The sequence below is a fragment of the Membranihabitans marinus genome (genome assembly GCF_019802045.1).
Lineage (GTDB): Bacteria > Bacteroidota > Bacteroidia > Chitinophagales > Saprospiraceae > Membranihabitans > Membranihabitans marinus_A.
The window spans coordinates 173,014-230,684 of record NZ_JAHVHU010000010.1 but is presented as its reverse complement, the minus strand read 5'-3'; the positions used below and the strand labels follow the sequence as shown (position 1 = coordinate 230,684).

The following is a 57,671-nucleotide window of genomic DNA, read 5'->3' as shown; positions in this document are numbered from 1 at the left end:
AGTCTGGGATTTCCACCTTATCCACTTTTGCCGCTGATCTTGTTCGCGTTTGTCCCCCTGTTTTGGTTGGAACGGGCATATTATGAGAAACGAATCCGGTTGGCTTGGTTTGTATTTTTTATTTTCAATTTTTTTCTAATTTGGAATGTAGGGACTACTTTTTGGATTTCAAATACAGCTTTTTTGCCCGGGGTGGTTGGCATGGGAATCAATGCTTTTTTAATGACCGCTGTGGTGTGCTGGATCAGCTGGATACATCGCAAGGGAAAGGTTGACTGGTATTTTGGAGTCCTGTTTATTGCCGGATGGTTGACTTTTGAGTACATTCATTTGCGGTGGGAATTATCCTGGCCCTGGTTGAACATTGGAAATGCATTGGCCAAGTGGCCGATATTGGCTCAATGGTATGAATATACCGGCGCTCTGGGTGGGTCATTCTGGATTTTGTTGGTCAATTATTTGTTCTATGCTATCATCAGAAAAGGGGGGATGTCCGGGCGTGTCTGGGAATGTTATAGGCGTTGGCTTCCCTGGTTGGCTGTAGTTATTATTCCCATAATCTCCTCAGTTATTATATATTACAATACGAATGTGACCGGTCCTTCGATGAAAGCTGTAGTCATTAATCCTAATATAGAACCCCATTATGAAAAATTTAATCAGGACTTTGAAACTCGTTGGACCATCTATCAAAATTTGCTGGAACGAGCAATGGCACATGAGCCTGACTTGTTGGTTCTACCTGAAACTATTTTCGAACAGGTCAATGTAGACCAGATCCAAAACAATCCGTACATCGGCCGGATTGAAAAACTACTCGCGGAGTACCAATCCACGGCACGCGTGCTTCTGGGGGTTACTTCTTACAAGGTTTTTGGCGAAAACAATCCGCCGCCAGACCGGTCTTCGGTTCGTGAAACGGTAAGTAAAGATCGTTCTGTTCTTTTTTGGGAAGTTTACAATTCCGCAATCATGTTGGGGAATGATACTATTCCGGTATATCATAAGCAGAAACTGGTTCCAGGTGCCGAAAATTTTCCGTACCGGAAATTGTTGTTTTTTCTTAATCCCATTATAGACCAACTTGGTGGTACTATCTATGGGTATGGTCAGGTTGATGCACAAGATGTTTTTGTCTTTGATCAGGTAAAACTTGCACCCGTAATTTGCTATGAATCCGTATATGGGGAATACATGCGAAAATACGTTGCTAAAGGTGCCAATCTATTTACCATCATCACTAATGACGGCTGGTGGGGGGATACGGAAGGCCATCAACAGCATTACGAGTTTGCTGCATTGCGGGCGATCGAGTATCGGCGCAGCGTGCTTCGGTCTGCGAATATGGGATTAAATGGTGCTTTTAATCAACGAGGAAACGAAGTCGTGCCACCCAATAAATACGATGAAAAAGCCGTAATCCCCGTTTCGGTAACATTAAACAGTTCACTAACTTTTTATGCTTTGTGGGGCGATTATCTGGGGCGATTTAGTATATTTTTGATGGTGTTTTTTACTCTAAAATCCCTGGTGAACAGCTTTACAAAAGAATAACGAAAAGAGGATCTCTTCCAACTTGTGTATCTTACGATAGTACCGGTCCTTCTTTTGGCAAGATTGCATAGGTCTTTTTATCTGGATCGATTTTGTACCATCGGAGGTCCTGTCCATTGGATAGTAGCAGAAACGGTGCTTTAATCTCATAATTATACCACACAGCTTGTTCCAGCACGTGCTGAGTCAGTGGAATAGAAGGGCTCTTGCACTCTACCAGAAGCATGGGATCACCATGTTTGTCATAGTATACGAGGTCAAATCTGCGAACCTGCCGGTGGACGCGGATGGCTTTTTCTACGGCTATTCGTGCACTTGAAATATTTTTTTCATGAATCAAATACAATAAAAGAGTTTGCCTGACGAGTTCCTCTGGCTGAATAATCAACCACTTTTTACGAATTGGATCAAATACCTTATTCTCCTTGACACGAAGGTCATTTAGATATGTAGCTATGTCCATATATATTGTGCTTTCATTATTAAGTGGGTGTATTATCGTTTTGGAAAAATTATTTAAAAATCATTTAATATAAGTAAAGATTATAATTAATTTGCTGAGAATGTAGTACATTGGTCTTGGTTGCGATGTAAATTTTGCAGTCAATTAAAATGAGTTTATTGGATAAAATTAGATGAATTATACTAAACTACTTCAACTTACTGTTTATGAAATTTCAAATAAAACTATTTATTATGAGAAAGCATGTTAAGACTATGGCCCTGTTAATTTTAGGGGCCGGACTAATGACTTCTTGTGTATCGAAGAAAAAATACGAAGCACTTGAATCTCAGAGAATGCAACTGAACCAAGAACTGGATGAGGCCAAATCCACCATTTCAGACTTGCAGAGCCAAAATGAAGAAATTCAAAATCGTTCTGCTGAGCTGGAAAGAGATCTGGATGACTTAAATGAGTCGATGACGCAAGTTCAAAACACTGTGAAAACCGTGGAAAAAGAACGTAATGTCGCCGTCGATAAAATCAAGACCATCAAAGATGAAATTGATGGCGTCCTGATGAAAGACGAAAATATAGATCTCGAAGAAAAAGATGGAAAATTGTACGTGACCTTAGGGGACGATATTTTGTATCGTTTTGGTTCTACGCGGGTTTCGAGCACTGGTAAGGACGTGATTGATAACGTAGCTAATATTCTATCCAATCATCCCGATGTGAAAGTAATTATAGAATCTCATACAGATCACCGCGGATTGAAAGAAGGCGCTGCTTACCGGGACAATTGGGATCTTTCCGTTGCTCGATCTGCAAATGTAGTCCGCCAGATGATCAAATCAGGCGTATCGCCAGAACAATTACTGGCTGCCGGGCAAGCTGAATTTGAGCCTGTGGTAGAGGGGGATAATCTGTCGATTGAAGAATTGGCTCCTAATCGCCGGACAGAGTTTATTATTCTGCCCGATGTACGACCGTTAATTTCAATTTCTGAGAGCATCAATCCGTAATATAATACGAGTTGTTTTATAGAACATCGGTAGTAAAATAGATAAGAACTGTTCTATACCGATTGCTAAAGCAAAATACAGAGGGCATCCAGTAGGGTGTCCTCTTTGTTTATATGAATATTTATTTTTTGACCACCGAAACGGGACTGACCGATGATGTGCCTAAACAGGTGTAAAAAGGATTATACGCAGGTTGTAAAATTGCCTTGATCCTATAAATGGTGCACAGCTGAACGAAGACCATCATTCAAAATCTTTACCATATTCAAATGGTGCTGGGCTTTAGATGCTTTTGTAACCACTGGTCTTGTTCCCAAAGCATGTGCAATACGGAATCACGACTTCTGTAATGGTGGCTTTCATTGGGTAGCAGAACCAACCGTATCGGCGCTCCTAAACTCTTTAATGCATCGAAATATCGTTGACTTTGCATCGTGTGGGTGCCCGAATTATTGTCCATTTGACCATGGATTAACAATAATGGAGTTTTCATCTTGTCAGCGTGCATGAACGGAGACATTTTTTGATAAAGTGCCGGCGCTTCCCAGTAGGTGCGTTGTTCCCCCTGAAAACCAAAAGGGGTTAAAGTTCTGTTGTATGCACCGCTCCGTGCTATGCCCGCACAAAATAAATTGGTCCAGGTTAACAGGTTAGCGGTCATAAATGCGCCGTAACTATGCCCACCCACTGCGACGCGTTTGCTGTCTATGGGGTGGTTTTTACAAACAGCGTCAATGGCGGCAGATGCATTGTCTCTGAGTTGTTCAATGAAGGTGTCGTTCATGTTCTGATCTCCTGAACTTATGATGGGGAAGGATACATCATCCAGAACTGCATACCCCCGACGTGCCCAAAATACAGGTGACCCATACCACGGATAGGTGAATTCATGTTCCGAAGTTGTCATCTGACCGGCCAGCTTTTTATTGGTATATTCTTCCGGGTATGCCCACATCAGAAGGGGATATTCGGACATATTGTCTATCGAAGTTGAAGAAGCTGGCAAATATAAAGTGGCGTGGAGTTCGGTTCCATCACTGCGTTGATAGGATATGATGGATTTACGAATCGAATTGATTCCAGTGAAAGGATTATCAAAATCCGTAAGATATTGACGTTCATCCGGTCTGTCCCAATGAATACGGAAATAATTCGGGAACTCGGTAGTCGTTTCACGTCGTACTATCAATGTCTTTTTTGCGATAGACTGAACACCAGCAATACGAAGTAATTCATCCTTGTTTTTAGCCTCCCACACGCGTGTTTTTTGGCCTGTTTGTACGTTGTATTGATCTAGAAAAGGATGTATGCCATCCGGTCGGATACCTTCTCCTGATAAAAAAGTGTCGTATTTGTCCCCACCAACAACAGATCGTCCCCACTTGTTTTTTACCGTCACAAAATGTCCCGGATCTCCGTAATTATCCTGGAGATCCCGGTCAAATAGTATCTTAGATTGAACCTCTGGTTGGTCGGGCTGGACGAGGTAAGTTTTAGAGTTTCGGGTGTTGTACCAGTAATCCACCGCGATACCAAAACCCGATTGACTCCACTGGATATGGCTGAACCGGTTTACTGTTTTCAGAATTTCTTGGGGTTTTTTATCGAATGGCGCAGTCCATTGGTAGATCGCGTCCCGATGCGATACGTCTTTGGCCGGGTCCCCCTCATCCAACGCTTGACAAAATATCAGAACTGCGGGTTGATCGTTGCGCCATTGGAATAACCGCTTTTTTTGATGAACCGCCATAAATCCTTTTGGAAGCTGATCTTGTAACGGCGTCTTTTCCAATTCTTTGTGTTCATTTGTGAGTAGATCAAAGACGGTCACTTGATACGGAAATTTATCATACGGTACATGGTTTGAAAAAGGTTGTCTTACCTCCGTCAACAATACGAACCTGCCGTTGGGTGAAACCTTTATTCCTTTAATCAGTGCCCGGGTAATCATTGTATTTTTGCCGTCAAGTGTGACACGACTCAATTGAGACTGTACAAGACGGGTAAAGTTTATGACATCTGTGGAATCATTTAAAAGGTCCTGATACGTTCTGTGTTGCGCCGGGTTCTCGTGACCATCGGAGATGACCGGGCCATGCGGCACCACGTTCTCTTTGCTGATCAGATGGTCTGCATCTGGTGTTTTGCCAAGAACGAATAAAGATTGACTATCAGGATGCCAAGAGAATGGGGTGGTTAGTAGAGCATTGAGTGTCACTTCAGAAACTTGATAGGCGGTTCGAGTCTGGATGTCGATAACCCAGAGCTTTAAACTCTTTTTAATCAAACAGCTTAGGGCCAGTTTTTTCTCGTCAGGCGACCATTGGATATGGTGAATTCTCAATGAGGCGGGTAATCCATTAATATCCAATAAGTTATTTCCTTCAATTTCTTGAATTCGGATTCCTGTGTAATAGGAAGACCTGCTACGAACCAGCTTGTCCGGATGGATTCGAATCCCCGCTAATCTCAACTCAGGCTCGTACAATTCTTCGATGGCTAGGTATCTCTGGCGATCTAAAAAAACAATATGGCTTCCTTGGCTATTGATACGTGCTACGGGTGGTAATACAGCATCTGCCCATTCAAGGATCTCTTCCGGGGGCTTTTGATAGGTCAGTTCATGGTTTGCTGTCATGGGCGATGGTGCTAAAAGATATGGTTAGGTAAAGAAGTTAAACTGTAAATGGATAATTAATGACTAACGGAATGTTGTCGTTTCCAAATTAGACTGGAATCGAGAATTTTGCTTCCATCCAGCGCCATGGGGATTAAGTCCTGACCGGATAAGAGAAAACGAAGCATTAAAACCCCATCGTCCGAATAGAGTCCAAGCTGTGTCGAGTCTTTCAGATAGGCATAAATTCCGGTGTGTTCTCTGTCGTTGAGATGATGTTCGGCAATGCGATCAAACTGATGCAGATCGAAAGTTTGATTTTCAAAAAGCACCAATTGGTTGACGATCGAATCATAACTTGCGGAAGATAAATTTCCCCGATATGAGATCGTGTCCGGTAAGCGGGTAGTGGAGGATGATTGGTCATTTCTTGGTATGCTGGGTGATTGGCAAGCAATGCCCAACGCAAAGGGGAATACTAAGATGAAAATTCGTACTGTAATGGGCCGCATTGATTAATGATTCTGTTTGTTGCAAAGATAAAATTTAAAATGGAGGCATAGAATGAAAGAAAATATCTATTTTTGCGTTACATATTCTGAGTTCTAAAAACACAATAAAATGAAAAACGTATTATTTTTCGGGTTACTCATCGTCCTAGGACTTTCCTCGTGTAAGTCAGAGAGCGATAGTGATATCCGTGCCCAGGCAAAAGAAAGTCTAGAGAACAAAACGGTTGTTGAACCTGGAGCCCAGGGGATGATGACCGCTGAAACTGCCGGATCTCAAACTGCAGGTCCCATGACAACGATCGAATTTGAATCAAAACGTTTTGATTTTGGCACCATCACTTCCGGAGATAAGGCAACAACCATATTTAAGTTTACAAACACTGGAAATGAGCCTCTTTTGATTTCCGATGTGAAAGCGTCCTGTGGATGTACAGCATCGAAATATCCCAGAGAGCCTGTCGCTCCAGGTGAAAGCGCTGAAATAGAAGCAGTATTTGACAGTTCCGGCAAATCCGGAGCTCAAACCAAAAATGTCACGGTGATGACCAATACAGACCCTTCTTCCCATGTCTTGATTTTGGAAGGAAATGTAGAAAAGAAATAATTTGATTGGTAGAGTTGCTGAAGGAAGAATATTCCTCAGCGTATCCTAGCTCGTCATAATCATAAACAAAGCATCGGACTTTTATCCGGTGCTTTTTTGTTTTAAGAAAGCAAGGAATTTTGCCATCGCCTTAGCGCGATGACTGATCTCGTTTTTTATATCCTCATCCAGTTCACCAAAGGTTTTATCGTATCCTTCTGGCTGGAATATGGGGTCATATCCAAAACCCTTTTTACCTCTCGGTGCCGTTGTAATTTCACCCTTCATGATTCCTTCAAACGTGGATAATTTGCCCGTTGGGTCCAGATAAGCAACAATGGTTTTGAAGTGCGCTTTACGGTTGGGATGAGATTGCAGTTCCCAAAGTAATTTATTCATATTGTCCGAAGCTGACCTCTGATCCCCGGCGTACCGGGCAGAATGCACCCCGGGCGCTCCTTCTAACGCATCAACTAAAAGTCCGGTATCTTCTGCAAATACGGCGCGATCCGTATAGTCTGAAATAAACTGCACTTTTTGTATAGCATTACCCTCAATGGTATCTTGTGTTTCGGGAATGTCACCCTCAAATTCCAAGGTGTCCAATCCATCTATGACATACATGGAATCAAGAATATTTCGGACTTCATGCAATTTATGTGGGTTTGAAGTGGCGAAAAGAAGTTGTTTATTCATGGAGAAATACTTTTTTCATAAGTTGCCAGAGTTTTTGTTTTTCTTCTTTGTGGGGTTCAATATTTTTAAGTTTTGGAATTTGGAGGAGGGTTGTTTTCCGTAAGGTTGTACTTTGGTATAATTTATGGTGGACCTGGACGCCAATTGTGCTTGGTGAAAGGCCAAATAACAGGATAAATTCTGCTTTTTCCAACCAACCCTGATCAGCTGCCGAAAATGAATCTTCTTTGGACAGGGTGATGATTTTATTCTCTTTTTCAGGGAGCTTTGCGGCGGCCAGGATCTTTTTTAGGAATGGAATCCAGTCCATATCCTCCTTAGTAATAAGACACAGCACTTTGACGTTCTCCACCAAAGGACCACTGACGTCAGATGGGTCTGGAGTGGTCGAATATATTTTGTAACGAATAAATGGATTTTTCACGGCCATAGTGTACCTTTGTATAAGTTGTCCAGGTCAAAAGTAAAAAATTATGAGTGTAGATGTGTCAAATATAAAAATTTCTCCCGTTTCTAAGTCTAAGATCGATACCGTTGATTTTGATCAGATCCCATTTGGACGGGTGTTTACGGATCATATATTCCAGGCTCAATATAAAAACGGGCAGTGGGGAGATATGGAAATCAGCCCTTTAGAGCATTTTTCACTGCATCCTTCCAATCTGGCATTGCACTATGGTCAATCCATTTTCGAGGGAATGAAAGCATCCGCAGATAAAAACGGGACCCCGTTGTTGTTCCGACCGGAAGAACATGCCCGTCGATTGAATCGATCGGCTCGACGGATGTGCATGCCCGAATTCCCGGAGGAGCTATTTATGGAAGCATTGACCGAATTGGTCACGCTGGATCGCAACTGGATTCCGGATCGGCCAGGCAGTGCGCTTTATATACGACCGTTGATGTTTGCGACCGATGAGTTCCTGGGCGTAGCTCCTTCAGAAACCTACACTTTTGTGATTATGCTTCTTCCGGTGGGACCTTATTATAGCAAGCCAGTCAAGCTGTGGGCCGATACTGAATTTGTGCGAGCCGTAGCTGGTGGAACCGGGGAGGCCAAGACGGCTGGTAACTATGCCGCCTCTTTATTGCCATCCAAGATGGCCAAAGACCGAGGGTGTGATCAGGTATTGTGGCTGGATGGGAAAGAACGAAAATATGTACAGGAAGTAGGAACAATGAACATATTCTTTGTTTTTGAAGATCATATTGCGACACCCGAACTGGATGGTGCTATCTTGGCCGGGGTTACAAGAAATGCTTTCCTGACTTTGCTCCGTGCCAAAGGGTACGACGTACAGACTCGAAAAATCACGATAAATGAAGTTATGGAAAAAGGTCAAAATGGACAGCTTAAGGAAGTCTTTGGCTCCGGAACTGCAGCTGTGGCGACCATTGTCGAAGAGGTAAGATACAAAGATGAAGTGATTAAGTTTGATCCGGAAGCTGCCGAAGTAGGCCCCATGCTGAAGCAAACCATCGAAGATATTCGTCACGGACGTCAGGAGGACTTGCATGATTGGGTGATGCGGGTGGAGTAGGAGAGGTGAAATTCTCTGGGCTTCTTAGTGAAATTGCAAATGAATTCTGGTGAGCACACCGGACTTATTGTGTTTGCAATAAGTTGATCCAGCAGCCATCCAGCACTTAAGGAAAGGAGTAAGGCACTACCGTGACGCATCGCAGCTCCGTAAGTTTCTACCACCAATCCCGTCGATGGGTGGGGGAAGAATCCTGTGGCGGTAACTTGGCGGGAGAGCGAGGAGGCTTACACCTGCAGCCGTGAGTCATTGCGATGGAATGGCGTCAAATCCCGGATATGATAATAGAGCGAGAATACATTTGAAGTGGTATTTAGGCCCCTTCCGCGGTATTCGAAGGGAGGTCGTGTAAAAGCCGGTTTTAAAGTCAAAGATTTCTATTTGATGATTACGACCACCAAAAACATACATGAACTCATGAAAATCCAGATTTAAGGATTAATTTCCCATTGGCTATTCATAAGATCCGGAATTAAATCGGGATAATTTTACTATATTGGTCGGGAAAATTAATTTATGAGACGTTGGTTCTTATTTTGTTATTTCATTGTTATTCTGACGTCAGCTTATAGTCAGAAAACACCCACCCGACCCAACATCCTCATTTGCATCTCCGACGATCAATCCTTCCCTCACACCTCCGCGTATGGTACTGACTGGGTCAACACCCCGGGCTTTGACCGGGTGGCCCGCGAAGGCATTCTTTTTATGAACGCTTACACGCCCAATGCCAAATGTTCGCCTTCCAGATCCTGTATCATCACCGGACGGAATTCCTGGCAGCTCGAGGAAGCAGCCAATCATGTGCCTTTCTTCCCGGAGAAATACGTCACATATGCCGAAGCCCTGAAAGAAGCCGGATATCGTACTGGCTACACCGGCAAAGGGTGGGCACCGGGTGATCCGGGAACAATGAACGGGCAAAGAAGGGAACTCCTCGGCTCCAATTATAGTGCCCTCAAAACCACCCCACCAGCGAAGTACATTTCAGGTACGGATTACAGTGCCAATTTTGAAGCTTTTCTGGAAGGCAACAATGGGGACGAACCCTTTTGTTTTTGGTATGGCGGGCATGAACCGCACCGCAGGTATGAGTATGGGGCTGGCATAAATAAAGCGGGCAAAAAGTTAACCGATATCGATGACGTTTTTGAATTCTGGCCGGACAATGATACCGTGCGCACCGATATCCTGGACTATGCTTTTGAGATTGAATATTTTGATCAACACCTGGTCCGTATTTTGGAAATTCTCGAAGATCAGGGACAGCTGGAAAATACGATTGTTGTGGTCACCTCAGACAATGGTATGCCCTTTCCCAGGGTCAAAGGACAATCTTATGAGCATTCCAATCACCTGCCGTTGGCAATCATGTGGAAGAACGGAATTTCCGATCCGGGCAGGAGCTATGATCCATTCGTGAGTTTTACCGACTTTGCTCCGACTTTCCTCGATGCCGCCGGAGTGAATGGTGAACATTATGGCATGCAGCCCATGGAAGGAAACAGCCTGGTACCTGTTTTTCAAAATCGTTCCGATCCAAACCAACGAGATTTTATGGTCATCGGAAAAGAGCGTCATGATCTGGGAAGACCCGAAGACACCGGATATCCCATTCGCGGAATTGTTCAGGATAGTCACCTTTATCTGATCAACTACAAACCCAATCGCTGGCCCGCCGGAAATCCGGAAACCGGTTACATGAATACCGATGGATCACCGACCAAAACAATGATCCTGAATGAGCGTCGATTGAAAGATCAGAGTCTTTATTGGCAATGGAATTTTGGAAAAAGGGATGGGGAAGAATTGTATGATCTGGCCAGAGATCCCGATTGTGTCCATGATTTGTCCGGTCAGGATTCTTACCAACCATTAAAGGAAAAACTGAAGTCATTACTGCTTCGGGAACTGAGAGAAGAAGGTGATCCCAGGGTTTTTGGAAATGGGGACATATTTGAAGAGTATAATTATTCGGAAGAGCGAAACCGTCATTTTTATGAACGATTTATTCGGGGTGATGATATCAAGGCCGGATGGATCAATCCAAGTGATATAGAAAAACAATCGATCAATGAAAGACCTTAATGCTACAATTATGATGAGAACATCACTAACTAATCCTTGTTTTATTGTCCCTCATATCCGCGCTGGAGTAGGAGAAAATCTTCTTGTCCGCCGAAACTTTAGTGTAGGAAGAAACCTCAACCCCATTGTTATTGCTTCAATCTGTCTATTTTTACTGTTTGCGGGAAATAGAACTATTCAGGCACAGGAACGGGATCTGGATGTATATCCCTATTGGAACTCCTACCAGACCGATGTCACCAATACCCTGTACAAAGTACTGGCTAATCGGGCGTTTGAACAGTTGGATGAACGAAAAAAGAATATAGATGGATTAAACTCAAAACAAGCCTGGTTGGACAGGCAGCAATATGTCAAGTCCACCTTGGCAGAAATAGTGGGACCTTTTCCTGAAAAGACGCCGCTGAATCCTGTAATCACTGATACACTGTACCAAGATGGCATGCGGATTGAAAAACTGTATTACGAATCCAGACCAGGCTATTATGTGACAGCGATGTTTTGTCGTCCGGAAAAGACGACCGACCCACTTCCTGCTATCTTGTTTTGCAGTGGTCATGCTTCAGAAGGATTTCGCAGTGAAACCTACCAACATATGATATTTAATTATGTCAAAAAAGGATTTGCGGTCCTGGCTTTTGACCCGATCGGACAAGGCGAACGGATCCGATACCTGGATGAAAATGGCAAGCCTAGAATGGGAGCGACCCATGAACATTCCTATCCGGGATCACAAGCTTTTTTGGCTGGGATTTCTCCGGCGAATTATTTTATCTGGGATGGGATACGGAGTGTGGATTACCTGCTGTCCCGGAATGATGTGGATCCGGATCGGCTGGGTATTACCGGACGATCGGGAGGGGGTACGCAAACAGCCTATATAGCAGCCGTTGATGATCGCATATATGCCGCAGCTCCGGAATGCTACATTACCACTTTTGATAAATTACTGAAGTCACGAGGACCTCAGGATGCGGAGCAAAACTTAATGTACGGTATTTCCAAAGGAATAGATATGCCGGATTACATTGAAGTGCGGGCACCCAAACCGACCTTGATCGTGAGTACGACGCGCGATATATTTAGTATACAGGGCGTCCGGGATACCTACGAGGAGGCGCAAAAAGCCTATAAATTCCTCGGGAAGCCTACTCACCTCCAAAAAATTGAAGACGATGCCGGACATGCATCAACGGTTCAAAACCGGGAAGCAACTTATGCTTTTTTTCAAAAGCATCTTCGAAACCCGGGTTCATCAAAAGATGAGGAAGTCCAATTGTTTGACCTGAAAGAACTCTGGGTGACATCTAAAGGAAACCTATACAAAGAATGGGGTGGCGAAGATATGTATAGCCTCACAATCAAAGATTTTAACGACCAAAATGTCGAACAACCAGCTTCCAAGGTGGATCTGAGAATTAAAATCATTGAATTATCTGGTTATCAATCGGATTTTGATCCATCAGAAGTCGTTTTTTCGGGACGTACACAGTATAAAGACATCGCTGTTGAAAAGTACCTCGTCCAGGGAAGTGGTGATTATTACTTGCCTGTGGTATGGATGAAACCCCATCAAAGCAATAATAAAGTGATTCTTTGGGTGGACAGTGAAGGAAAAAAAGAAATTGGAAAAAGCGGGGGTTCTGTGGACAGATGGCTTCAATCCGGGTACTCGGTGGTACTATCGGACCTGAGTGGGATCGGTGAATTGGGTGGAGGATATCCAGGGGGCGATGCCCGAATTCAGAAGGTACCTTTGAATATCTGGTATGCGGGAATATTGACCGATAAAAGTTTGGCTGCTTTACATGGAGAAGAGATCGCCAGATTACGTGACTTTATCAATAGATCAAAAGAGAATTTAGGAGATCTCATCTTATTTGCGGGAGGTCTGGCGGGACCGGAACTATTGCACATCGCGTTTTTGGAAGACTGGGAAGAGCGGGTTGTATTGATCGAGTCTCTGGCCAGTTATCGATCTATTCTGGATGACCGGGAATACGATGCACGATACCTGATGTCTGCTGTGGCCGGAGGGATTCAATACTACGACATTCCTGATCTCATCAATTCTTTTGATAATAATATTTTAATCGTTGATCCTGTGAATGGAGCTGATAAGACGTACAAGGGGAAGGAATTACCCGCCGCTGTGTTTTCTTCCAACGAGAATGACCGGTTTGAAAAAATAAGAGCGTGGATCGAGTAATCGATCCGTGATAATTTTCAGTGCCCTTTATTTTATCTAATTCGAATCATGTTTTACAATAAAAAATTTTTTTCTCTTTTAGCCGCAATAGGAGGTGCCGCAATAGGAGGTATTATAATCCAGGGGTGTATGATGAATACTAAAACCAAAATATGGACAGAAAATCAGATCACGACTGAAGAGTACGGTCATTTTTTAAACCCGACCCAGTCTTTTTCTCCGGATGACCAATGGATTATTTATGATACACGCAATGCGGATCCGGATATTGGACGAACCGGGCGGATCGAACGGATAAACCCGAAAAGCAAAGAAGTGGATACCGTTTATCAATCGGTTGGTCAAAGTGAATACGGTCCTGGTGTGGGTGCAGCTGCTTATTCCACGGTCGATGATCGTGTAATCTTTATACATGGACTACCCAATGCTGATAAAGAGCGACCCTATGGAATCTCACGACGTACAGGAACAGGTGTGCATTTTGACCAACCTGATCAACTTATCCACTATGATGCCCGTGATATTTCTTCACCATATACCCTTGGCGCACTGCGTGGCGGATCGCACGCCCACTCCTGGAGCGGGGATGGAAGCTGGATCTCCTTTACTTACAATGACGAAGTCATGGCAGACCTTGCTCTGACTGATACTTCCGTCAAAAATCTTCGTATGGTGGGCGTCATGGCGCCCTGGGGCGCCGTTAAAGTTCCGGATGATGATCAGGAGGAGAATAATAATGGTACAATGTTTTCCATGATCGTCTCCCGGGTCACAGAAAGTCCCCGTCCCGGTTCGGACGAAATATCAAAAGCCTATGAAGACGGCTGGATCGGTCAGAATGGTTACGTGGATGCATCGGGAAAACATCACCCGAAGGCGGTGGCTTTTCTGGGTGATGTGCGGGATGGCGAAGGGCAAGTGGTGACCGAAGTGTTTGTGGTGGATTTGCCGGAGGAAAAACCGGACCTTTCCGAAGAGGAGCAACTCAAAGGAAATGATCATTCCAGGCCCATGCCACCTTCGATGGTTCAGCAACGTCGCGTCACCTTTACATCAGAACGGAAATACCCAGGCGTTCAGGGACCCCGCCAATGGATGAAAAGTTCGCCGGATGGTGCCGTCTTGTATTTTATGATGAAAGATGATCATGGCTTGATCCAATTGTATTCAGTACCGACTGCAGGTGGGGAAGTCAGACATATTACTTCAAATGATTTCTCGATGGAGACTGCTTTTGATATCGACCCATCCGGGAAGTTTGCAGCGTATGGTTCTGATGAGAAGATCTACTTGACCACCTTGGAATCCGGCGACACCAAATGCGTCACTCCGCAAGTGGCGAAAAATTATGCCGGGTTGCGGGCCATTCAATGGTCCCATTCTGGCAAATACCTAACCTACAACCGAAAGGTTCAAGACCATGATTCATCGTATTTTCAAATTTTCACCTTATCAAAAGATGAGTAAAAAGGACTATTATCTATTTTTTATATTCATATTATCCTTATTTACAGCGTGCGTAAACACCAAGAGTGTGAATCAATCTGCTATGGATAAGAACGAAACTCCCATTCGATACGATGATACCCGTCCCGGCCATTGGCCAGAACCCTTTGAAGAAATTAAAATCGTGTCTACCCTTGATTCAGCCACACAAAAAGCTTGGTTTTATAAACCAAAAGATACAACGCCTCGTCCCTTATTAATTTCCTTGCATACCTGGAGTGGCGATTATAATCAGAAAGATACTCTGGCCAAAATGGTTCTTGAAAAAGATTGGATTTATATCCATCCGGATTTTCGGGGACCCAACTGGACTTCAAAAGCATGCTGCAGTAAATATGCTCTGGAAGACATCGATCAGGCCATTGATTTTGCTATAGCGCATGCCAACGTCGATACCTCGCGTATATATGTCAACGGGGTAAGTGGTGGTGGCTATACTGCCCTGGCGGTGTATATGCGGTCGCGTCATCCCATTCATACGATATCAGCCTGGGTGCCAATTTCTGATCTGGCTGCCTGGTTTAATCAATCACGGATTCGGAAAAATGGGTACAGCGATCATATATTGGCTTGTACCGGATCTGCGGAGAAGATTCTTAATGTGGACGAAGCCATCGCCCGTTCACCGATCTATTGGCGTACTCCGATAAGAGAAACACGGCTGCACATATATGCCGGCGTTTATGACGGTATTCAAGGGAGCGTGCCTATTACCCAATCGATCAATTTTTATAATAAGCTGGTCAAAGACTTCAAAGCGAGAGATCAAACAGATCAAATTAATGAAAGAGACGAGGGGGCCCTCGTTCAGCCCGAAGAAATCCTTTACTTATTGGAACATCGAAAACCGTTGAAGAATATGGGGGTGATCGGAGACCGGAAAATCTGCTTGCAAAAGGAACATAATAATATCAGTTTGATCATTTTTGAAGGAAACCATGAAATGTTGCCTGAAGTGGCTTTTGAAATTCTTATGAACGATTAAATAGTATGATTTTATCAGGAAAATCAGTATTATGTATCCTGTTGTCATTTAAAATTAAATTTATGCGGTTTCCAATACTAATTGGTCTTTTGTTTCTCATGTTCAGCTCTGTATCGGGGTATTCACAGGATCGCCCGAACATTCTCTTTGCCATCAGTGATGATCAATCTGCTTTGCATACCTCCTATGAAGGTTGTTCATGGATTAATACGCCGGCTTTTGACCGGATAGCACGAGAAGGCATTTATTTTGAAAATTGCTACGCTGGTTCTCCGGGGTGTGCGCCGTCCCGAAGTACGCTGGTGACCGGTCGGTATCATTGGCAGAATGAACAAGCCGGGCAACACGCTTCTGGGTGGCTGGACAAATATGTGCCTTTTGTGGATTTGTTAGCGGCTAATGGGTATCATACGGGCTACACAGGAAAGGGCGTTGGCCCCTTCAAGTATGGAGCGTCACCGTTACGCCGTCAGAATGCCGCAGGCAAAGAATACAATGACATCCGTTATTCTAAGGAGGATAAAACCAGATTTGGATCGGAAATTAGTTCAAAACATTATTTTGCCAATTTCAAAAATTTCATGGAGGAGAAAAGGGATGGTGATCCATTTTTCTTTTGGTATGGCGGCCATGAACCACATCGGGCTTTCGAAGAAGGATCCTGGAAAGCCCGGGGTAAATCACTGTCTGAGGTCGATGTTCCCGCATTCTTGCCGGATAATGATACGATACGTGGCGATTTGCTGGATTATGCGGTAGAAATAGAATGGTTTGACCATCACCTGCAGCTTATGCTTGATTATCTGGAAGAGATTGGTGAATTGGAGAATACCATTGTCGTGGTCACCTCAGACAACGGGATGGCTTTTCCACGAGCCAAAGCCAATGGCTACGATTACGGTATCAATGTTCCCTTGGCGATCCGGATGCCCCGTCAAATAGTAGAGGGGCGTCACATAACGGATCCAGTTAGTTTCGTTGATTTTGCACCGACGTTTCTAGAATTAACGGGTACCTCTGAAAATGGAATGTTACCCATCACCGGGCAGAGTATGGTTCCACTGTTGGAGTCAGAACAATCCGGTCTGGTATTGGATGCTGACCGATTTGTACTGACCGGACGAGAACGTCATTCATCATCCAGGTACAAAAATTGGGGGTATCCGCAACGTACGCTGCGACAAGGTTATCTGCTTCTGGTGTGGAATATGAAACCGGACCGTTGGCCAGCCGGAGCACCTCAACGATTGTTGTCAGAAGGATCTAGAAAAACCCATCCCATGTACGGAATTGACAGTACCGGTGTTCATCAATCCCAATGGGCGTTTACAGATATTGATGCTTGTCCTACGAAATCTTTTATTGTCGAACACCATGATGTGGGCCCCTGGAAGAAGTATTTTGACTGGTCGGTGGCTAAGCGGCCGGAATGGGAATTGTACGATGTGTACAACGACAAAGCCTGTTTGCACAATCTAATCGATCAGCCCGGCTGGGAAGAAAAAGGTGAGGAAATGAAGAAACTGTTGCGTAAAGAGCTGGACCGAACGAATGACCCCCGAATTGTGGGGCCGGATAAAGAGGTATTCGATTCCTACAAGCGGTACAGCCCAATGCGGTATTTTCCAAAACCCGCAACGGAGTAGACCGATGTGTACAGTAACATTTATTCCCTTCCAGCATTCAGATTATGTACTGACCCAAAACCGGGACGTCAGTACCCGAAGACCCAAAGCTGAACCGCCTGATTACCATGATTATCGGGGAAGATCTTTATTTTACCCCATCGATGTCAAGGGAGGAGGAACCTGGAATGCAGTATCATCCAGCCATCAGGCTTTTATTTTGAATGGTGCTGATTATGATTATTATCCGAACTTTGAGGCACCAAAAAGTCGTGGTTCATTGTGCTTGGATCTCTTGGTTAATGGGAAAGATTTCATGGAAAATCACGAATTTGCGGACTACGACGATTTTACGCTGGTATATTTTCCGAGGGACCGTGCTTCAGACATGGATGAATGGCGATGGAATGGTGAAAAATTATTGCATCGAACAAGACCGATTGATGAGCCCTATATGTGGATTTCACGGGGGATGTATACCAGGGATGATTTTAACCAAAAAAGACATGCGTTTCACCGGTTTTTAAAAGATACCGGGAAAGTAGATTTTTCGGAATTTTCCGAAAATATATGGTCGTTTCATCACCGAAAATCGGTCGCGGATCTCGAAGGTTTTTTGATATCAAGAGCCCATCATCACCTGGGAACCGTTAGTGTAGTGCAGGTCATGCAAGAAGAGGGCGTTCTGACATCCCGATATGAAGACCGTACAGATTTCTATGAGCGCCCGACATGAGGCGGGTGTTTTGTGGATTTATCATTATATTCGGATTGTTGAATCAATAACCACAAACTCTATACCGTGAAATATATACTGATTTTCTCGCTCTTCGTTTGGTTTAACTGGCTGTCATCCGCTCAGGCCCAGACTGAAGGAACGCAACCCAATATCCTCTGGATCGTCAGCGAAGATAATAGTCCTTTTATCGGTGCTTATGGTGATAAATTTGCGACAACGCCCCATATCGATCAATTGGCACGGGAAGGTGTCCTGTATGAGAATGCTTTTGCCTCCGCTCCGGTGTGTGCACCATCAAGGTCCACTCTGATTACCGGCGTATATCCAGTCTCGATGGGAACCCAGCATATGCGCAGTACGTATCCTATTCCGGATATGATTGAATTTTATCCGCGGTACTTACGGGAGGCGGGTTATTATACCACCAACAACAGCAAGAAAGATTATAATACCGATGACCAATCCAAAACATGGGACGAGTCCAGCAATAAAGCGACCTACCTCAACCGAAAGGAGGGACAACCCTTTTTTGCCATTTTCAATATTGGAATCTCTCACGAAAGTTCTATTCATGATTCCATCCCCATAGAAGACCTTCGTCATGATCCGGAAGCGGTGCCTATCCCGCCTTACCACCCCAGGACATCCGCGATGAAACATGATTGGGCACAGTATTATGACAAAATGGAGGACATGGACGCACGGGTGGGGGCGATTTTAGCAGATCTGGAGGCGTCGGGAGAGGCTGATAACACTATTGTGTTTTATTACAGCGATCACGGCGGAATCCTGGGGCGGAGCAAGCGATTTTTGTTTGAGTCAGGCTTGCGGATCCCATTGGTTATTCGATTTCCGGAAAAATACAAGAATCTGGCACCCGGGGCAAGTGGATCACGAACTGATCGCTTGGTGTCGTTCATCGATTTTCCACCCACTATTCTTAGCCTGGCTGGTTTATCTGTTCCGGATTATATGCAGGGAACTGCCTTTTTGGGAAAACAAAAGGGACGCGATGAGGAATATGCTTTTGGATTTCGCGGACGGATGGATGAACGGATTGATATGTCACGTACTGCCCGGGATAAACAATACCGGTATACCCGGAATTTTATGCCACATAAAGTTTACGGACAATACCTGGAGTACCTTTGGCGGGCACCTTCTATGAAATCCTGGGCCGACGCCTATGATCATGGAACGCTCAATGAAACCCAATCCCGGTTTTTTGAGCCAAAAGAAATAGAAGAACTTTATGATATTACCAATGATCCCGATAATATCAACAATCTGGCGGATGATCCGGCTTATAAGGAGGTGTTGGATCGCATGAGTCAGGCCACGATGGATTGGATGATCCGGATAAAAGATGTCGGTCTGATCCCGGAAGCTATGGTAGAGCGGATTACAGAGCACACCACGATGTATGAATATGCCCGGTCAGGACAATACCCGATTGAACAATTGCTACCCCAGGTAGAGCGGATGACCAAAGGAGACCAACCCGCCATTCGAAAAGGATTGAAAAATAAGAATCCAATACTCCGGTATTGGGCGGCAACTTCTGCAGCCATGTACCCGGAGATGAGCGCGGTATTGGTCCATGATATTCAGGCATTGGCGCAGGATGATGAAGTCACCGTACAGATCGCAGCAGCCGAAGCGCTGTATCGTATGGGACAGACTACATTGCCTCAGGACATTTTGATCCGAGCCTTGAAAAATAAATACGAGAAAGTCAGGTTTCAAGCACTCAATGTTCTATTCAATTTTGAGGAGAAAGACCTGGAGCCAGTATGGACCGCTATCCGGCAAATCGTGCCCGCTGATCCGAAAAATCGAAAGTACGACGTTCGAGCGGCACGGGGATTACTGAAGAAATATGGTGCAGGTTGATGTAAGGAACTTGCAGCCCTGGATGGTGAGTGAGCATAGTACCTTACATCTGTGCATATTTACACCTTCACTTTTTTCCGCTCATTTTCTTTAAGATAAATTTTTCGGATACGAAGGCTTTCCGGCGTTACTTCCAAGTATTCATCCTGCTCGATATATTCCATGAATTGTTCCAGGGACATTTCCACCGGGGGAGCCATTTTGGCTTTGTCATCCGATCCGGAGGCGCGCATATTAGTGAGTTTTTTCGTTCTGGTCACATTGACGACAAGATCGTTTTCACGGTTGTTTTCACCGACGATCTGACCCTCGTAAACATTTTTACCCGGTCCCACGAAAAAGTGGCCCCGGTCCTGGAGCTTGTCCATGGCATAGGGAATGGTCGTGCCACCTTCCATGACAATCAGACTTCCTTTGTTTCGGCTGGGAATATGACCTTTGTGGGGGCTGTAGTGTGAGAATCGGTGCGCCATAATAGCTTCCCCTGCTGATACATTCATCACGTATGTTCTCAATCCGATAATCCCTCTGGACGGAATTTCAAATTCAAGATGCATCAAATCACCCTTCGGTTCCATGACAAGCATTTCACCTTTTCGCTGGCTGATCGTTTCGATGATTTTTCCACTGGCTTTTTCAGGGGTATCTATGGTCAATTGCTCGATCGGTTCGTTTTTCACGCCATCGATTTCTTTGAACAGCACTACTGGTTTTCCAACCTGCAGTTCATAGCCTTCCCGACGCATCGTTTCAATCAAAACACTCAGGTGCATGACACCCCGGCCAAAAACCTGGAAGGAATCTGGGGAATCGGTATCTTCAACCCGCAGAGCCAGGTTTTTTTCTGTCTCGGCGTGCAATCTTTCTCTGAGGTGCCTGGATGTAACAAACTTACCTTCTTTTCCAAAAAACGGCGAGTCATTGACAGTAAACAACATGCTCATCGTAGGTTCGTCAATGGTAATTGGTGCCATTCCTTCGGGGTCTTCAATGTCCGCAATGGTGTCACCAATGTCAAACCCTTCGATACCACTGATTGCACAAAGATCGCCGGCCTTGACCTCATCAACTTTTTCTTTGCCCATTCCCGTAAATGTAAATACATCTTTGGTTCTGGATTTTTCTTTTGTACCGTCTCTCTTTACCAGCGTTACAGGCATGTTGGGCTTGATCGATCCACGGGTAACCCGGCCGACTGCGATCCGTCCGATATAATTGGAATAATCGATGGAGGTGATCTGAAGCTGAAGTGTACCTGTAGAGACTTCCGGTGGAGGAATCGTATCGATCACCATATCGAGCAAAGCACTCATATCTGTGGTGGGTTCGTTCCAGTCCAGGGACATCCAGCCTTGTTTGGCAGATCCGTAGATGGTTTCAAAATCGAGTTGATCCTCATTGGCATCGAGATGAAACATGAGGTCGAAAACATCTTCCTGCACTTCGCCGGGCCGGCAATTGGGTTTGTCGACTTTATTAACCACGAGGATGGGCTTTTTCCCCAGTTGGATGGCTTTACTAAGCACATACCGTGTCTGAGGCATGGGGCCTTCAAATGCATCCACAATGAGCAACACCCCGTCTGCCATGTTGAGCACACGTTCCACTTCACCGCCAAAATCTGCGTGACCCGGGGTGTCAATGATGTTGATCTTGACTCCTTTGTAAATCACAGAAACATTCTTTGAAACTATCGTAATGCCGCGTTCCCGTTCAAGATCGTTGTTATCGAGGATCAGGTCTGATTGTGCTTCCGGATCTCTGAAAATTTCAGTGAGGTGAAGAATTTTGTCGACCAGGGTGGTTTTCCCGTGATCTACGTGAGCGATAATAGCGATGTTCCGGATATCTTGCATAAGGTATTTTTTAATTTAAGGGCGCAAAGGTACGTTTATTATCATTGATATTTTAATTTATTTTTAAAATTACACGATACTACGCTTCTCCTTCCAGCCTTTATTCTCAGTAAGTGGAGTGCTTGTATAATTAAAAACTAATTTTATTTATGATTGTTCAAGACGATTGGATGTACCCGGGATGAGAGGGGATATCAGGGACATTTTGTAATTTTGCGATTATGGATGCACAGGAAGATTTTTATGACAATGGAATATGAACGGCAAAAAATCGTGGATAAACTACTTTCTGGAAGTTACAACTTCGAAGAAATGGCCTTTGAAATTTACTACTTTCAGTTAAAAAACAACCCGGTATATCAGGAGTTTTGTCGACATCTTGGATCTCCAAAGCATCCAGGTAAGTTATCTGAAATTCCTTTTTTGCCTGTTCGCTTTTTTAAGACCCATCCCATTCAGACTGGCGACTTTTCGCCGGAGATGATCTTTAAATCATCGGGGACTACAGACACCGGGAGAAGCCGGCACATTGTCCGGAGCCGAAAGATATATGACATCGTATCAACCCGAATTTTCGAGTCCGCTTATGAGGACCTGGATGAATTTATTTTATTGGCATTGCTACCATCATACATGGAACAGGGCGATTCATCGCTTATTTATATGATCAGGCGATTTATGATTCAAACCGGAAATTCTGAAAGCCAGTTTTATCGCTATGATTTTGACCAGTTGGCAAAAGATCTACAGAATTATTTTGCCGGCTCTAAAAAAATTATACTTTGGGGGGTGACATACGCATTACTTGATTTTGCTGAAAAACATCAGTTTGATATGAAAGATCATATCGTTATGGAAACAGGCGGAATGAAAGGACGTCGAAAAGAATTGATTCGAGAGGAAGTACATTCTATTCTAAAAGAAAATTTACACTGTGAAAAAATTCACTCGGAGTATGGAATGACGGAGTTGCTGTCGCAGTGTTATTCTTCAGGTGAAGGAATATTTCAAATGAGCGCTTCGATGAAAATTCTCTCGTTTGACATCACGGATCCCCTGACGGTTTTACCGGATGGACAATCCGGACGGTGCCATGTGATCGATCTGGCAAATATGGATAGTTGTAGCTTTATTGCTACGGATGATGTGTGTCGTACGTACGGGCAGGAATTCGAGATTCTGGGAAGAACAGATTCTGCAGATGTTCGTGGATGTAATTTAATGTATCTATAAATTTTTAAATACAATTATGAAGGAATCATTAGAATGGTTGGAAGCAATAGTGGCTGAGTATGCACCTAAACTCGTACTGGCTGCTTTGACATTGGTTATCGGATGGATCGTAATCAAATGGATCGTAAAATTACTGGACAAAGCGATGCTGCGATATGGCATAGATCTTTCACTAAGAAATTTTCTTAAGACAGCATCCGGTGTGGTCTTAAAGGTTTTATTGATTATTAGCGTAGCGAGTACATTCGGTATCGCAACAACCAGCTTTGTAGCTGTTCTGGGAGCTGCTGCATTTGCTGTAGGAATGGCCTTGCAGGGAAGCCTGAGTCATTTTGCCGCTGGCATTTTAATCATGCTTTTCAAACCTTATCGAATCGGGGATTATGTGGAAATAGCAGATCAATCGGGTACAGTGAAAGAGATTCAGGTTTTTACCACTTTGTTGACCACCCCAAACAACAATTTGGTAATCGTTCCCAATGGCCAGGTGTTGGATGGTTCGATTGTCAATTATACCACGATGGGAACACGGCGTCTGGCCATGGAGTTTGGAATTGGTTATGACGATGATATTGATCTGGCGCGTTCAATTATTGAACGTTTATACCGAAATCATGAAGCCATTTTACAAGAAGAACCGATTGATGTTTTCGTCGCTTCCCATGGTGGATCATCCGTGAACCTGTCGGCGCGAGCCTGGGTCAAAAGCGATGATTACTGGCCCGTTCACTTTTACATGATGGAACAGGTCAAAAAGGAGTTTGATAAAGCAGGAGTAGGGATTCCTTACCCACAAATGGATATTCATTTTCCGGATCAGGCAAAAAATGAAAGTGCTCCAGAGAAGATTGAATCTGCATAAAAGATGTGATAAAGCTGATGCTGAAGCGTAAATGTCGTTGCATTAAAGTTCATTCCAGGTACCGTAGGGTGTGACTTAACACGCAAAAGTCAATCGTCACCCAAAATTGGGCTATGTAATATGCCCAATTTTGGGAATTAAGCAATTGATGCACTGGGAATTATGCATCATAATAGTTTGATGTGGTGAATAAAGCGGGTTAACATTTATCAAGCGGCATAGGAAAGTGTCTTCCACCGTTGTAAGCTGGTGGAAGACACCTTCATGTGAGGTTTACGTTTGAATCAGGTCGCAGCTATTGAAGTGTATTCCGCTCTCCATATCTCATGCGCGTCATGCAGAAAAGATCACGATATGATACCGTTGTATCCTGGTGGCAGGTCAGCTGGGCTGTGTGCTACATACAGGAGACAATCGAAAACTTGATTTATGTCTTACTGACTTGTCGTATCGCGGAGTTCCATGGCCGGATCATTCTCAGGCAAGGTGTAATCTTTTGATTTTTTGCCGAATACACTGACATTAACGTACCGCTTTGGATTGAGTCTGAAATCTTGTAGCAGTAGATCGAGATTTTGAAGTGTCGAGTTCAATTCGCCATAGATTTCATCTTTTTTAATGAGCTTACCCAAAGTTCCTTCACCTTGATTCAATGCTTGTAAAACGGAGCTGAGACGATCGGAGGTCGTTTCCAGGGATTTAAGTGTTTCTTGAGTTTGATCACCTGCTTTTCCTAGTTTTTCCAAGGCAGTATTGGTATTGTTCAGGGTTTTTTCCAGTCCACCATCTGCCAGCGTTCCCGTTAGGGTCCCGATGTTTTGGATAGTTTGATTCAGGCTTTCTTGTTTTTCAGCAATACCACCTGTGATTTTAGCAAGATTTTCGGTCACCTCATTCAACGCCTTTGAATTTGCGGCCATCATTTGATTCATACGAATGGAAGTTGATTCCAGGTTGTGCACTGTGTTTTTGACACTGGTAGTCAATTGTCCAATCTCTGAATTTTGAAATTCCGGATCGTCCATAATATGATTGAGCGTATCCATCATGCTACCCACCCCGCTTTTTAATTTGGCTATATATTCATCCAATTCGTCTGGTTGTAAGAATGATCCCAGAAAACTTAGCGTGGCTCCTTCGATGTATTCTTCGGATTCAATACAGTCGTCATTGCACGTTCCCGTGTAACTTAACTTGATCGCCATATCACCCATGACACCATCTGAATAAAGCTGTGCTACGGTATTTTGAGGTAACTTAACCTTTGGAAGAATTTCTAAACTAACGATAATGTTTTGCATGTTTTCAGGATCGATGTCAATGTTGTTCACATTGCCGACTTGGTAACCATTGATGTATACCGGTGCCGATACCTCTAATTGATAGATATTATCGTACTTAACATGGTAGATGGATTGACTTTTGAAAAGATTCTGACCTTTAAGAAAGTTGTATCCCCATATCAAGGATCCTAACCCTACGATTGCTAAAATTCCTATTTTTATTTCTTTGCTCATTCACTTTATTTCTTGGCTGTAATTCAAACACTATCTCGTGCAAATATAGTAATTATTGTAAATGCGTAACTCCAAATCACCGTTTCAACCCAAAATTAATGTGTCGAATTGACATTAATTTTAATGATATGTGGTAAAACGGTTCTTCGTCACTACTGATACAAATAAAAAAATCCGGATAAGTTAAAATCCGGATTTTTTAAAAGTTTATATCTCAAGGTAAACTTTCGTATTTGCATCATCAAGTCCTTTTATTGATCAGACATACCGACTGCTTCAGAAATGTCGACCCTATTCCCATTGTTGTACGCTACTACAAACGCACCTTCAAAACCTCTTTGCTTCATACGATCTTTCATTTTATTGGCGTCGCTATATTTTTCGATTCCGGTAATTTGATACTTGTACATTCCTTTTTCGTATCGGATGGATAGATTTTGAATATTTCTCCATTTTGATGCACTGAGATTGGCCTTTTTAGGTGTAGCAGCTAATTGGACACAAAACTCCAGTTCATTACCAGAGAATTCTTTTTGTTTTTTGGTCATTGGATTCTGGGATGGGGCAGGAGATAGCTCAGGACCATTATTGACACTGGCCACTAAGGTGCTTTCCGAAGATTCACTAGGACGAGGTGACGTGGTGGTCACCTGCGAAACTTTGTGCGGTGCATGTTTGATTTCTTTCGTTGGGTTATTAGCAGAACCGGGAGCAGACTGTACATCTGTTTTGACATCTGCCAAATGTGGATTGTTCTCAATTTGATTTCTATAATCTTCAAAAGCATCGATAAAACTTGCAATAATGCGACTCTGGCCGGTGGATGAATTCAGATATTGTTCTTCCTCTTTGTTGGTCAGAAATCCGGCTTCAAAAAGAATACTTGGCATGAAAGTGTGTCTAAGAACCAAAAATCCAGCTTGTTTTACTCCCCTGCTTTTTCGTTTGTTCTTGGTGACCAGGTTTGTTTCAAGACTATTTGCGAATGTCAGACTGCGGTCCAAAAATGTATTTTGGTACATATTGAGGATAATGTGTGAAATTTCTGAATTGGGATCAAAACCCTCATAATTCTCTTCATAATTTTCCTCTAAAAGGATCGCAGCGTTTTCTCGCTTAGCTACTTTTAAATTGTCATCGTTTCGGTGAAGACCCAGTACAAAAGTTTCAGAACCGCAGGCGCTGTGACTACCTGCTGCATTGCAGTGTATGGATATGAATAAATCTGCATTGGCTTTGTTTGCAATTTCTGCCCGTTCATGCAGTTCCACAAATTTATCTGTTTTACGGGTATATATTACTTCAATGTCCGGGTATTTACGCTCTATTTCTTGACCTAGTTTTAGAACCAGATCAAGCACGACGTCTTTTTCTTTGCTTTTGCTTCCCAACGCGCCCGAATCCTTTCCTCCATGACCTGCATCAAGTACAACTTTTTTGATTTTATCAGCGTTTTTCTTCACGTCATGATCACCCCCTCCGCCGCCAAAAGGCATGTGTGCAAAGGAAATATTAATTCCGAGTCCAATAGACAGGACGATCAGAAAAATCGTTTTACATTTGAGTGCGAAATTCACAAGAGACATAATGATGCGTTTAATTGTTTTGAATAAATGAGTTCTACTAAGCAAAGTATAAGCAAAAATCAAGCCAAAAACATTTGAAATCAATTTATTACATAGTAATTTTTATGTTAATTTGTTCGATGGAGCGCGTTTTTGCCCAGGATCCTCTATTGGATAACGCTTCAGACAGTGTATCTCTTGCGAATGATTCCTTAAAGTCCTCAGAAAATCTAGATGATATAATTCTATCCCCCGACGCTTTTTCCTCCAGTGCCAAATACGGGGCAGATCATAAAACATATTTTGATCCTCAAAAGAATCTTGTATACCTGTATGGAAACGCCTTTGTGGAATACGAACAGTTTTCCATTCGAAATGCGGATTATATTGAGGTAGATCTGAAAAAGAATATCGCGACCGCTCGATTATTGCCGGATAGTATGAAATTTTTGATTGGAAATACTGTCTATGATACGGTCGCGACCATCGTGGAAGATACAACGACCATCCCGGAAGAGGATGTTTTGCCTTTTGAAGATGAACTGATTGATGGTGTTCAAATCGATCCTATAACCGGCGAACCAATTGAGCCAGGAAGAGAGAATCGAGAAGCTCCGCCGGTGGATGGCGGGGGAGGACTCCCCGGTCATAAACCCGGAACACCGTTGTTTAGTGACGGAACCAATGAATTTGATGCAAATGAAATGCGCTACAACTTCAAAACCGGAAAGGGAAAGGTATATAATGCAGTGACCTTTCAAAGCAATCTGTATATACATGGAACCGAAACAAAGTTTATCGAAAGCCAGGATCCGAAGGATACTATTCAGACGATCTATAACAAAAATGCCATTTTTACCACGTGCAATGCACCAGTCCCGCACTTTGGAATATGGAGTAATAAACAAAAAATTGTTCCAAACAAAGAAGTGATTGTGGGACCTTCCAATCTCCAGATCATGGGCATTCCCACACCGCTGGTTTTGCCTTTTGGGTTTTATCCCATCGTATCTACTGCCAAGGAAGGACTGATCGTACCCAGTTATGAATATTCGCAACAGTGGGGTTTTGGATTGCGGGGCATCGGTTGGTATCAACCCATTAGTGAACACATGAACCTGACGGCACGGGGTGATATTTATTTTAATGGATCCTGGTTGGTGGACGTTCAGTCCAATTACCGAAAGCGATATAAATTTAACGGTGGATTTTCTGTCAGTTTTTCAAACCGTATTCAGGAATTGGCCAGTAGTTTGGAAAAACAAAAAAACAGATCGTTTGCCTTGCGGTGGAATCATTCTCAGGATCGATCAGCACATCCATATCAGAATTTTTCCGCCAGTGTGAATTTTACCACGAGTGGATTCGACAAGCTGAATTATAATCAGGCCAACCAGGTCCTGAACAACAATACCAGTTCACAGATTAGCTATCGCCGGGAGTTTCCGGGAACGCCTTTTAGCATGACCTCAAACATCTCACATTCTCAGAATTCCAACAATCGGTCCGTCAGCTTTACCTTGCCTTCTTTTGATCTGCGCATGCGTTCTTTACAACCCTTTAAGAAGAAGAAAAGTGTCGGAGATGAACAATGGTATGAAAAGATCTTGCTGACTTATAGCGGATCCTTCGATAATAAAATACAAACCACGGATACGACCATTTTTCAACCGGAATTGTGGAAAAGCCAGAAATACGGTGCACAACATCAGGTGGGGTTAAATGCGTCGTATCGGTTGTTGAAATACATCAGTGTGACGCCGAGTGTAAATCTCAATGAACGGTGGTATTTTGATAAAGTTAAACGAAATTTTGTTTCGGATCCGGTTATAGAATACGATACCGTCAGGACAGTCGATAATCAGTTAATCATTACCCGGGATACGGTCAGTTACGGCATGGTCGAAAAGGATACCACGAATGGGTTTTTTCCGGTTCATGATATCGGAGCTTCCCTGAATTTTCAAACCGCTTTATATTATACCAAGTTGTCCTCTAAAGGATGGTTTCGAGGATTCCGGCACGTAGCAAAACCTTCGGTCAGCCTTTCGTTCAAACCCGATTATGCGAATAGTCCCTGGAATTATACAGATACCTTGAATCGGATCGATCGCGGACCGGATTATATTGAACGCTATTCATTTTTTGAAGAAGGTATTTACGGCGCTCCTTCCACCAGCCAGGGTAATTTCAATGTATCGTACAGCCTTCGCAATGTACTCGAAGCCAAGCTTTGGAATCGACCGGATTCGACAGCTAAGAAAATTTCATTGTTTAAAACTTTTGACTTTTCAGGGAATTACAATCCCAAGGCCGATTCTCTTAATTTTTCAATGATTAATTTCAATGCCAATACGACCCTGTTTAAAGGCATTTCGTATTTTCGGTTTTCAACACAACTGGATCCGTATGCAGTTGATGAGAGAAATCGAAGAATTGATAAATTTTACTACAAGACGGGCGCTGGACTGTTTCGCTTCAACGGTCTTCGGGCGTCATTAAGCACAAATATGACAGTCGGTAAGATTCGGGAGTTTTTGCAAAAACCGGAACCCGATGCATCGTCCGACGATAAACAATCAAAAATTGCACGGTCAGAGGGTTTATTTGATAATTTTCGGGTATCTCATGAAATACGGTTTGTCTGGGACCCATCGAGAGATAAGGATGTGTTCCAATTATCGACCAATAATATTCGCATGTCCGGTAATGTTGACCTCACTGAGCATTGGGGTGTACGGGTGGGCAACTTTGGATACGACTTTCAGAGGAAGCAATTGACCTACCCTGATTTTGGTTTTACACGTGACTTACATTGTTGGCAGTTGTCATTTAGCTGGCAACCAACCCGGGGGACTTTTTTATTTAATATTAGAGTGAAAAATGCCCCACTGGACTTTATTGACTTACCTTACAATCGAGGTATTCAGGATTCAGGTTATTCGCCGTTTTAGATTTGATGGAGGTTGGAAACCGCAAAAGCAGAAAAATAAATCATTTTATCCCTCCTGCACTACTTATGGGACCTTTGGTATATGCATAAATCAATGGATATCTTTCGCACGACTAATAATATTTTATAGTAATTTTACGGACATACGCACCTTCTTCCGGGCGTGTTGGTTCCGCCTTATAAGGAATCATATCTGCCGGATATATAACCAAAATAAATAGATTATCATGAAATATATAGACCAAATCAGAATTGAAAAATCTGACAAAAACGAATATGTTGGTAAAAATTTCTCTATTGGTACCCGCCATATTTTTGGCGGACACGTTCTAGCACAAGCTATTCTGGCAGCTTATGATTCCGTGCCGGAAGACCGATACCTGCATTCATTGCACAGCTATTTTATTTTACCTGGAGATCAATCTGTCAATATCGTTTATCGTGTTAATGAAATTCGAGATGGCGGAAGTTTTAGTACGAGACGGGTACTTGCTGAGCAAAAAGGAAAAGTTATCTTTATAATGGCTGCATCGTTTCAAAAAGAAGAGCAGGGGTATACACACCAGGATCAGTCTCCGCAGGTTGCGCCTCCGGAAGAAGTTCAAAGTTTTGACGAAATGAAGAAAAAAATGTACGGATTCTTACCACCGGTCGCCAAACGATTGCTTGAAGTAGAATTCCCCTTTGAGTTCAAGCCTTTGGATTTGTCCAACCCGATGCTTCCAGGAAAATATGAACCGCGGAGAGATATCTATTTTAAATACAGATATGATGATTCTTTATCTCGGCCGGAAACAGATGCATTACTGGCTTACGTATCTGATTACAACCTCTTGTCGACGGCCATATTGCCACATGAAAAAGCCACTTATGAAAATACGATAATGGCTAGTTTAGATCATGCGATGTGGGTTTTCCGTCCTGTAGACATTCAGGAGTGGAATCTGTATAGTGTGAACAGCCCCATTGCCCGGTCAGCAAGAGGATTTACGACAGGGTCCATATACAATCTGAATGGCGAATGTGTATCACGGATTAGTCAGGAAGGACTGATCCGGCCGGTCACTACTTAGGATAAAAAGGTCTTGTCTTTTATTTTTTCAATTTGATAAATAATAATATCTTGGAGTTTGAATACAAAAAAGAGGCCGTGAACTATGTTTCACCTGGTTTATCATTTATTACATTTTAGTCTGAAATTAAGGGAACGTCCTGAGTGACGTCAAAAACAAAATATATGGCTTTTCAAATCAAAGAACAAGGAAAAGAGTACGATGTGGTTATCGTAGGCTCCGGTGCCGGAGGTGGCATGGCTGCCAAAACATTATCTGATGCGGGGTTGAAAATTGCGCTACTGGAAGCCGGACCTGATTTTGATTCCACGGATCCCGCCCAGAGAACGCAACTCAGGTGGCCCTGGGAATCACCGCGCCGGGGTGCTGGTTCTACTCGGGCATTTGGTGACTTTGATATGGCGTACGGGGGGTGGAACATAGAAGATGAACCCTATACACAAAAAGACGGATCCAATTTTCGATGGTTTCGGTCACGGATGTTGGGAGGGCGGACTAACCATTGGGGACGGATTTCACTTCGGTTTGGCCCGCTGGACTTCAAACGTAAAGATTATGATGGCAAGGGAGATAATTGGCCCATTAGCTATGATGACGTCGCCCCATATTATGATAAAGTTGATCAATTAATTGGGGTTTTTGGGACGAAAGAGAATATGCCCAATGAACCGGATGGTTATTTTTTGCCTCCCCCAAAGCCCCGGTTACATGAATTGTATGTCAGAGATTCCGTTTTGAAAATGGGAATTCCAATGATCCCTTCGAGATTGTCTATGTTGACCAAAAAGTTGGATGACCGTCGAGGACCTTGTTTTTTTTGCAGTCAATGCTCCCGTGGCTGTATGGTTTATGCAGATTTTTCATCGGCTTACTCCCTGATTCAGCCCACCATGACTGATGGGAACATTGAAATGTATCTGAATGCGATGGTTCGGGAGGTGATCACTGATGAAAACGGACGTGCTACCGGTGTTTCCTATATCAACAAGGAGGATATGAAGGAATACGTTGTAAAAGGTAAAGTGGTCGTGCTGGCTGCTAGTGCAGCAAGTTCCGCCCGAATTTTACTCAATTCCAAATCTCGTGCGCATCCGAACGGATTGGCCAATTCCAGTAATCATGTAGGTCGGTACATCCATGATTCTACAGGGTCAGGGATGATGGCTCTGATTCCTGAATTGATGGACCGACAACGATACAATGAAGACGGAGTAGGAGGGATGCATCTATACACCCCTTGGTGGGGCAATGATCAAAAACACGATGGGTTTACACGAGGTTACCACATTGAATATTGGGGTGGAATGGGCATGCCTGCGTATGGTTTTGGGTTTGGTATGGAGAATCTAAGTCGGTTGGTTCCAAGAGAAAATGGAGATAATCGACCTGGAGGATACGGAAAGCGTCTTAAAGAGGATGTTCGTCGGTTTTATGGATCTACGCTTGGGTTTGCAGGGCGAGGTGAATCGATACCACAGTATGATAATTATTGTGAAATCGATCCTAATACGGTGGATAGTTATGGAATTCCTGTGTTGCGGTTTCATTACAAATGGACCAACGATGAAGTAATGCAGGCAAAACACATGGTCGATACCTTCGAAGAAATCATACACAATATGGGAGGCATTGTTCTGGGCGAGAAACCCGGACCAGAAAGACAATATGGCTTAACCAAACCGGGTGAAATTATTCACGAAGTAGGTACCACACGCATGGGTAATGATAAGAATACCAGCGTACTCAATAAATACTGCCAGGCACATGATGTGGACAACCTGTTTGTGGTGGATGGCGGGCCTTTTGTATCACAGGCTGATAAAAACCCAACATGGACCATTTTGGCTCTTTCCTGGAGAACTTCAGATTACATTGTTGATCAATTGAAAAAACAAAATATTTAAATAAAGCTCACTACGCACGTAGGTGTTTAGTTAGCTCAAAAATACATTGTCATGGACCGTAGAGAAACTTTGAAAACTTTAGTCGTCGGATCTTTTGCTTCATCTTTTGTGCTTACAGGATGCAACCCGGATCATATGGAACCAGGAGCAGTATCCGAGGAGGAGGTCAACCTGGGCAAGGATCTAGGAGTAGACTTGGATGCACCGGGACACGGCTATGGCCGGACACCTGCAGAACAAGCCAGAGATGAAATGTTGTTTTCTCAAACCTTTTTCAATGATCATGAGATGGCAACCATTGCAGTATTAGCGGACATCATCATTCCTGCGGATGAAGTGTCAGGCTCTGCAACAGATGCCAAAGTACCTGAGTTTATTGAGTTTATCGTGAAAGACATGCCTTATCATCAGATTCCTATGCGAGGCGGGTTGATGTGGTTGGACCATGAAAGTAATCGGCGGTTTGACAAGGTGTTTAAAGATTTAAATGAAGAACAACAAATTGAGATCGTTGACGATATAGCTTATCCTGATGATGTAGCACCTGAATACCAGGCCGGCGCTCGATTTTTTTCCAATATTCGAAATCTGGTGACCACGGGTTTTTATACCACCAGAATCGGAATTGATGACCTGGGATACGTGGGAAATCAACCCAATGCCTGGGATGGGATCCCAGAAGAAGTTCAGAAAAAACACAATAAGTTTTATCGGGACGAATATAAAGACCGGTTTCTTAAACCCGAAGAACGGGAAGAAATTGAGGATTGGAGCGGGTATGAGTTATGAAGTTAATCTTGTTTCAGTAGAATTGCTATACTTGTTAACATGGATTGCCCCGGGAAGTCATCCCCCACACCGTCGGGGACTGCTCTAACATCAATGGATAATGTGTGCGATTATATGACTTACTCAAGTTTAATCGAAGCAGTGTAATTGTGCCTGTTTTGCTCCTCCCATCTGTTCACAGATTTTTAGAGCACAATTAACCTCACATATTTTTCTTTCTTTTTGAAGAGACCTCATCCCTGTGTTCAAACCCATCTCAACCGATAACCACATGCGGAACTGGAGCACCGTTCTACCAAGGTGTGTGAGGCTAAACGCAGGTTCATCGCACCTTTACTACTGGGTAATTGTATTTTCCAAGACAATCACAGAAGGGCCTTCCTGCATCCATTTATCACCGAGCCCTGTGGTATCACCCATTGGACTAAAATAAACAAATGAACCAAGAACAATGTCCAGATCGCCATCACCATCCATGTCCCCCACATCCATGACCATCCATCGGCCCCGGGTTGACTCAGGAAAAGAGTATGGAGTGAATTCCATATTTCCGTTATTCTCGAGGTAAATAAAGCTTTCTTCTGGTGTCTCCACATAATCAGGGAAAAATGAAATGGAAGCAATATCCACGTCTCCGTCCTGATCAAAATCACGGGCAATAGCTTTATAAGCGCCGTTTTGAGGATAAAACCACGTTAGACTAAAATTTTGATGACCGTCATTCAGGTAAATATACACCCCGTGGTACTCTTTCAAAATGGGGGTTTTATCAGCATTGTCACCGCAGACATATAAGATATCCAGATGTCCATCATCATTGAAATCACAAAGTTCAAAATATTGCGATCCGTTTAATGGTGAAAAGGATAGCAATTGCTTTTCTGTAAAGGTAGGTGCTCCGCGAGGCGTTTTTTCTTCGTGGCCGTTATTTTCATAATAAAACAACCCTTCCTGACCCTGGCTCATCAGGGCTATGATATCGGGACGTCCATCGTGGTTAAGATCTGTAATAACGGAGTGAATGGCGCCAGGAGCATCCCGCAACACGTGCTTTTCGTAGTGATTATCGCCTTTATTTTGAAACCAGCTCAATTGTCCGGTATGGTTTCCAAATTCACATACCACGACATCTTCCATTCCATTCAGTGTAATATCTCCATATGCTACAGATACAGGTCTTTTTAAATCAGGTACAAGTATTTTTGATTTATTATACTCCATACCCCTATTTGCTTTATATATGATCTGCAAGTCACCGTCTTTTCTGTCGTTGGGGAAGGGATTTTTACCGATGGTCGTTAAATATAATGTATCTGATTTCTCTGCATAATGAATCGGTGCCGTTTTAAAGCTGAGTTCGGACTCTTTGTGGAGATTTTCATTAAGAAAGATCAGTTTATTGATGCCTGGCTTGGTATCTCCGTATACTATTCCCCGGTTTTCTGGTAGAATTTTCACTAGTGTGGTCAGGGAAGGAGGCAACGAATGGTGCGCTTCCTTGTAAGAAAAGTGCTTTAATCCATTTTTTATCTTTACTCGATTTCTTACTCTGGTGAGCGTATCTGGTGCCTGTGCCACATAATAATTGACTATTTTTTCCCAATCTTCTTTCGCCAGAACCGGGTGTTCCGGAAATATGTTTGCGACTTCGATAGCTTCACGACCACTCCCCTTATCAAATAAGCTGTCCGGTCGCTCACCGTCTGAATAGATTCCCATTCGATGGCCCATAGCCGGTAAGACGTCTTTGCTCCAAATAGATTTTGTAAGTATTTCCGGATGAACAAACTGATGGCAGCTTCCGCAGTGAAGCTTTGCCAATTCTCCACCAGAAAGACCCGATGGGGAAGGGCTGCTTGGTCGGGTTGAGTTTGTACAGAAATATAAGACACCGCACAAGGCGATCATTAAAACGTTTATTTTTTGCCGCATGGTAATCACAAGAAAATCAATATTTTTGAGAGGATGACTACATTCTTGATACTATATCCTGATGTTAAACTACATTCGAGAAAGAGAGGTTTAATGAATTGCCAGTGAAATCCTGACAATGCCAGGTGTGATGCGGTAGAAAATGTTATATTTGATAACCTTCAAACAAAAAAATAGAACATGGCTCTCGAAATGAAAAAACTAAGCCAGTATAAGAAACTTGCTGCGTTTCTCTACAAGTATGGAACCAGCAGCCTGGTTAAAAATGCGGGTTTGTCTGATGAAATGGATGATGGATGGGAGCAGAAAGAAGAATCTGATGATGTAACGCCGGAAGAGTTGACGACGGATCTTATTGCAATGGGGCCTGCTTTTATAAAACTGGGACAGTTGCTTTCTACCCGGCCTGATTTGCTGCCTCAGAAGTTTATAGAGGCGCTCGCTGACCTGCAAGATAAAGTTCCTCCGGTCGAATTTGAAAAAGTTAATGAGATTATCCAGGAAGATCTCGGTGTTCGCATTTCAAAAGCGTTTAACTCGTTTGATGAAATTCCGTTAGCTTCTGCTTCCCTGGGTCAGGTCCATCGGGCAGAATTACGTGATGGGACGAAGGTGGTTGTCAAGGTTCAGCGGCCTGGTATTCGAGAGAAAATACAGGAAGAACTGGAGGTATTGGGATCGGCAGCTTCCTTTATGGAAGAAAATACCCGGATAGGTAAACAAATTGCAGCCAAAGAGCTCTTTGCTTATTTTAAGAAAACGTTGTTTCGGGAACTGGACTATCAAAAGGAAGCCCGAAATATGTTGGTTCTGGCGGACAACCTGAAAAATTTTGAACACCTTATTATCCCGGATCCGGTGGTTGATTATACAACCAGTAGGATATTGACCATGAAATATCTCGATGGGGAAAAAATAACCGCCATAACCCCATTGCGAAAATTGGAATTGGATGGCATTACTTTGGTTAAAGAACTTTTTGAAGCGTATCTGCAGCAAATTGTTATCGATGGTTTTATGCATGCTGATCCCCATCCGGGGAACATTCATCTTACAGAGGACAACAAGATAGCCTTACTTGATGTCGGCATGGTCGCGTATTTTGGTGAAGAATACAAAGAACATTATTTAAAATTATTATTGTATCTCGGTGAAGCCAACGGGGATAAGCTGGCTGGACTCCTGATCGAAATGAGCCGAGAATTGGAGGAAGTGCGCCCCGAACAATTTAAGCAAGATATTGGTCTGTTGGTTCAAGAAAATGAGCACATGACCATGGAAAATCTCCAGACCGGTAAGTTGATTTTTGAAGTGATCAAAATCGCGGGAGATTATGGTTATGTCCTCCCTGTAAGCCTCAGTCTGTTGGGGAAAGCTTTGCTAAATTTGGATCAGGTCGGTGCGAGCATTGCACCGGATTTTAATCCCCGCAAAGCGATTCAACGACATGTCACGGACTTAATGCGGAAGTATGTGTACAAGAATATGGTGGAACATCACTTTTTTACCACCGCTCTGGAAAGCAAGGAATTTATTGAATTACTACCCGGACGACTAAATAAGTTACTTCATAACTTGGCTGAAAATCAATGGGAAATGAAAATCGAGTCGCTGGATGAGAAGCAACTGATGTCTGGTTTTCAGAAAGTGGCGAATCGGATTACCATGGGGCTGATTGTTGCAGCATTGTTGATTTCTGCATCGATGCTTATGAGTATTCCATCCGGTTTTACACTATTCGGATATCCGGGCCTGGCTATGCTGACTCTGATATTAGCATTTGTAGGCGCAGGCATCGTGGGTGTACAAATCCTATTTAAAGACAGATGATGGTTGAATTTCTTGATTGCTCAATGACAACAATGGTTTAACCCAAATTTGCCCGCCAGAATCAAGGACTATTCTATGTAAAAAGATGTACCACGGTTACTGAATTCCAATTCTCAACCCCAACTTTTGGGAGATTTTTTCAATTAATCTCAAAAACCTCATCCGATATTTCCGGATTAATCTGTATATCCACTACTTCAGTAACCATCTCAAAAGGCATCCCACCACCGGAAAGTGTCATTTTCATGGGAACTTTAACACCCTCTACGACTTGGTAATCATCCAACTTTTGAGTGGTGGTGATTTGTTGGCCATTGGCTTCCACATTCATAACTTCTTTCATTTTAAGTCCTGAGGTAGCATTATAAAACTCTGTGGTTGTCGAACCATCTGACTTCATAACCTGGATTTTATAAGCGGGTTCATCATCCACTTTATCTTTTCCCTGAAATGTGATCTTATAATTGTCAGAATTGAAATATTCAAGTTCTTCAGCAAACTGAGCCATATCCCGGAAACGATCAAATTGTTTGGGGTCAGTAATCACCTGGCTGCCTTGTACACCGCCAACTTCTGCTTTGAGTCCGTTAAAGGTGATTTCTTGCACAACCATTCCGGAGGCTTCAACCTTCATATTGACCTTTGTGTTATCCTTACCCTGAATAGTTGTGGTGACATCACCCATCGGAGTAGAAGCCTGTGACTTCATTATAAAGCTATTGACAGCGGATAGCTTTTCCCGGCCACCTACTGCATCGATGTATTTTTCGATGATGGTCTGCGCGTCAATTCCATCCAACGTTTCTTCCGCATTTGATCCGTCTATAGATTTGTCGACCTTATTTGCCTTGGTGTCGTAAAAGTCAATTTCACCACCTTTAGCAAATGGTAGCAGGTTTTTTGCAACTGCTGATTCATTTCCCACGATAATGATATCCAGTTTTGTGGGATCCAGGTACTTTTGGGCCGCCATTCGAATGTCTTCTGGTGTGATTTTTTCTAATCGTTCCAGGTAGGTTTCGTAATAGTCTTTAGGAAGATCGTAACGGGCTATATTTAGTGCATACTGCGCAATGGTCTGCGGGCTTTCCAGTCCACGGGCAAACTGTCCTGTCTTGACGTTTTTTACCAGCTCAAGTTCTTCTTGGGAAACAAGTTCGTTCCTTATTTCATTCAATTCATGAAGAATCTCGGTCAAAGTACTGTCGGTGACTTCATTTCTTACGCTGGCAGAAATGGAAAAATCTCCGATATAACGATCCGGGCTTAGAGACGATCGAATACCATAGGTGTACCCTTTGTCTTCCCGGATGTTTTTATTGAGTCGCGACCCAAAATACCCGCCTAGAATTGTATTCATCAGAGAGGCAGCCATGCGATCTTCAGCATTGGGCTTGTAATTATTGGTCTGAGCCACTGTTACCACCGATTGAACTGCACCATCTTTGTTTATAAAACTGACTGTATTTTGTGCTGGTCGATTGACAGATGCCGGAATCATGGGTGAAAAATCTTCTTTTCGCTTCCAGTCACCAAAGTAATTTTGGGCCTGTGATTTAGCTTCCGAAGTAGAGATATCTCCTACAATTATTAGATATGTTTTGTTCGGAAAGTAATTGTCATTGTAAAACTCACGTACATCATTTAGTGTAATAGCTTCCACCGATTCTTCAGTGGTAAACTCTCCATATGCATGTTCTTTACCATAAAGGATTGCATTTCCTACATTAGCAGAAATCGAATTGGGATCCGATTTTTGAAAAGCCAGGCCTGACTTTGTGGTTTGAATGATTCGGTTAAATTCAGACTCGGGGAAGCTGGGATGGTAAAGAACATCAGTGGCTATATCCAATAATTCATCACTGTGTTTCTTGAGTGAAGAAGCAAAAAATCCACTAGAACTGGTGCTGAGCGTCGCCGCAATGAAATCCAATTTTTCATCGATTTCTTCCTTAGACATTTCATCCGTGCCTGTGCGCAACATTTGGCCGGTAATCGAAGATATGCCAGCAATTTCACCCTCTTTGAGCGGTCCGCGATCTACGAACAGCTGATATGAAACCACAGGTAATTTATGATTTTCCACGACAATAACGTTGAGGCCGTTTTCGAGTTGGAAGCTTTCATATTCACCAAGATTAAAAGCAGGAGCAGGGGCTGGCTTAGGCGGCGTAGCACGCCAGTTGTCAGATTGTGCTGTTTCACCCGGACTGGTTTGCATATCCTGACTGACCTTCGGTGTACAGCTGAATACAAAAAGCGTGATCCATCCGAGCAATATATATGATTGTATGTTTTTCATGACGTTTTGATTATTGGTTCTGTTGCTTTGGCAAATAAAAGAGGACGACGCGGTTGTCGGGCGTAAAATAATCGTTCGCCACCCGACGAATGTCTTCTTTGGTAACATTTTTTATTTTCTCGATTTCTGTGTTGATCAAATTAGTATTCCCAAAATAGGTGTAATAATTCGCCAGTGATTCTGCAATGGCCACCATGCTGGTATTATTTTGAATAAATTCACTTTCAAATTGATTCTGCAACTTTTGATATTCCCGATCTGTTATGAGTTCATTTTGGACCTTCACGATCTCTTGATCCACCCCTTCCAATAATGCAGATAATTCAATTCCCATATTCGGTAACCCAATCATAAAACTTACTCCGGGATCTTCCAGATTCATCGGGAAGTTTGTAATCTGTATGGCGAGCTTTTCTTCATTTTTTAATTTCTTAACCATTCTGGAGCTTTCACCTCCGGATAGCAAGGTTGCCAACATCTTGATCGGATAAATATCCGGGTCCGTTTGAGCCGGGATACGATACGTCAAAAACATCGCAGGAAGACTGATATTGTCATAAATGGTATCGACTATGGGACCCTCTAGTGGTGGTTCTACGATGTCGGGCTGGGTAACTTCCGGACCTGCAGGTATATCTGAGAAATACTTTGCAATAAGTGCTTTTGTTTGTTCGATGTCTATGTCGCCGGCGATAGAAAGCGTTGCATTATTGGGGAGGTAATATTTTTTATAAAAGTTTTTAAAATCTTCATCCGATGCAGCATTGAGGTCTTCCATCGATCCGATCACCGGCCATTTGTAGGGATGTACATGATAGGCTCGTTCAAAAGAATTAGATAGCCATGTTCCGTACGGTTGATTGTCTACCCGTTGACGTTTTTCTTCTTTGACTACTTCGCGCTGTGTTTCTATGCCCTTGTGGTCTATTTTAGCGTGCAACATTCGTTCGGATTCGAGCCACAGTCCGAGTTCGAGTTGATTGGATGGAAAAATCTCGTAATAGAAAGTTCGGTCTTGGGTCGTGTTCGCATTGTTTACCCCACCGGCATTGGATACGTAGGTGTCAAATTCTCCTCGGTCAATATTTTCAGAACCTTCAAACATCAGATGTTCAAAAAAATGTGCAAAGCCGGTCCGGTTTGGATTTTCATTTTTAGAACCAACATGGTATAGCACGGAAACAGCTACGATGGGGGTCGAATTATCCTGGTGAAGAATGACATGTAGTCCATTTTCCAGGTCAAATTCTGTGAATGGAAGATCACTCATTTGGGCCTGAAGTCCCATACTGATTTTCAAAAGGAATACGAGTGCAAATATTTTTTTAAACATTGGTTATTGTTTTAGCTACTGAAGAAAGCATTTATCACCAGAGTGTGATAGTGAAATTACAGACGTTTTTATACTATTATTTTAGCTCAATCTAATAAATAACGATTAAATATGGTTAATTTTTGGGTAGATTTTCCATTTTATTCTCCAATTTTCTTAGTTTGGACGTCAAATATTCGATTAAGTAGTCGCCTCGATCTATTAATTGTTCCAATTGATCGACATCAAATTTGTTTTCTTCCAATTGATGACGAATGTTTTCCAATTCTTCTTTTCCTTCAGAATAAGATTTAGGTGGTTTCTGATTTTTCATTGATAGTGATATTTTGTTGATCCATGATCAAAAGAACAGGTTGTTCCTTGTCGATGGCATTCAAATTCATGATCCGGTGATGTTTTTGGTACACCATAGCATACCCTTTTTGCATGATATGGATGGGATTGTTTTGCGTGATCCATATGTTCATTTCATGTAAAAAGAAAAGCTCTTTTTGGATAACATCGTTAGTCACGTGGTATAAGGAGTGACGCAGTTTTTCCAATAGAAACATTTCGTTGCGAAGGTGAGACTTAGCCAGGTGCGTCATCGTTTGTTTGGTGTACATCAAATCCTGCTTTAGCACTTGAACTTTTCTTGTGACGATTTCTTGCAACTTCCGGTGGATTTCCCGGATATTATTTTCATATTGAAAATTGATATCGATCAACATTTCAGCGGCTGCAGTAGGTGTTTTGACTCGCGCAAAGGCCACCATATCTACCACTGAAGTATCTCTTTCATGACCGATACCCGCAAGTACCGGCAAGGGGGACTGTGCAATCGCTGCGGCCACCTTGTAATCATCAAAATCACTGAGATCAATACTAGCCCCTCCGCCTCTGACTACCACGATCACATCAAATTCTTCTTTGCGCTGAATAATGTGATTCAGCGCGGCCACAAATTGATCCTGAACTTTGTCGCCCTGCATCGCAGAGGCAAATAATTCGGTGGAGTAGGTGTATTCATATGGATTATCAGTCAGCTGATGCATAAAATCCTGGTATCCTGCTGCCGTGGGAGAACTGATGACAGCGATGCGATTCACAACTAATGGTAGTGATAGAGCCTTATTCAGATCGAAAATTCCTTCTTTTTTGAGTCGTTCTATGGTTTTCTTTTTTTCGAGAAAAAGAAAACCCTCTGTATAAGCGGGATCAAAGTCATCTGCGTGCAGGGAATAGCCATATCTCGGATGGAATTCTACAGAACATTTAACTTTGACTTTGTTTCCTGCTTTGACCACTTGTGGATAAAGGTGACCCAGGGTTCGTCTTAATTGAGTCACCTTATTTCGCCACAAAGAACAGGATGCTTTTGCTCGTATTTGTCCATTGGGATCCTTATCAACCAATGTCAAATAGACGTGCCCATTGTGTTCCCGGCCTTCAGCGATTTCAGCTTCAATCCATACACTTTCCTCAAAATTCAGGTAAAATACCCGCTGAATAAATTGATGGAGTTCAAATAAAGTCAAATGCTTCATCCGGGGAAAGTCATCTATTTCAATGCATTTTGTACAGCTTCAGCTGCTTCTTCCAATAATATGGCTGATTCAACTTTCAATCCGCTTTCATCAATGATTTTCTTGCCGAGTTCGGCATTGGTACCCTGGAGGCGGACTATGATGGGAACGGTGATATCGATATTTCCCGCGGCTTCGACGACGCCTTTTGCGACGCGGTCACACCGGACAATCCCGCCAAAAATATTGATGAGAATTGCTTTTACATTTTCGTCTTTTAGTATGATGCGAAAGGCTTGTTCTACCCGTGCTGCATCTGCGGTTCCCCCGACATCCAAAAAGTTCGCCGGTTCTCCGCCATAAAGCTTAATCATATCCATGGTCGCCATAGCCAGACCTGCTCCGTTGACCATACATCCAACATTTCCGTCAAGCTTCACATAACTTAATCCATGGTTTTTGGCTTCGACTTCCGTCGGGTCTTCTTCACTTTCATCTCTCATTTCAGCGATGTCCTTGTGACGGTATAGCGCATTGTCATCGATCGTTACTTTACAATCCACGGCAAGGATACGATCGTCTCCAGTACGCAGACATGGGTTAATTTCAAATAAAGAAGCATCACTTGAAGTGAAGGCTTTATACAGATTGCCAATAAATTTGGTCATCCCTTTAAAAGCCTTGCCCGACAGCCCCAGATTGAATGCAATTTTTCTTTTTTGAAATGGTAGTAAACCCAGCTCTGGGTCCACAAATTCTTTGTGTACTTTTTCGGGCGTTTCTTCAGCAACTGCTTCTATATCCATTCCGCCTTCCGTGGAATACACGATAACGTTGGCATTTTTCTCCCGGTCTGTAAGAATAGAGATGTAAATTTCATCATTGGCCTCAAAATCAGGTGCATATACATCCTCTGCCACCAAAATCTTTTGGACTAATTTTCCTTCTCCGTCCATTCCACCTGGTGTCTGCGGTGTCTTTAACATCATCCCCAGAATGTCGTTGGAGATTTCAAGGTATTCTTCCTTGTTTTTTGCCAGTTTAACTCCGCCTCCTTTTCCTCGTCCGCCGGCATGAATTTGAGCTTTAACGACAACAAAATCGGTTTTGGTCTGATCCTTCAATTTCTGGTAAGCTTCTCCCAGTTTGTCTTTGTTCTCTACGACAACGCCTTCCTGGACGTCGACTCCGTATTGCTTCAGTAATTCTTTTCCCTGGTATTCGTGTAAGTTCATATCTGTGATTTAAGATAGTTGAAGTGCAAAAGTATAAAAATATATGTGATTGTCTTGTTTTGGTAATCGGATATTCTGCTATCTGTTATTTGTTTTTATATCCGGCATAAAATAGGGTACTTAAAAATCACCAAAACAGTCCTAGCTTCCAATACTCAACAGGTCTACTGCACCATCAATTTTTGAAGTACTCTGTTTTTTCCGTCAGAAATGTGTATCAGGTACAAGCCGCTTTTTAGATCTCCAGTGTACAACAATGATTCAGAATGGCCAATAACTCTTTCCTTGGAATGGCGGATGAGCTGACCTTGGACATTATAGATGCTGAATAGTAACTGTCTGGCCGTACTAAAGGTGTACTGAATCTTTATTTCCGATTGGCCGGAAAAGATCATGTTCGGATATATGCGAATTTTATCTCCATCAGGAAGTACATGCGTATTGGACTTTACCTGTGGCGTAAATGCCCTTTGATCGCTTGGTTCCGGGCAAAAAGTAAAGCTGTTCAATGGGATGATTCTCCAATAATATTTTTGTTCTGGTTTGAGCTGGTTAGACGGAATTTTGATTTCAGTTTCTGTCGTCGTAAACTGAAGCATTTTATTGTATTTGTCGAATAGAATGCCTGGCAGGATGGAAATTTGGACAATATATTCCTGTGCTCCTGCCAGCGGGTCCCACGTCAAGGTGACATCTTCGTGATCCACATCGACCTGATCTGCTGGTGCCGTCATTCGAATCGCCTCACCCTTTACCTCAGGCGAAGGGATAAATTTGTAACGACGGTTGCTGTATCTGGTTTCTAAAATTTGGTGCATTCGGTCTGTTTGCTCCGGAGTGAACATACTTTGACATCGGTCTTGGGCATAGGACATGAAATTGGTTCCATCTACCTCAAATTCAGCACCGTTGGGGTCCAGATATGTCTTGATACTCAGACCGGAACTGGTACAGTTCCACCGCTCTGAAATATAATCGGGTGGGGTATCGCAGAATCCATCACCAGAAAAACTACAGTTGGATCCATCCACGGTCTCTACATAAGTGGTGTCCCGACCTCGAATACCGAGATATCTGGGCACATTGTCTTTGTCGTAACTGCGTTTCTCCCATCCTTTGAAAGTATGAGGCAACCCAAAATAATGCCCCATTTCATGAGTCAAAGCATGGGTGCCACCGATAAAACAAAGTTGTCCAATCGCCACAGCCTCGTTAGCGGGACTAAAGTAACCGCAAGTGCCATTGGGGTCTTGAACGATGTATATGTTGAAGACATTGGTGACGTTATTGTTGCGCATCATCTTGTAGCCATTGGACTGGCTGTGTTCATAGTAATCGTCATTATTGATTTCACGGATGGGATTTTTTAAATAAAACTGCAAGCCATAGTCCAGGAAATCATCATTGAGGGTACAGAGTCCCCGCAGTATCTCCAATCTTGATAACCCGCCCTCGCCGTTGGATTTTGCAACTGAAAAAATCTGAAGGGGATAATAATCGACGCTATTGCTTCTTACAACGGGGCGTTTTTTCAACTGGTTTACATCTCCTATATATTCTGTCAGGCTCGGTGTACCACAAAATGCTTCGCCGGTCGATTGTGCAAAAGCAGATTGACTGGTAAAGGCTTTCAGGATTAGTATAATTATTATTACATTGCGTCCCGAAATTTTATGACTTTCAAAGATGTTCATGCTGATCAAAAATATGAAAAATTATCTTGCAAGTTATAACTATATAATAATTAAGTTGTTTTACAAATACCATAAAATCTAAAATCTATGAGCAAAGTAACTGTAGTAGGAGCTGGAAATGTAGGCGCCACCGTCGCCAATGTGTTGGCACACAAAGACATTGTGAATGAAGTTGTCTTGCTGGACATCCAGGGAGATCTGGCACGAGGCAAAGCATTGGATACCTGGCAACAATCACCGATTGAGTCTTTTAGTACACGCATCAAAGGTACTGAAGATTATAAAGAAACCGCAGGGTCTGATATCGTGGTAATTACAGCAGGGGTTCCTCGTAAACCAGGCATGAGCCGTGATGATCTGATTTCTACCAACGCAAAAATAGTAAATGCGGTCACCACCTCCATCCTTGAACACAGTGAAAATCCGACGATTATTGTAGTGTCCAATCCTTTGGATGTGATGACTTATGCTGCCTATGTTAACTCTGGATTGCCCAAGAACAAAGTCTTTGGAATGGCTGGGATTTTGGATACGGCGCGATACCGCGCTTTTCTGGCGACTGAACTGGAAGTTTCACCCAGAGATATCCAGGCCGTACTCATGGGAGGACACGGGGATACCATGGTTCCGCTTCCTAGATATACCACTGTGGCGGGAATCCCGGTCACCGAAATGATCGAAGAAGAGGTATTGGATGGTATAGTAGCCCGAACTAAGAAAGGTGGTGGTGAACTTGTTGGCCTGATGGGAACATCCGCTTGGTATGCACCCGGTGCAGCTGCTGCTCAGATGGTGGAATCGATTGTAAAGGATGATGGTCGAATATTTCCTTGCTGTGTATATCTTGATGGAGAGTACGGTATGGAGGATATTTTTCTGGGTGTTCCGGTCCAGCTGGGTAAAGAAGGGATTAAAAAGGTTATTGAGCTGGATCTCAATGAGGAAGAAATGGAATTATTGCAAGAATCTGAAAATCATGTACGTGGTGTGATGGATACGTACAAAGAAATGCAGAATAAGTAATACCTGGGTATGCACGGTTTCCAGCCTAGTCATCGAATTAACCCGGAAAAGTCCAACGTCACCCAATATTGGGATAACTGAAAGCTGTCTCGACTTACCCTCCCCAGAGATTGTAAGTGGATCTAGGTTGAAGAGGATTGATTATAACCCCGAGCCGGCCAGGCCGGAACGGGGTATAGGCTTGTGTATGACAGAGCATAATCATGCCATTGGGGGATGGAATGAAGTCAATCCGTACTCGGTGAAAGAATCAAAACATCCTTGTCTTGAGCAGGTAGCACGAAATTGGAAAATTCTTTTTCGGAAATAAGTGCTTCTCCGAACAGCAACCAGGATGTTTTAGTGATTAAGCAGTTGGGGCGCAATATGCTATGTGTTGTAGTTAAATGATTTATTGAATATAGTAGATTGAATATATTTATCGGTGGTTTCGGATTTAAGTAAATGGTAACAAGTTGCTTATGGCAATCATCATAAATGGGGTGAGATGCAAATAGACTACAGTGATAGAAGGGGAGTATCCTTTCTATCTACACTTTTTGGAATCATATCGAAAAAGGCCTGGTGACATTTCTGTGGTTCGGAAACTATTCTGTATAATTTGCGTTTTACACTAAAAATAGAATTATGCGAGGATGGCTAATTTCCGATTATATTCCTGATTCAAATGATGAGGCTGATTTTGAGCAGTTGCTTGATATTTTCAAAGAATTACTGAGTCAGGCCGGAGGCAATGTGGAAGAAGCATTGTCCTGGTTGACCCAGTTGGATAATATGTATCATCTGACTGGCGAAGATTACACTTTGTCGGATTTTATCGATGAGATGATGGACAAAGGGTACCTTCAGGAAACTTCCTGGAAGTCGGGTAAGTATACACCGACCAGCAAGATGAATATCAAAATTCGAAAACAAGCCTTTGAAGATATTTTTGGTAAAATAAACCGCGGGAAAAGTGGACGCCACAACACGAATATAGCGGGAAAGGGAGATGATTACAGTTCTGATCTTAAAGGGTATGAGTTTGGAGACCGCATCGAAAACATTGCACTGTCCGAATCCTTGAAGAATGCTTACATTAATCATGGTATTGATGAATTCATGATGACACAGCAAGATCTGGAGGTTCACGATACCTATTATCAGAGCCAGATGAGTACGGTGCTCATGATTGATATATCACATTCCATGATCTTGTATGGTGAAGATAGAATTACACCAGCGAAAAAAGTAGCCATGGCGTTGTCCGAATTTATACGGACACGCTTTCCCAAGGATAGTCTGGATGTCATCGTATTTGGTGATGATGCGTGGCAGATAAAAATTGAAGACTTACCTTATCTTCAAGTGGGCCCCTATCATACCAATACCGTGGCCGGCCTCGAGTTGGCATTGAGCTTACTCCATAAACGACGGAATCCCAATAAGCAGGTTCTGCTCATTACCGACGGAAAACCGACGTGCATAAAAAAAGGCAAAAAGTATTACAAGAACCCATTTGGTCTGGATCGTACCATTATGAATAGAACCCTGAATTTGGCGACACGGTTCAAAAAATTGCATATACCGATTACGACTTTTATGATTGCATCTGATCCATACCTGAAAGAATATGTGGAAATGTTTACCCGTGCAAATAGTGGTAAAGCTTTTTATTCTGATGTGGATCAATTGGGTGAATTTATTCTGCGAGACTACAGCCAGCGAAAGAAGAACTAGAAAGACTAGGATGACTAGGATAGTTAGGATGACTAAGATTTGGAAGGATTAATTATCGCCAGAACTTCTGGCTTCGAAAGGGCTAACTCTACCCCATGGTAGGAATACCGCGGATGAAGTACCTCAAAAAACCTTTTATTCGCATGGGGAGAGATACTTAACAGGGGGTGTCCCCAAAGATTTGAAGATTGTCGATGACAATCCTCATTTTTTACTTGGAAATCAGTCCATATCAAGAGTGTTGGTAGTTATGATTTTATTAGGGTGATTTTGACCAGGTTCTCCATTCTTTGTTCACCCTCATAGTGTTGTAATATCGAGTTTGATGATATCGTTCAATATCAAATCAGAGTTTTAATATGAGATCAAACCTTTCAAGCATTTTAATATTACTTTTTAGTTGGTTGACGCAGGGTTATAGTCAGACCGTAGTTAGTCCGGACTCCATTGAGTTGCATGCCCATGAGTTGATTCGGAATCAGGATCTTGATGCTCGCATAGAAGCATTTGATTATCTGAATAGTAACCTGGGTGATTTTATCAAACAGTATTCGGATTTTCAGGATTCATTTCCCCGATTTGAAGGATTGGCCGTATTGGAAAATAATGACCTCGAGCTGCGAATAGTGACTTATCAGCTCTATCGCGACACCTCCACCTATGAATATGGTGGCTGGGTGCAAAGCAGTCGATTAAAAGAACCTGTGTTCCTGAATGATGATTCGGAGATTTGGGAAGATGACCAGGATCTGGATTACTTGGAAATGATGCCCGACAATTGGTACGGAGCGTTGTATTATCAGATGCATCCAATTATTGAATCCAATGATGAATTGGTGATTCTTTTATTTGGTTTGGACAACTATCACTTCTTTACCAAAAGAAAGGTCTTGGAGTCCATGGTGATAGCGAACGGAGCGCTTTCTTTTGGCCAGCATTTGATAGAAATGGAAGAAGGATTGCCGAAGGAGTTTTGGAAACGACGATTTATTTTGGATTATTCGGTGCAGGCACCGGCAACTTTACGATATGATTCCGGACGCGATAAGATTATTTTTGACCATTTAATTTTTATGCCCAGCGACATACCCGAACAAAAGATTATGCGCGTGCCGGATGGGACTTATTCCGGTTTTGAGATTGATGATGAAAAGCAGAAATTGGTTTTTATTGAAAAAGTATTTGATCAGGTGATGGAGGAAGCACCGGGTGGTCGGGAGAGATCAAAAGAGAAACGGGATTTGTTTGGAAATCCGCAGAAATAAAAATCGCAAATGTATTATACCATTTGTATTTGATAATGCGGTATAATATTTCGGAATATATGCGGTAATTATGTATTCAAAAAGTATTACCCGTGAGCCGAAGTGTTCACAATTCCAAACGTTTTGATGTCTCTTCCGGAAGAAACCTTTGAATGAAAACTATGGCTGCTTCGATGTTGGTGATTAAGATCTTGATGAACTGGTCGGGTGGATTGTGCTGATCACGCACCAAGTCTGGCGATTAGAAATTTGAATCATCAGCACTCGGCCCATAACTCCCTGGTATGGGAATGTCCAGTAGGCGAAGATAAACACCAAGCTGCGCCCGATGATGTGTAATCTGGTTCAAGGCATGGCGTATGGCCTCGTATTTGTTTAAATCAAGTAAGACCTGCTCACCACTTCGCATGGTCCATCGATCGTCAAGTGCACTTTCATTGGCTTTTTTCAGCGCTGATTTCCCCTTTTTGTACGAAGTTTCGAAAAGCTCTAACAGTTCTGTGGTGTTCTTCACCGTGGTGGGTTTATAGTCACTGGTTTGGAAATCAAGTTCCTCCGTATGAATCATCATATCTGGCCATCCTGGAATTTCTGCAAGATGGACCGCCAAAGCTTCCATAGTCATGCTTCTATCATGAGGCTTCCAGTCTAATTTGTCGTCGGGTACGATCTCAAGAAATTTTCGAACTTTATTAGTTTCTTCCTCAAATTCGTTTTGGAGCACAGTCAATGTATTCATAGGTAATTCTGGATGAATGCAAATTTATCAAACAAAGATTCAATCTCAATATACAAAACCATCACCACTTTCGTGGCCGAATAAAAATTAATCGTCATCAAGGTCAAATAAAAAAGGCAAACTACTGTGGTATCCTATGATGATTTCGCTGGTCTTCGAAGCGGTGTATTTGGGACTATTAATCAATCCGGGAAGAGCGATGATTCTATTTTCAGCATCCGTCAAAATATAGAGCCGGTCCTTAAATACTCGGGGGATACGAAAATCATTCAGCAATTTTTTGAGGCTTTTTCGATAGTAGGGGGGCGTTCCCAATTCGATATAATCTCCAGGCTGACGATGTCGAAGTATAAGTGGGAATGTGACCGCATGTTTGGTAACAGGGATATTCCATGTATGCGATTTCACTGTTTCTAGGTCGGCGTAAATTTGGATTCGATCTCCTCCCGGGAGGAATGTCTGGTTCTTATCCCTGACTTCAATTACATCTCCGGATTCCCAATCATTGTAGAATGTATCCTTGATCAGCCAAAGAGATTTTCGATCATACCACGCTGTACTATTTTTACCTTTATAACGTGCTCCCGTTTTCCATTCTCCGATGCTGTTTGTGAAATCCGCTATGCTGTCTGTAAACAGTCCGCGTTCCAGTAAATACAGCTTTAGCATAAACAACCATGAAGAATCCTCGATGCATGAATCAGTCAGGTTTATTCGTTCAATATCTGGCGATAAGGGTACTACGTAGTCATTAATGTAGATGTTTAGTTGTTGAGATATATATGATTGGTAGTCAGTTAATAGAGATATTGAGTGTAAAGATTTGCTTAGGTGTTGTTCGTCCCATTTGATGATCGGGGCTACAAGGTGATGACGGATTCTGTTGCGAAGATATTTGTCTGATTGGTTGGTGATATCCTCTCGGTAGGGGACAGCCTGAGATTTTGCGTAGTGCTCCAAATGACTCTGAGGAATCCAAAGCATTGGTCGGAGGATTCGATCTCTTTTTTCAGGAATGCCACACAATCCTTTTAGCCCGGATCCGCGGAATAAATGAATAAAAAAAGTCTCCAGCTGGTCATTGCCATGATGAGCGGTACACACGTAATGATAATTCTCTGTGGACATTACACTGTCAAAAAATTCATACCGAAGCTCCCGGGCGACTTCCTGTACAGAAAGATTTCTTTTCTGTGCAGCCCGGTTGGTGTCTTCTGATTTTATATGACACGGGATCTCATTGTTTTTGCAAAACTGAACGATTAATTCTTCATCGAGATCTGAGGCTTCTTCACGCAATTTGAAATTGAAATGGGCAATTCCAAAATTGAGTTTTAGGTTTAGAAATACGTGGGCCATGACCATCGAATCCATCCCACCGCTGACGGCCAAAAGGAAATTGATTTGGGAAATACGTTCTTCATTGGAAATTAGCTCGCATAAACTGTTTTGAACCTGCGATGGAAGATCATTCATGCTACAAGCCTCTTTGATTTAACCATCGCTGATACTGCCGGGCGTACCGATTGTGTTGCGACAAGGTCGTGGAGAAATTATGCAGGCCGCTATTATCAGGTTTAGCTACCATATAGAGGTATTTGTTGTCGTCCGGATTTAGTACAGCATCGATTCCGCTGATGCTGGCGATACCGATCGGGCCTGGAGGTAACCCCGCGTACATATACGTGTTGTATGGGGAATCTAGTTCCAGATGTTTATACAACACCCGGCGGGTGTCGAATATTTTGTTTGCAAAGACGACGGTCGGATCTGCTTGAAGTGGAATATTATTTTTCAATCGGTTCAAGTATAGTCGGGCCACAATCGGCTTTTCCCGTGCCGCCAGCGTTTCTCTGTCTACAATGGAGGCTAAGGTGTATACCTCTTTCGGTGACAGGCCTTGAGCATCGGCCTTTGCTTTTCTGTTCTTTTGTGACCAGAATTGGCCGTGTTCCCGAATCAGACGATTGGCTAACTTTTCACAGGACGTACTCCAATACATCTGATAGGTATTGGGGATAAATAAAGTAAGGAGACTGTCTGCGCTAAAACCGGCTTTCTTGAGTATCGGGGAATTGGTCAGGCAATTTAGTATTTCTGTGGAATCCATCAGGAAGTACTGGTCCAGTTTGCCGGAGATCAATTCGACATCCCGTTCATTGTGGATGACGACATTGACGGCTTCTTTTCTTCCGGCACGCAACAGATTGATCAATTCCCGGTTTGTCTGAACGGCGTGGATGTTGTATCGGCCGACTTCCAGATCCTCATCTTTAAATTTCATGGCTTTTGCTGCCCGCTGAAATGTAGATGGGTGGATGAGGTGATTCTCCAGTCGGGTTTTGAGGGAGTCTGCATTTGTACCGGGATATATATAGAGAATACCAGACTGCGATTTATCGATATTCACCGCAAATAAAGCCTGGTAATACTGATATCCCATCCAGCCGGCTACGATACTTCCGAGCAAAAACAGACTGCCTATGGCCCACCACCATTTCATTAGTATTGTTCGTTTTCGTTCGGAAAATCACCACTTTTCACATCTTTCCGGTACGATCCGGCAGCATGGTGTATGGATTCGAAAAGATCGACGTATCGTCGCAAGAAGCGCGGTTTGAAATCTTTGGTTATCCCCAGCATATCATGGGTGACCAACACTTGTCCATCCACCTGGTCCCCGGCTCCGATCCCGATGACAGGGATGCCGACGCTGGCGGTTACTTCTGCTGCCAGATCTGCTGGGATCTTTTCCAGGACTAAAGCAAAGCAACCTAATTTCTCGAGAAGTATCGCATCGGATTTCAGCCGTTCGGCCTCAGTGACTTCTTTCGCCCGGACTGTGTAAGTTCCAAATTTGTAGATAGACTGCGGCGTCAAACCCAGGTGTCCCATGACGGGCACGCCAGCCGATAAAATTCGTTTGATGCTTTCTTTAATCTCTTGCCCGCCTTCTATTTTTACTGCGTGCGCTCCGGACTCTTTCATAATACGAATGGCTGAAGACAGCGCCTTTTTGGAATTACCCTGATAGGTCCCAAATGGAAGATCCACTACAACCAATGCCTTTTGAATCCCCCGAACGACACTACTGGCATGATAAATCATCTGATCCAGGGTGATCGGGAGTGTTGTTTCATGTCCCGCCATGACATTGGACGCCGAATCACCAACCAGAAGAACCTCTATGCCGGCGTCATCCAGAATGCGAGCCATGGAATAATCGTAGGCCGTGAGCATGGCAATTTTTTCGCCGGAATCCTTCATTTGTCGAAGGGTATGGACGGTTATTCTTTTGACTTCTTTAGAGATAGACATGATTCGTTTAATTATTGGTTATTAAGTGGGCCAAGGTACGGAAATCTATATTTCCTCCGGTCAATATGATCCCATTGATTTTATCTTTAAAAATCCTGGGCTGTTTGCGTACTAATGCCAGCGGTACTGCCGACGAGGGTTCGATTACTATTTTCAGAAATCGGTAAATATCTTTCATGGCCTCGATGATTTCTTCATCCGTTACTGTCAGAATGTCTTCCACATATTCTAAAATTATAGGGAAATTCTGATCCCCCAATTGGGTTCGCAGACCATCCGCAATGGTGTCTGGAGCAATGCTGGGAACGATGGATTGAGACTGAAATGATTTTTGAGCGTCATCTGCACCTGCGGGCTCCGCACCATAAACCGCTGTTTCCGGCGATAGCGAATGGCGGGCCAGCGCAGTTCCAGCAAGTAGTCCACCACCGCCGACAGGGACGATCAGGTTTTCTATTTCCGGATGCATTTCCAGGAATTCACCGGCACAGGTGGCATTGCCATGGATCATATCAAGATCATTGGAAGGGTGTATAAACACGGCTTCCGGATTGATTTTTAAATATTCGGCCATTTTATTTTCGCGATCTGACGGGCTGTTCCCCGAGAAAATGATTTCCCCGCCATAGCGCTGTACTGCTTCTACCTTCGTCGACGGAGCATTTTCTGGCATCACCAGCACAGCCTGTTTTTTCAAAAATTGTGCGGTCTTCGCCAGAGCTTGTGCAAAATTACCGGAAGAATGCCCCGTTAATAAGTCAACGTTGTGTTTTGATAATTTGGCTTGGGCAGCATATAATGCTCCTCGGAATTTAAATGAACCTGTTTTCTGAAAATTTTCGCATTTAAACAAAAGTTTTGCCCCGTACGTTTCGTTTAGTATAGTAGAGGATAATACAGGAGTCTGGCTTATGTGTGGCCGGACTATATTCTGAATGTGTCGATACTCCGTAAGATTCATATTAAAATCACTGACTTGTCTTTGACATTGTTCAATAATGAGGTTTAGTAATTCAAAAGTAATAAATATTGCGAATGCGTAGAGATGATGGTACCACAAACTTTTTGAAAACAACGCTGATCGGAGGATTGGTTGTTCTGCTCCCATTGGGACTTTTTTACTTATTGGTCAGTTTTTTATTTTACTCCATTTCGGGAATAGCAAAACCACTTTTGGGGTTATCGGACGCTTATGAAGCCTTCAATTATCCTTTGTTGGTGGATCTTTTTGCCTTTGTATTTCTGGTCGTATTGTGCTTCTTAGTGGGGCTGTTGGTCAGTACCAATGGGGGACAAAGATGGGTCGACCGGATTGAACGAAGAATCCTTTTTAAACTCCCTTATTATGGAACTTTGCGGGAAGCGGTTCACCAATTATTGGGTAATTCCAATATGAACCTATTCAAAGTTGTCTTGGTTGATTTGTATGGGACGGATACATTGACGACCGCTTTTATGACGGATGAAACCATCGGAGATTACGTGACCGTCTTCGTCCCGACTGGTCCCAATCCGACCAGTGGATTTATATACCATGTCAAACGACATCAGCTCAGACATGTGGATGTAAAAGGCGAGGAAGCCATGCGTTCTATTATCGGAGTTGGTACCGGTTCTGCTCATATCCTCAATAAACACTTCAAGTATGAAAGCGCTCCTGTTGAAAAACCTAAAGAGCCCGTTGATTCCGACAGTCATTCCGAAACCAAAAGCTACGAAGAACCGATCACGCATTAAGCTTTCTTTTGCAGGACTCAATAGACGGGATTACTGGATCCAGCAGGGACAGTACCCCCGGATTGATCTGCCGGTGGTGTTGGGGTCGGACGGCCTGGGAATCGATGAGACTGATGGTAGAAGGGTCTTTTTTAATCCTGGGCTGAATTGGGGAGAGAACCAGGCTTCCCAACAACCGGAGTTTCAATTGGTCGGCATGCCTGATCAGGGGACCCTCGCAGAATATATATCAGTGCCGGCTGATAAGATTTATGAGGTGCCGGATCATTTGACAGATCCAGAGGGGGCGTGTCTGCCGTTGGCTGGTGTGACTGCTTACCGGGCATTGTTTATCCAGGGCAGATTGCAACCTGGCCAGAAGGTGTTGATCACCGGGGTGGGTGGAGGCGTGGCCAGTCTGGCGGTCAAGCTGGCGCTCGCCAAAAGTGCTCAGGTCTATATAAACTCCTCATCGGACGAAAAAATAGAAACAGTTATCAGCTGGGGCTGTATTAACGGTTGGAACTATCGAACTGATCTGGAATGGCTCCAAAATGCAAAAGAGGAGGTTGGTGGTTTTGATCTGATTCTCGATGGCGCCGGTGGAGAAACAGTGAAAGATTATATCGATGTACTGAGGCCGGGGGGACGGTTGGTTGCTTATGGCGCTACACTGGGGCCCTGGACCCAAGTACCGGCCGCGAAGGTGTTTTGGAAACAGATTCATCTGACGGGCTCTACCATGGGCAGTGACCAGGATTTTGCCGATATGGTTGATTTTGTAAGAGAACATCAGGTCCGTCCATATGTAGATCGGGTTTTTTCTATGGATGAAGCGAATCAAGCCTTCGATTATTTGATCAATCCGGAAGCATTCGGTAAGATTGTGATCAAAATCAATGCCCATTGAAAATAGGTTTACTTTCTGATACACATAATTATCTCGATGATTCCATTTTGGATGCGCTAAAAGGGGTTGATGAGATATGGCATGCCGGTGATATTGGATCACTCCGAATTGCCGATCAGCTGAAGCTTGCAGCACCTCTTCGGGTGGTGTATGGAAATATTGACGATCATCAGGTACGAACGGAATGGCCGGAATACGAGGTGATCGATATCGATGGGAATCGATTCCTGATGATCCACATCGCCGGCCGAGTGGGATCGTACAATCCCCGGGTGCGTGCGTTGATCAAAGAATTCCAGCCCGGCTTTTTGATTTGCGGTCATTCACATATCCTAAAAGTACAGTTTGATAAACGCTTCAATTTACTGTACGTCAATCCGGGTGCGGTGGGCCAACATGGATTTCATGTGGTGCGTACCCTGATCACTTTCGATATCCTGGAAGGAAAGGTTACGAATATGAAGGCGGTGGAATTGGGTCGGCGTGGGAGATGAAAATTATAGTATATAGATTATAGTATATAGATTATAGTATATAGATTATAGTAGTTGGAACGTATGAGAAATTGAGTTTAGGTGGTTAGTAACGGATGATTTCTTTTTTAGGATAATTGCCGGGAGCTTAGATCCTTGGTTATCAAAACCTATTCCATTTACTGGTAGCTGCGGTATTTTCGAATGAATAGATGAGATAATCATCTATTCAATTCTGTCCAAAATTGAAATGACTGTTTATCTTTTGATCAGCTGGAATTAAAAACAAGCTCGAAGAACTATTGGTTTATCCGGTTGATTTGGTTTCTGAAGGGTATCTGCCCCCCAATCTCAAAGAATACATCTTGTTGGGAGATCTACAGCTTATATAAGAAAATTGACACAGGTCAATTGAGGTTGCGACATATTTTTTTGACAACATTTTTAAAATTGAAAGTAATTTAACTGTAGCAACTTAAAAATAGAAAGCCGCAAACAACTCCTTGCCATTGGATTCATTGATAAATTTAAAATCATTACGGTTCCCAATCCCAACAATGGATTTCCAGATTCTTCAGTCCAGGCCTGTCTGTTCCTTGATACTTCATGACCATATTTCGACCATCGATGTGATAAGTATAGGATCCGGTGAGATCCGGCAATTTCTTATCCGAGTGGTCTTCCAGTCGTTTGATTGTTAATAACTCATCATTTACAATGTGGAACCGGTATTCGTCCTGGGTGAATTGATGGTCGATGGGCCTACTTAGAATCATCCAGCATTCTCCATAGTTTTCGTCATTGGTCCCCCAGTCATTATTCATGCTTTTTTTACAAATATTAAAAGATATCTGAGAAGAAATCAGAAAATTGAATTCAGAAAATTGAGTTGTATCTATACTTTGAACCG

45 protein-coding genes (1 of these 45 running past the window's edge) are annotated in these 57,671 nt (G+C 43.1%); 24 read left to right on the top strand and 21 right to left on the bottom strand.

What is annotated here, in order from left to right; all coding sequences use genetic code 11:
• Positions 1-1,554: the 3' portion of an apolipoprotein N-acyltransferase gene (gene lnt / locus KUV50_RS12110; RefSeq protein WP_222580420.1), read on the top strand. Its footprint begins 234 nt before the window's first position; the window shows 1,554 of its 1,788 coding nt (coding positions 235-1,788); the start codon falls outside the window, past its left edge; the stop codon is at positions 1,552-1,554.
• A gap of 31 nt (positions 1,555-1,585) precedes the next feature.
• On the opposite strand, the gene KUV50_RS12105 is transcribed toward lnt, so the two are convergent.
• Positions 1,586-2,017 carry a type I restriction enzyme HsdR N-terminal domain-containing protein gene (locus KUV50_RS12105; protein ID WP_222580419.1) on the bottom strand — a complete coding sequence of 144 codons (432 nt, stop codon included), beginning with the start codon at positions 2,015-2,017 and terminating at the stop codon, positions 1,586-1,588.
• A gap of 233 nt (positions 2,018-2,250) precedes the next feature.
• On the opposite strand from KUV50_RS12105, the gene KUV50_RS12100 reads away from it, so the two are divergent.
• Complete coding sequence (locus KUV50_RS12100; protein WP_222580418.1) at positions 2,251-3,021, top strand: OmpA family protein; 771 nt, start codon at positions 2,251-2,253, stop codon at positions 3,019-3,021.
• Between the two features lie 265 nt (positions 3,022-3,286).
• Here the strand turns inward: KUV50_RS12100 and KUV50_RS12095 are convergent, their stop codons facing one another.
• Together KUV50_RS12095 and KUV50_RS12090 are read right to left on the bottom strand one after the other, a co-directional pair.
• Positions 3,287-5,659, bottom strand: a complete 2,373-nt coding sequence (locus KUV50_RS12095; RefSeq protein WP_222580417.1) for a prolyl oligopeptidase family serine peptidase — start codon at positions 5,657-5,659, stop codon at positions 3,287-3,289.
• 56 nt (positions 5,660-5,715) lie between these two features.
• Positions 5,716-6,150 (bottom strand): hypothetical protein, encoded by a 435-nt coding sequence (locus KUV50_RS12090; RefSeq protein WP_222580416.1) that lies wholly within the window; start codon positions 6,148-6,150, stop codon positions 5,716-5,718.
• A 109-nt stretch (positions 6,151-6,259) separates the two neighbouring features.
• Here KUV50_RS12090 and KUV50_RS12085 point away from each other — a divergent pair, with 109 nt between their 5' ends.
• Entirely contained in the window at positions 6,260-6,754 is a 495-nt protein-coding gene (locus KUV50_RS12085) for a DUF1573 domain-containing protein (RefSeq protein ID WP_222580415.1), read from the top strand.
• 81 nt (positions 6,755-6,835) lie between these two features.
• Here the strand turns inward: KUV50_RS12085 and rdgB are convergent, their stop codons facing one another.
• Both rdgB and KUV50_RS12075 read right to left on the bottom strand, forming a co-directional pair.
• A complete protein-coding gene (gene rdgB / locus KUV50_RS12080) occupies positions 6,836-7,429 on the bottom strand; it encodes an RdgB/HAM1 family non-canonical purine NTP pyrophosphatase (RefSeq protein WP_222580414.1) in 594 nt (197 codons plus the stop codon).
• Positions 7,422-7,859, bottom strand: coding sequence for a hypothetical protein (locus KUV50_RS12075; protein ID WP_222580413.1), 438 nt, complete (start codon positions 7,857-7,859; stop codon positions 7,422-7,424). Before KUV50_RS12075 ends, rdgB begins: the two co-directional genes overlap by 8 nt.
• A gap of 43 nt (positions 7,860-7,902) precedes the next feature.
• Here KUV50_RS12075 and KUV50_RS12070 point away from each other — a divergent pair, with 43 nt between their 5' ends.
• From KUV50_RS12070 to KUV50_RS12035, 8 genes are all read left to right on the top strand, one after another.
• Positions 7,903-8,970 (top strand): branched-chain amino acid aminotransferase, encoded by a 1,068-nt coding sequence (locus KUV50_RS12070; RefSeq protein ID WP_222580412.1) that lies wholly within the window; start codon positions 7,903-7,905, stop codon positions 8,968-8,970.
• A 516-nt stretch (positions 8,971-9,486) separates the two neighbouring features.
• Entirely contained in the window at positions 9,487-11,058 is a 1,572-nt protein-coding gene (locus tag KUV50_RS12065; RefSeq protein ID WP_222580411.1) for a sulfatase, read from the top strand.
• Positions 11,045-13,267: an alpha/beta hydrolase family protein gene (locus KUV50_RS12060; RefSeq protein ID WP_222580410.1), complete on the top strand. Its 2,223-nt coding sequence runs from the start codon at positions 11,045-11,047 to the stop codon at positions 13,265-13,267. Before KUV50_RS12065 ends, KUV50_RS12060 begins: the two co-directional genes overlap by 14 nt.
• 129 nt (positions 13,268-13,396) lie before the next feature.
• Entirely contained in the window at positions 13,397-14,734 is a 1,338-nt protein-coding gene (locus KUV50_RS12055) for a DUF3748 domain-containing protein (protein WP_222580409.1), read from the top strand.
• 82 nt (positions 14,735-14,816) lie between these two features.
• Positions 14,817-15,758, top strand: coding sequence for an alpha/beta hydrolase family protein (locus tag KUV50_RS12050; RefSeq protein ID WP_222580408.1), 942 nt, complete (start codon positions 14,817-14,819; stop codon positions 15,756-15,758).
• Positions 15,759-15,820: 62 nt separating this feature from the next.
• Positions 15,821-17,404: a sulfatase gene (locus KUV50_RS12045; protein ID WP_222580407.1), complete on the top strand. Its 1,584-nt coding sequence runs from the start codon at positions 15,821-15,823 to the stop codon at positions 17,402-17,404.
• Between the two features lie 4 nt (positions 17,405-17,408).
• Positions 17,409-18,119, top strand: coding sequence for an NRDE family protein (locus KUV50_RS12040; RefSeq protein ID WP_222580406.1), 711 nt, complete (start codon positions 17,409-17,411; stop codon positions 18,117-18,119).
• A 66-nt stretch (positions 18,120-18,185) separates the two neighbouring features.
• Complete coding sequence (locus tag KUV50_RS12035; RefSeq protein WP_222580405.1) at positions 18,186-20,015, top strand: sulfatase-like hydrolase/transferase; 1,830 nt, start codon at positions 18,186-18,188, stop codon at positions 20,013-20,015.
• A 59-nt stretch (positions 20,016-20,074) separates the two neighbouring features.
• On the opposite strand, the gene typA is transcribed toward KUV50_RS12035, so the two are convergent.
• Positions 20,075-21,871, bottom strand: a complete 1,797-nt coding sequence (gene typA, locus KUV50_RS12030) for a translational GTPase TypA (protein WP_222580404.1) — start codon at positions 21,869-21,871, stop codon at positions 20,075-20,077.
• A gap of 225 nt (positions 21,872-22,096) precedes the next feature.
• Here typA and KUV50_RS12025 point away from each other — a divergent pair, with 225 nt between their 5' ends.
• Both KUV50_RS12025 and KUV50_RS12020 read left to right on the top strand, forming a co-directional pair.
• The gene (locus KUV50_RS12025; protein WP_222580403.1) at positions 22,097-23,104 is read left to right on the top strand and encodes an acyl transferase; all 1,008 of its coding nucleotides are present in this window, start codon (positions 22,097-22,099) and stop codon (positions 23,102-23,104) included.
• A 16-nt stretch (positions 23,105-23,120) separates the two neighbouring features.
• Entirely contained in the window at positions 23,121-23,966 is an 846-nt protein-coding gene (locus KUV50_RS12020; RefSeq protein WP_222580402.1) for a mechanosensitive ion channel family protein, read from the top strand.
• A gap of 434 nt (positions 23,967-24,400) precedes the next feature.
• Here the strand turns inward: KUV50_RS12020 and KUV50_RS12015 are convergent, their stop codons facing one another.
• Complete coding sequence (locus KUV50_RS12015) at positions 24,401-25,483, bottom strand: MlaD family protein (RefSeq protein ID WP_222580401.1); 1,083 nt, start codon at positions 25,481-25,483, stop codon at positions 24,401-24,403.
• A gap of 251 nt (positions 25,484-25,734) precedes the next feature.
• Positions 25,735-27,069, bottom strand: a complete 1,335-nt coding sequence (locus tag KUV50_RS12010) for an N-acetylmuramoyl-L-alanine amidase (protein ID WP_222580400.1) — start codon at positions 27,067-27,069, stop codon at positions 25,735-25,737.
• Positions 27,070-27,188: 119 nt separating this feature from the next.
• On the opposite strand from KUV50_RS12010, the gene KUV50_RS12005 reads away from it, so the two are divergent.
• The 4 genes from KUV50_RS12005 to KUV50_RS11990 all read left to right on the top strand — a co-directional run bounded on the left by KUV50_RS12005 (position 27,189) and on the right by KUV50_RS11990 (position 33,767).
• A complete protein-coding gene (locus KUV50_RS12005) occupies positions 27,189-30,002 on the top strand; it encodes a putative LPS assembly protein LptD (protein WP_222580399.1) in 2,814 nt (937 codons plus the stop codon).
• A gap of 226 nt (positions 30,003-30,228) precedes the next feature.
• Complete coding sequence (locus KUV50_RS12000; RefSeq protein WP_222580398.1) at positions 30,229-31,074, top strand: acyl-CoA thioesterase; 846 nt, start codon at positions 30,229-30,231, stop codon at positions 31,072-31,074.
• Between the two features lie 164 nt (positions 31,075-31,238).
• Positions 31,239-32,978, top strand: a complete 1,740-nt coding sequence (locus KUV50_RS11995) for a GMC oxidoreductase (protein ID WP_222580397.1) — start codon at positions 31,239-31,241, stop codon at positions 32,976-32,978.
• Positions 32,979-33,029: 51 nt separating this feature from the next.
• Positions 33,030-33,767 (top strand): gluconate 2-dehydrogenase subunit 3 family protein, encoded by a 738-nt coding sequence (locus tag KUV50_RS11990; protein WP_222580396.1) that lies wholly within the window; start codon positions 33,030-33,032, stop codon positions 33,765-33,767.
• A 336-nt stretch (positions 33,768-34,103) separates the two neighbouring features.
• On the opposite strand, the gene KUV50_RS11985 is transcribed toward KUV50_RS11990, so the two are convergent.
• Positions 34,104-35,498 carry an FG-GAP repeat domain-containing protein gene (locus tag KUV50_RS11985; protein ID WP_222580395.1) on the bottom strand — a complete coding sequence of 465 codons (1,395 nt, stop codon included), beginning with the start codon at positions 35,496-35,498 and terminating at the stop codon, positions 34,104-34,106.
• Positions 35,499-35,879: 381 nt separating this feature from the next.
• Between KUV50_RS11985 and KUV50_RS11980 the strand changes: the two genes are divergently transcribed.
• Positions 35,880-37,529: an ABC1 kinase family protein gene (locus tag KUV50_RS11980; RefSeq protein WP_222580394.1), complete on the top strand. Its 1,650-nt coding sequence runs from the start codon at positions 35,880-35,882 to the stop codon at positions 37,527-37,529.
• Between the two features lie 139 nt (positions 37,530-37,668).
• On the opposite strand, the gene KUV50_RS11975 is transcribed toward KUV50_RS11980, so the two are convergent.
• From KUV50_RS11975 to KUV50_RS11950, 6 genes are all read right to left on the bottom strand, one after another.
• A complete protein-coding gene (locus KUV50_RS11975; RefSeq protein ID WP_222580393.1) occupies positions 37,669-39,831 on the bottom strand; it encodes a M16 family metallopeptidase in 2,163 nt (720 codons plus the stop codon).
• Between the two features lie 10 nt (positions 39,832-39,841).
• Positions 39,842-41,164 carry a M16 family metallopeptidase gene (locus tag KUV50_RS11970; protein WP_222580392.1) on the bottom strand — a complete coding sequence of 441 codons (1,323 nt, stop codon included), beginning with the start codon at positions 41,162-41,164 and terminating at the stop codon, positions 39,842-39,844.
• A 115-nt stretch (positions 41,165-41,279) separates the two neighbouring features.
• On the bottom strand, positions 41,280-41,477 hold the full coding sequence (locus KUV50_RS11965; protein ID WP_222580391.1) for an exodeoxyribonuclease VII small subunit: 198 nt from the start codon (positions 41,475-41,477) through the stop codon (positions 41,280-41,282).
• The gene (xseA, locus tag KUV50_RS11960) at positions 41,455-42,690 is read right to left on the bottom strand and encodes an exodeoxyribonuclease VII large subunit (RefSeq protein ID WP_222580390.1); all 1,236 of its coding nucleotides are present in this window, start codon (positions 42,688-42,690) and stop codon (positions 41,455-41,457) included. The genes KUV50_RS11965 and xseA overlap by 23 nt, the downstream gene beginning before the upstream one ends.
• A gap of 14 nt (positions 42,691-42,704) precedes the next feature.
• Complete coding sequence (sucC, locus tag KUV50_RS11955; protein ID WP_222580389.1) at positions 42,705-43,904, bottom strand: ADP-forming succinate--CoA ligase subunit beta; 1,200 nt, start codon at positions 43,902-43,904, stop codon at positions 42,705-42,707.
• A gap of 164 nt (positions 43,905-44,068) precedes the next feature.
• Complete coding sequence (locus KUV50_RS11950) at positions 44,069-45,598, bottom strand: T9SS type A sorting domain-containing protein (RefSeq protein WP_222580388.1); 1,530 nt, start codon at positions 45,596-45,598, stop codon at positions 44,069-44,071.
• A gap of 87 nt (positions 45,599-45,685) precedes the next feature.
• Here KUV50_RS11950 and mdh point away from each other — a divergent pair, with 87 nt between their 5' ends.
• The 3 genes from mdh (at position 45,686) to KUV50_RS11935 (ending at position 49,605) form a co-directional block, all read left to right on the top strand.
• Entirely contained in the window at positions 45,686-46,621 is a 936-nt protein-coding gene (gene mdh, locus KUV50_RS11945) for a malate dehydrogenase (RefSeq protein ID WP_222580387.1), read from the top strand.
• Between the two features lie 627 nt (positions 46,622-47,248).
• On the top strand, positions 47,249-48,340 hold the full coding sequence (locus tag KUV50_RS11940; protein ID WP_222580386.1) for a vWA domain-containing protein: 1,092 nt from the start codon (positions 47,249-47,251) through the stop codon (positions 48,338-48,340).
• 359 nt (positions 48,341-48,699) lie between these two features.
• Positions 48,700-49,605: a hypothetical protein gene (locus KUV50_RS11935; protein WP_222580385.1), complete on the top strand. Its 906-nt coding sequence runs from the start codon at positions 48,700-48,702 to the stop codon at positions 49,603-49,605.
• 241 nt (positions 49,606-49,846) lie between these two features.
• Here KUV50_RS11935 and KUV50_RS11930 read toward each other — a convergent pair whose 3' ends face one another.
• The 5 genes from KUV50_RS11930 to KUV50_RS11910 all read right to left on the bottom strand — a co-directional run bounded on the left by KUV50_RS11930 (position 49,847) and on the right by KUV50_RS11910 (position 54,623).
• A complete protein-coding gene (locus tag KUV50_RS11930) occupies positions 49,847-50,344 on the bottom strand; it encodes a DinB family protein (protein WP_222580384.1) in 498 nt (165 codons plus the stop codon).
• A gap of 87 nt (positions 50,345-50,431) precedes the next feature.
• The gene (tilS, locus tag KUV50_RS11925) at positions 50,432-51,820 is read right to left on the bottom strand and encodes a tRNA lysidine(34) synthetase TilS (protein ID WP_222580383.1); all 1,389 of its coding nucleotides are present in this window, start codon (positions 51,818-51,820) and stop codon (positions 50,432-50,434) included.
• Position 51,821: 1 nt separating this feature from the next.
• Positions 51,822-52,847: an endolytic transglycosylase MltG gene (mltG, locus tag KUV50_RS11920; RefSeq protein WP_222580382.1), complete on the bottom strand. Its 1,026-nt coding sequence runs from the start codon at positions 52,845-52,847 to the stop codon at positions 51,822-51,824.
• Positions 52,847-53,662: a 3-methyl-2-oxobutanoate hydroxymethyltransferase gene (panB, locus tag KUV50_RS11915; RefSeq protein WP_222580381.1), complete on the bottom strand. Its 816-nt coding sequence runs from the start codon at positions 53,660-53,662 to the stop codon at positions 52,847-52,849. Before panB ends, mltG begins: the two co-directional genes overlap by 1 nt.
• A gap of 7 nt (positions 53,663-53,669) precedes the next feature.
• Positions 53,670-54,623: a pyridoxal-phosphate dependent enzyme gene (locus KUV50_RS11910; RefSeq protein ID WP_222580380.1), complete on the bottom strand. Its 954-nt coding sequence runs from the start codon at positions 54,621-54,623 to the stop codon at positions 53,670-53,672.
• Between the two features lie 74 nt (positions 54,624-54,697).
• Between KUV50_RS11910 and KUV50_RS11905 the strand changes: the two genes are divergently transcribed.
• From KUV50_RS11905 to KUV50_RS11895, 3 genes are read left to right on the top strand one after another with little or no spacing between them, the layout of a single operon-like run.
• Complete coding sequence (locus KUV50_RS11905; protein WP_222580379.1) at positions 54,698-55,399, top strand: DUF502 domain-containing protein; 702 nt, start codon at positions 54,698-54,700, stop codon at positions 55,397-55,399.
• Positions 55,308-56,288 carry a zinc-binding alcohol dehydrogenase family protein gene (locus tag KUV50_RS11900; RefSeq protein ID WP_222580378.1) on the top strand — a complete coding sequence of 327 codons (981 nt, stop codon included), beginning with the start codon at positions 55,308-55,310 and terminating at the stop codon, positions 56,286-56,288. Before KUV50_RS11905 ends, KUV50_RS11900 begins: the two co-directional genes overlap by 92 nt.
• Entirely contained in the window at positions 56,285-56,782 is a 498-nt protein-coding gene (locus KUV50_RS11895; protein WP_222580377.1) for a metallophosphoesterase family protein, read from the top strand. The genes KUV50_RS11900 and KUV50_RS11895 overlap by 4 nt, the downstream gene beginning before the upstream one ends.
• Positions 56,783-57,297: 515 nt before the next feature.
• On the opposite strand, the gene KUV50_RS11890 is transcribed toward KUV50_RS11895, so the two are convergent.
• Positions 57,298-57,585 carry a hypothetical protein gene (locus tag KUV50_RS11890; protein WP_222580376.1) on the bottom strand — a complete coding sequence of 96 codons (288 nt, stop codon included), beginning with the start codon at positions 57,583-57,585 and terminating at the stop codon, positions 57,298-57,300.
• Positions 57,586-57,671: the final 86 nt, after the last annotated feature.

What these genes read in the sequence shown, in the direction of transcription:
- KUV50_RS12075 (WP_222580413.1), bottom strand. Translation starts at nt 7,859, where the DNA reads ATGGCCGTGAAAAATCCATTTATTCGTTACAAAATATATTCGACCACT.
- KUV50_RS12100 (WP_222580418.1), top strand. Translation starts at nt 2,251, where the DNA reads ATGAGAAAGCATGTTAAGACTATGGCCCTGTTAATTTTAGGGGCCGGA.
- KUV50_RS12025 (WP_222580403.1), top strand. Translation starts at nt 22,097, where the DNA reads ATGCACAGGAAGATTTTTATGACAATGGAATATGAACGGCAAAAAATC.
- KUV50_RS12050 (WP_222580408.1), top strand. Translation starts at nt 14,817, where the DNA reads ATGGATAAGAACGAAACTCCCATTCGATACGATGATACCCGTCCCGGC.
- KUV50_RS12065 (WP_222580411.1), top strand. Translation starts at nt 9,487, where the DNA reads ATGAGACGTTGGTTCTTATTTTGTTATTTCATTGTTATTCTGACGTCA.
- sucC (WP_222580389.1), bottom strand. Translation starts at nt 43,904, where the DNA reads ATGAACTTACACGAATACCAGGGAAAAGAATTACTGAAGCAATACGGA.
- KUV50_RS12015 (WP_222580401.1), bottom strand. Translation starts at nt 25,483, where the DNA reads ATGAGCAAAGAAATAAAAATAGGAATTTTAGCAATCGTAGGGTTAGGA.
- KUV50_RS11905 (WP_222580379.1), top strand. Translation starts at nt 54,698, where the DNA reads ATGCGTAGAGATGATGGTACCACAAACTTTTTGAAAACAACGCTGATC.
- KUV50_RS11900 (WP_222580378.1), top strand. Translation starts at nt 55,308, where the DNA reads ATGAAAGCGCTCCTGTTGAAAAACCTAAAGAGCCCGTTGATTCCGACA.
- KUV50_RS11950 (WP_222580388.1), bottom strand. Translation starts at nt 45,598, where the DNA reads ATGAACATCTTTGAAAGTCATAAAATTTCGGGACGCAATGTAATAATA.
- KUV50_RS12070 (WP_222580412.1), top strand. Translation starts at nt 7,903, where the DNA reads ATGAGTGTAGATGTGTCAAATATAAAAATTTCTCCCGTTTCTAAGTCT.
- KUV50_RS11930 (WP_222580384.1), bottom strand. Translation starts at nt 50,344, where the DNA reads ATGAATACATTGACTGTGCTCCAAAACGAATTTGAGGAAGAAACTAAT.
- KUV50_RS12085 (WP_222580415.1), top strand. Translation starts at nt 6,260, where the DNA reads ATGAAAAACGTATTATTTTTCGGGTTACTCATCGTCCTAGGACTTTCC.
- KUV50_RS12055 (WP_222580409.1), top strand. Translation starts at nt 13,397, where the DNA reads ATGATGAATACTAAAACCAAAATATGGACAGAAAATCAGATCACGACT.
- KUV50_RS11985 (WP_222580395.1), bottom strand. Translation starts at nt 35,498, where the DNA reads ATGGGCCATCGAATGGGAATCTATTCAGACGGTGAGCGACCGGACAGC.
- KUV50_RS11980 (WP_222580394.1), top strand. Translation starts at nt 35,880, where the DNA reads ATGGCTCTCGAAATGAAAAAACTAAGCCAGTATAAGAAACTTGCTGCG.
- KUV50_RS12040 (WP_222580406.1), top strand. Translation starts at nt 17,409, where the DNA reads ATGTGTACAGTAACATTTATTCCCTTCCAGCATTCAGATTATGTACTG.
- KUV50_RS11910 (WP_222580380.1), bottom strand. Translation starts at nt 54,623, where the DNA reads ATGAATCTTACGGAGTATCGACACATTCAGAATATAGTCCGGCCACAC.
- tilS (WP_222580383.1), bottom strand. Translation starts at nt 51,820, where the DNA reads ATGAATGATCTTCCATCGCAGGTTCAAAACAGTTTATGCGAGCTAATT.
- KUV50_RS11975 (WP_222580393.1), bottom strand. Translation starts at nt 39,831, where the DNA reads ATGAAAAACATACAATCATATATATTGCTCGGATGGATCACGCTTTTT.
- typA (WP_222580404.1), bottom strand. Translation starts at nt 21,871, where the DNA reads ATGCAAGATATCCGGAACATCGCTATTATCGCTCACGTAGATCACGGG.
- mltG (WP_222580382.1), bottom strand. Translation starts at nt 52,847, where the DNA reads ATGAAATGGTGGTGGGCCATAGGCAGTCTGTTTTTGCTCGGAAGTATC.
- xseA (WP_222580390.1), bottom strand. Translation starts at nt 42,690, where the DNA reads ATGAAGCATTTGACTTTATTTGAACTCCATCAATTTATTCAGCGGGTA.
- KUV50_RS12105 (WP_222580419.1), bottom strand. Translation starts at nt 2,017, where the DNA reads ATGGACATAGCTACATATCTAAATGACCTTCGTGTCAAGGAGAATAAG.
- KUV50_RS12000 (WP_222580398.1), top strand. Translation starts at nt 30,229, where the DNA reads ATGAAATATATAGACCAAATCAGAATTGAAAAATCTGACAAAAACGAA.
- KUV50_RS11890 (WP_222580376.1), bottom strand. Translation starts at nt 57,585, where the DNA reads ATGAATAATGACTGGGGGACCAATGACGAAAACTATGGAGAATGCTGG.
- KUV50_RS11965 (WP_222580391.1), bottom strand. Translation starts at nt 41,477, where the DNA reads ATGAAAAATCAGAAACCACCTAAATCTTATTCTGAAGGAAAAGAAGAA.
- KUV50_RS11990 (WP_222580396.1), top strand. Translation starts at nt 33,030, where the DNA reads ATGGACCGTAGAGAAACTTTGAAAACTTTAGTCGTCGGATCTTTTGCT.
- KUV50_RS12090 (WP_222580416.1), bottom strand. Translation starts at nt 6,150, where the DNA reads ATGCGGCCCATTACAGTACGAATTTTCATCTTAGTATTCCCCTTTGCG.
- KUV50_RS12045 (WP_222580407.1), top strand. Translation starts at nt 15,821, where the DNA reads ATGCGGTTTCCAATACTAATTGGTCTTTTGTTTCTCATGTTCAGCTCT.
- KUV50_RS11940 (WP_222580386.1), top strand. Translation starts at nt 47,249, where the DNA reads ATGCGAGGATGGCTAATTTCCGATTATATTCCTGATTCAAATGATGAG.
- KUV50_RS12005 (WP_222580399.1), top strand. Translation starts at nt 27,189, where the DNA reads ATGGAGCGCGTTTTTGCCCAGGATCCTCTATTGGATAACGCTTCAGAC.
- rdgB (WP_222580414.1), bottom strand. Translation starts at nt 7,429, where the DNA reads ATGAATAAACAACTTCTTTTCGCCACTTCAAACCCACATAAATTGCAT.
- KUV50_RS12010 (WP_222580400.1), bottom strand. Translation starts at nt 27,069, where the DNA reads ATGTCTCTTGTGAATTTCGCACTCAAATGTAAAACGATTTTTCTGATC.
- KUV50_RS11935 (WP_222580385.1), top strand. Translation starts at nt 48,700, where the DNA reads ATGAGATCAAACCTTTCAAGCATTTTAATATTACTTTTTAGTTGGTTG.
- KUV50_RS11970 (WP_222580392.1), bottom strand. Translation starts at nt 41,164, where the DNA reads ATGTTTAAAAAAATATTTGCACTCGTATTCCTTTTGAAAATCAGTATG.
- panB (WP_222580381.1), bottom strand. Translation starts at nt 53,662, where the DNA reads ATGTCTATCTCTAAAGAAGTCAAAAGAATAACCGTCCATACCCTTCGA.
- KUV50_RS12060 (WP_222580410.1), top strand. Translation starts at nt 11,045, where the DNA reads ATGAAAGACCTTAATGCTACAATTATGATGAGAACATCACTAACTAAT.
- mdh (WP_222580387.1), top strand. Translation starts at nt 45,686, where the DNA reads ATGAGCAAAGTAACTGTAGTAGGAGCTGGAAATGTAGGCGCCACCGTC.
- KUV50_RS12020 (WP_222580402.1), top strand. Translation starts at nt 23,121, where the DNA reads ATGAAGGAATCATTAGAATGGTTGGAAGCAATAGTGGCTGAGTATGCA.
- KUV50_RS11995 (WP_222580397.1), top strand. Translation starts at nt 31,239, where the DNA reads ATGGCTTTTCAAATCAAAGAACAAGGAAAAGAGTACGATGTGGTTATC.
- KUV50_RS12095 (WP_222580417.1), bottom strand. Translation starts at nt 5,659, where the DNA reads ATGACAGCAAACCATGAACTGACCTATCAAAAGCCCCCGGAAGAGATC.